The 57,671-nt window shown below is 53.8% G+C and carries 50 protein-coding genes (1 of these 50 cut by a window edge); 27 read left to right on the forward strand and 23 right to left on the reverse strand.

Annotated elements, in window-relative coordinates; translation table 11 throughout:
• Positions 1-41: 41 nt before the first annotated feature.
• Positions 42-1,058 (reverse strand): LacI family DNA-binding transcriptional regulator, encoded by a 1,017-nt coding sequence (locus MED297_RS13800; RefSeq protein ID WP_008045919.1) that lies wholly within the window; start codon positions 1,056-1,058, stop codon positions 42-44.
• A gap of 154 nt (positions 1,059-1,212) precedes the next feature.
• Positions 1,213-1,884, reverse strand: a complete 672-nt coding sequence (locus MED297_RS13805) for a ComF family protein (RefSeq protein WP_154650946.1) — start codon at positions 1,882-1,884, stop codon at positions 1,213-1,215.
• A 119-nt stretch (positions 1,885-2,003) separates the two neighbouring features.
• On the opposite strand from MED297_RS13805, the gene bioB reads away from it, so the two are divergent.
• From bioB to MED297_RS21430, 7 genes are all read left to right on the forward strand, one after another.
• Positions 2,004-3,056, forward strand: coding sequence for a biotin synthase BioB (bioB, locus tag MED297_RS13810; protein ID WP_008045923.1), 1,053 nt, complete (start codon positions 2,004-2,006; stop codon positions 3,054-3,056).
• Positions 3,057-3,098: 42 nt separating this feature from the next.
• Entirely contained in the window at positions 3,099-4,253 is a 1,155-nt protein-coding gene (bioF, locus tag MED297_RS13815; RefSeq protein ID WP_008045925.1) for an 8-amino-7-oxononanoate synthase, read from the forward strand.
• The gene (locus tag MED297_RS22130; protein WP_008045927.1) at positions 4,250-4,888 is read left to right on the forward strand and encodes an alpha/beta fold hydrolase; all 639 of its coding nucleotides are present in this window, start codon (positions 4,250-4,252) and stop codon (positions 4,886-4,888) included. Before bioF ends, MED297_RS22130 begins: the two co-directional genes overlap by 4 nt.
• Positions 4,881-5,654, forward strand: coding sequence for a malonyl-ACP O-methyltransferase BioC (gene bioC / locus MED297_RS13825; protein ID WP_008045929.1), 774 nt, complete (start codon positions 4,881-4,883; stop codon positions 5,652-5,654). The genes MED297_RS22130 and bioC overlap by 8 nt, the downstream gene beginning before the upstream one ends.
• The gene (bioD, locus tag MED297_RS13830; RefSeq protein WP_008045932.1) at positions 5,651-6,370 is read left to right on the forward strand and encodes a dethiobiotin synthase; all 720 of its coding nucleotides are present in this window, start codon (positions 5,651-5,653) and stop codon (positions 6,368-6,370) included. Before bioC ends, bioD begins: the two co-directional genes overlap by 4 nt.
• A 152-nt stretch (positions 6,371-6,522) precedes the next feature.
• Positions 6,523-6,744 (forward strand): flagellar biosynthesis protein FlgE, encoded by a 222-nt coding sequence (locus MED297_RS13835; protein WP_202594549.1) that lies wholly within the window; start codon positions 6,523-6,525, stop codon positions 6,742-6,744.
• Positions 6,745-6,757: 13 nt separating this feature from the next.
• A complete protein-coding gene (locus MED297_RS21430; RefSeq protein WP_008045936.1) occupies positions 6,758-7,729 on the forward strand; it encodes a putative metalloprotease CJM1_0395 family protein in 972 nt (323 codons plus the stop codon).
• Positions 7,730-7,769: 40 nt separating this feature from the next.
• On the opposite strand, the gene MED297_RS13845 is transcribed toward MED297_RS21430, so the two are convergent.
• Positions 7,770-8,525 (reverse strand): helix-turn-helix domain-containing protein, encoded by a 756-nt coding sequence (locus tag MED297_RS13845; RefSeq protein WP_008045938.1) that lies wholly within the window; start codon positions 8,523-8,525, stop codon positions 7,770-7,772.
• A 486-nt stretch (positions 8,526-9,011) separates the two neighbouring features.
• On the opposite strand from MED297_RS13845, the gene carA reads away from it, so the two are divergent.
• From carA to greA, 3 genes are all read left to right on the forward strand, one after another.
• Positions 9,012-10,142: a glutamine-hydrolyzing carbamoyl-phosphate synthase small subunit gene (gene carA / locus MED297_RS13850; RefSeq protein ID WP_008045940.1), complete on the forward strand. Its 1,131-nt coding sequence runs from the start codon at positions 9,012-9,014 to the stop codon at positions 10,140-10,142.
• Between the two features lie 97 nt (positions 10,143-10,239).
• The gene (gene carB / locus MED297_RS13855; protein ID WP_008045941.1) at positions 10,240-13,452 is read left to right on the forward strand and encodes a carbamoyl-phosphate synthase large subunit; all 3,213 of its coding nucleotides are present in this window, start codon (positions 10,240-10,242) and stop codon (positions 13,450-13,452) included.
• Between the two features lie 149 nt (positions 13,453-13,601).
• The gene (gene greA / locus MED297_RS13860) at positions 13,602-14,078 is read left to right on the forward strand and encodes a transcription elongation factor GreA (protein WP_008045942.1); all 477 of its coding nucleotides are present in this window, start codon (positions 13,602-13,604) and stop codon (positions 14,076-14,078) included.
• Positions 14,079-14,142: 64 nt separating this feature from the next.
• Here greA and MED297_RS13865 read toward each other — a convergent pair whose 3' ends face one another.
• The 8 genes from MED297_RS13865 to MED297_RS13900 all read right to left on the reverse strand — a co-directional run bounded on the left by MED297_RS13865 (position 14,143) and on the right by MED297_RS13900 (position 23,709).
• The gene (locus MED297_RS13865) at positions 14,143-15,816 is read right to left on the reverse strand and encodes an acyl-CoA dehydrogenase family protein (protein WP_008045943.1); all 1,674 of its coding nucleotides are present in this window, start codon (positions 15,814-15,816) and stop codon (positions 14,143-14,145) included.
• A gap of 111 nt (positions 15,817-15,927) precedes the next feature.
• Positions 15,928-16,551 carry a YdeI/OmpD-associated family protein gene (locus MED297_RS13870; RefSeq protein ID WP_202594550.1) on the reverse strand — a complete coding sequence of 208 codons (624 nt, stop codon included), beginning with the start codon at positions 16,549-16,551 and terminating at the stop codon, positions 15,928-15,930.
• Positions 16,552-16,627: 76 nt separating this feature from the next.
• Positions 16,628-17,167 (reverse strand): DUF3833 domain-containing protein, encoded by a 540-nt coding sequence (locus tag MED297_RS13875; RefSeq protein ID WP_008045945.1) that lies wholly within the window; start codon positions 17,165-17,167, stop codon positions 16,628-16,630.
• A gap of 56 nt (positions 17,168-17,223) precedes the next feature.
• Complete coding sequence (locus MED297_RS13880) at positions 17,224-17,544, reverse strand: hypothetical protein (protein WP_008045946.1); 321 nt, start codon at positions 17,542-17,544, stop codon at positions 17,224-17,226.
• 21 nt (positions 17,545-17,565) lie between these two features.
• On the reverse strand, positions 17,566-18,945 hold the full coding sequence (locus MED297_RS13885) for an SLC13 family permease (RefSeq protein WP_008045947.1): 1,380 nt from the start codon (positions 18,943-18,945) through the stop codon (positions 17,566-17,568).
• Positions 18,946-19,014: 69 nt separating this feature from the next.
• A complete protein-coding gene (locus tag MED297_RS13890) occupies positions 19,015-19,944 on the reverse strand; it encodes a pseudouridine synthase (RefSeq protein WP_008045948.1) in 930 nt (309 codons plus the stop codon).
• Positions 19,945-20,020: 76 nt separating this feature from the next.
• A complete protein-coding gene (locus MED297_RS13895; RefSeq protein WP_008045949.1) occupies positions 20,021-21,349 on the reverse strand; it encodes a deoxyguanosinetriphosphate triphosphohydrolase in 1,329 nt (442 codons plus the stop codon).
• Positions 21,350-21,396: 47 nt separating this feature from the next.
• Positions 21,397-23,709, reverse strand: coding sequence for a hybrid sensor histidine kinase/response regulator (locus MED297_RS13900; protein ID WP_008045950.1), 2,313 nt, complete (start codon positions 23,707-23,709; stop codon positions 21,397-21,399).
• 86 nt (positions 23,710-23,795) lie between these two features.
• Here MED297_RS13900 and radA point away from each other — a divergent pair, with 86 nt between their 5' ends.
• Complete coding sequence (gene radA, locus MED297_RS13905) at positions 23,796-25,181, forward strand: DNA repair protein RadA (RefSeq protein WP_008045951.1); 1,386 nt, start codon at positions 23,796-23,798, stop codon at positions 25,179-25,181.
• A 93-nt stretch (positions 25,182-25,274) separates the two neighbouring features.
• A complete protein-coding gene (locus MED297_RS13910) occupies positions 25,275-26,303 on the forward strand; it encodes an AraC family transcriptional regulator (protein WP_008045958.1) in 1,029 nt (342 codons plus the stop codon).
• On the opposite strand, the gene MED297_RS13915 is transcribed toward MED297_RS13910, so the two are convergent.
• From MED297_RS13915 to MED297_RS13965, 9 genes are all read right to left on the reverse strand, one after another.
• Entirely contained in the window at positions 26,261-28,660 is a 2,400-nt protein-coding gene (locus MED297_RS13915; protein WP_008045959.1) for an HD domain-containing phosphohydrolase, read from the reverse strand. The genes MED297_RS13910 and MED297_RS13915 overlap by 43 nt on opposite strands.
• 141 nt (positions 28,661-28,801) lie before the next feature.
• Positions 28,802-29,308, reverse strand: coding sequence for a flavodoxin family protein (locus MED297_RS13920; RefSeq protein WP_008045960.1), 507 nt, complete (start codon positions 29,306-29,308; stop codon positions 28,802-28,804).
• 83 nt (positions 29,309-29,391) lie between these two features.
• Positions 29,392-29,766 (reverse strand): hypothetical protein, encoded by a 375-nt coding sequence (locus tag MED297_RS13925; protein ID WP_154650948.1) that lies wholly within the window; start codon positions 29,764-29,766, stop codon positions 29,392-29,394.
• 164 nt (positions 29,767-29,930) lie between these two features.
• On the reverse strand, positions 29,931-30,173 hold the full coding sequence (locus MED297_RS13930; RefSeq protein ID WP_008045962.1) for a VF530 family protein: 243 nt from the start codon (positions 30,171-30,173) through the stop codon (positions 29,931-29,933).
• Positions 30,174-30,300: 127 nt separating this feature from the next.
• On the reverse strand, positions 30,301-30,693 hold the full coding sequence (locus tag MED297_RS13935; protein ID WP_008045963.1) for a GNAT family N-acetyltransferase: 393 nt from the start codon (positions 30,691-30,693) through the stop codon (positions 30,301-30,303).
• Positions 30,694-30,777: 84 nt separating this feature from the next.
• The gene (locus MED297_RS13940) at positions 30,778-31,140 is read right to left on the reverse strand and encodes an iron chaperone (protein ID WP_008045964.1); all 363 of its coding nucleotides are present in this window, start codon (positions 31,138-31,140) and stop codon (positions 30,778-30,780) included.
• Between the two features lie 1,017 nt (positions 31,141-32,157).
• Positions 32,158-32,820, reverse strand: coding sequence for a coiled-coil domain-containing protein (locus MED297_RS13955; RefSeq protein ID WP_008045986.1), 663 nt, complete (start codon positions 32,818-32,820; stop codon positions 32,158-32,160).
• Positions 32,821-32,935: 115 nt separating this feature from the next.
• Positions 32,936-33,268, reverse strand: a complete 333-nt coding sequence (locus tag MED297_RS13960; RefSeq protein ID WP_008045334.1) for a hypothetical protein — start codon at positions 33,266-33,268, stop codon at positions 32,936-32,938.
• An 84-nt stretch (positions 33,269-33,352) separates the two neighbouring features.
• Positions 33,353-33,754 (reverse strand): hypothetical protein, encoded by a 402-nt coding sequence (locus MED297_RS13965; protein ID WP_008045993.1) that lies wholly within the window; start codon positions 33,752-33,754, stop codon positions 33,353-33,355.
• A gap of 625 nt (positions 33,755-34,379) precedes the next feature.
• On the opposite strand from MED297_RS13965, the gene MED297_RS13970 reads away from it, so the two are divergent.
• The 6 genes from MED297_RS13970 (at position 34,380) to MED297_RS13995 (ending at position 42,350) form a co-directional block, all read left to right on the forward strand.
• A complete protein-coding gene (locus tag MED297_RS13970) occupies positions 34,380-36,050 on the forward strand; it encodes a bifunctional protein tyrosine phosphatase family protein/NAD(P)/FAD-dependent oxidoreductase (RefSeq protein WP_008045995.1) in 1,671 nt (556 codons plus the stop codon).
• Positions 36,051-36,291: 241 nt separating this feature from the next.
• Positions 36,292-37,854: a cytochrome ubiquinol oxidase subunit I gene (locus tag MED297_RS13975; RefSeq protein WP_008045997.1), complete on the forward strand. Its 1,563-nt coding sequence runs from the start codon at positions 36,292-36,294 to the stop codon at positions 37,852-37,854.
• On the forward strand, positions 37,854-38,996 hold the full coding sequence (gene cydB / locus MED297_RS13980) for a cytochrome d ubiquinol oxidase subunit II (RefSeq protein WP_008045999.1): 1,143 nt from the start codon (positions 37,854-37,856) through the stop codon (positions 38,994-38,996). The genes MED297_RS13975 and cydB overlap by 1 nt, the downstream gene beginning before the upstream one ends.
• 10 nt (positions 38,997-39,006) lie before the next feature.
• The gene (gene cydX / locus MED297_RS21920) at positions 39,007-39,129 is read left to right on the forward strand and encodes a cytochrome bd-I oxidase subunit CydX (protein ID WP_008046001.1); all 123 of its coding nucleotides are present in this window, start codon (positions 39,007-39,009) and stop codon (positions 39,127-39,129) included.
• 3 nt (positions 39,130-39,132) lie between these two features.
• Positions 39,133-40,776: an ATP-binding cassette domain-containing protein gene (locus MED297_RS13990; protein ID WP_154650951.1), complete on the forward strand. Its 1,644-nt coding sequence runs from the start codon at positions 39,133-39,135 to the stop codon at positions 40,774-40,776.
• Positions 40,773-42,350, forward strand: a complete 1,578-nt coding sequence (locus MED297_RS13995) for an ATP-binding cassette domain-containing protein (RefSeq protein WP_008046004.1) — start codon at positions 40,773-40,775, stop codon at positions 42,348-42,350. The genes MED297_RS13990 and MED297_RS13995 overlap by 4 nt, the downstream gene beginning before the upstream one ends.
• Before the next feature lie 55 nt (positions 42,351-42,405).
• Here MED297_RS13995 and MED297_RS14000 read toward each other — a convergent pair whose 3' ends face one another.
• Positions 42,406-43,371: an AraC family transcriptional regulator gene (locus MED297_RS14000; protein WP_008046005.1), complete on the reverse strand. Its 966-nt coding sequence runs from the start codon at positions 43,369-43,371 to the stop codon at positions 42,406-42,408.
• A gap of 236 nt (positions 43,372-43,607) precedes the next feature.
• Between MED297_RS14000 and MED297_RS14005 the strand changes: the two genes are divergently transcribed.
• The 5 genes from MED297_RS14005 (at position 43,608) to MED297_RS14025 (ending at position 48,208) form a co-directional block, all read left to right on the forward strand.
• Positions 43,608-44,354: an SDR family oxidoreductase gene (locus MED297_RS14005; protein ID WP_008046010.1), complete on the forward strand. Its 747-nt coding sequence runs from the start codon at positions 43,608-43,610 to the stop codon at positions 44,352-44,354.
• An 84-nt stretch (positions 44,355-44,438) separates the two neighbouring features.
• A complete protein-coding gene (locus MED297_RS14010) occupies positions 44,439-44,804 on the forward strand; it encodes a cyclophilin-like fold protein (protein ID WP_040557405.1) in 366 nt (121 codons plus the stop codon).
• Positions 44,805-45,081: 277 nt separating this feature from the next.
• On the forward strand, positions 45,082-45,966 hold the full coding sequence (locus MED297_RS14015; protein ID WP_008046014.1) for a carbohydrate ABC transporter permease: 885 nt from the start codon (positions 45,082-45,084) through the stop codon (positions 45,964-45,966).
• Positions 45,953-46,885 carry a carbohydrate ABC transporter permease gene (locus MED297_RS14020; RefSeq protein WP_008046016.1) on the forward strand — a complete coding sequence of 311 codons (933 nt, stop codon included), beginning with the start codon at positions 45,953-45,955 and terminating at the stop codon, positions 46,883-46,885. Before MED297_RS14015 ends, MED297_RS14020 begins: the two co-directional genes overlap by 14 nt.
• A 21-nt stretch (positions 46,886-46,906) precedes the next feature.
• Positions 46,907-48,208: an ABC transporter substrate-binding protein gene (locus MED297_RS14025; protein ID WP_008046017.1), complete on the forward strand. Its 1,302-nt coding sequence runs from the start codon at positions 46,907-46,909 to the stop codon at positions 48,206-48,208.
• 244 nt (positions 48,209-48,452) lie between these two features.
• Here MED297_RS14025 and melR read toward each other — a convergent pair whose 3' ends face one another.
• Positions 48,453-49,322, reverse strand: a complete 870-nt coding sequence (melR, locus tag MED297_RS14030) for a transcriptional regulator MelR (RefSeq protein ID WP_008046019.1) — start codon at positions 49,320-49,322, stop codon at positions 48,453-48,455.
• Between the two features lie 250 nt (positions 49,323-49,572).
• On the opposite strand from melR, the gene MED297_RS14035 reads away from it, so the two are divergent.
• A complete protein-coding gene (locus tag MED297_RS14035) occupies positions 49,573-51,699 on the forward strand; it encodes an alpha-galactosidase (RefSeq protein WP_008046020.1) in 2,127 nt (708 codons plus the stop codon).
• A gap of 77 nt (positions 51,700-51,776) precedes the next feature.
• On the opposite strand, the gene MED297_RS22635 is transcribed toward MED297_RS14035, so the two are convergent.
• Positions 51,777-53,222 carry a methyl-accepting chemotaxis protein gene (locus MED297_RS22635; protein WP_083779436.1) on the reverse strand — a complete coding sequence of 482 codons (1,446 nt, stop codon included), beginning with the start codon at positions 53,220-53,222 and terminating at the stop codon, positions 51,777-51,779.
• 187 nt (positions 53,223-53,409) lie between these two features.
• Between MED297_RS22635 and MED297_RS14050 the strand changes: the two genes are divergently transcribed.
• The 3 genes from MED297_RS14050 to MED297_RS14060 form a co-directional block, all read left to right on the forward strand.
• Positions 53,410-54,624, forward strand: a complete 1,215-nt coding sequence (locus MED297_RS14050; protein ID WP_008046022.1) for an acetyl-CoA C-acetyltransferase — start codon at positions 53,410-53,412, stop codon at positions 54,622-54,624.
• A gap of 2 nt (positions 54,625-54,626) precedes the next feature.
• Entirely contained in the window at positions 54,627-56,744 is a 2,118-nt protein-coding gene (locus MED297_RS14055) for a 3-hydroxyacyl-CoA dehydrogenase NAD-binding domain-containing protein (RefSeq protein ID WP_008046023.1), read from the forward strand.
• Between the two features lie 65 nt (positions 56,745-56,809).
• Positions 56,810-57,671, forward strand: partial view of an acyl-CoA dehydrogenase family protein gene (locus tag MED297_RS14060; protein WP_008046024.1) — the 5' portion only. 287 nt of this gene lie beyond the right edge of the window; only the first 862 of its 1,149 coding nucleotides appear in the window; its start codon is at positions 56,810-56,812; its stop codon lies off the right edge, out of view.

A 57,671-nucleotide genomic window follows, 5' to 3' on the forward strand; every position in this document is an offset into this window, starting at 1 on the left:
TTCATTTCATAACAGCAGCGACCTCCCAGCCGGTATTATTCTTAAATGTGAGTGTCGTCAGCGTCTTGGTGATTAATAACGCTTTCCCGGGTGATCAATCGTGGCGCCAACGGAGCGAGGCCGGTCGGTTCGAGAGTACCGTCCATCAGTTTAAGTGCGCGTTCGGCTGCAATCCGGCCAAGTTCGGCGACCGGGTACTCGATGGTGGTGAGTTTCGGGGTCAGGTGGCGGGCAAAGAAAACATCGTCAAAGCCGATGACTGAGACATCATCCGGTACGCGAAGATTATGTTCCCGTAACGCTTCGATGGCACCAATGGCCATATTGTCGTTGGCGCTGAACAGGGCAGAAAATCGAACGCCATCGGCAAGCAGCTTACAGGTCGCGGCATAGCCGCCTTCAACCTGGTAGTCACCTTCAACGATGGCCGCGGGCTCCAGCGGATGTGGTTGGCGAGCCAGGGCGGCGTGAAAGCCGGCGACTCGCTGTTGCGAGTCCCTTCGGGTCATTGGCCCGGAGAGGTGAGCAATGTGTCGATGGCCTCGTTCAATTAACAGCGATGTCGCCAACTCAGCGCCGAGTTGATTGTCCAGGTACACACATTGTCCCGCTAACTCGGGAATGTGGCGGTTCATGACGACAATCGGGATGTCTTTGGACAGCGCAATGAGCTCTGCATCGGTGAGCTCATCGACTTGCAACAGAAGCACGTCACAGCGCTTTTCCCGCAGGTACTCAATCGCTTCCCGTTCGCCGGTCGCGCGGCTGTTGCCCCGGGCAATGATCAGCAGTTTGTCGTGCTGACGAATGACGGCTTCAGCCTCCTGCATGAGCGAGCCAAAAAACGGCCCGGCCAGATCACCGACCACCATGCCAAAGGTTCCGGTGCGGTTGGTCGCTAATGAACGTGCCAGCGTGTTGGGTTTGAAGTTCAACGTCTCTATCGCGTGCAGAACCCGTTCTTGTGTGCGTTTGGAGACACTGCCGCCATTCAGCACCCGGGAGACCGTCGATTGGGCGACCCCGGCTTGACTTGCGACCTGTTTAATCGTGCTCATCTGTGCTGGCTCCAAACCTTAAAGACGTTGTTATCGTGGCGTTATCATATTTGGAACCGTTTCCAATATCAAAGCAGCCGACAATGGATGGTGTAGTTCAAAAAGAGCAATCGATCTTTGGCTCTGGTGACCGATCACTGTGTCATCAGCCAAGTCAGGATGAACCACTCAATGGTGTTCGTGCCAATGCCCAGACGGTGACGAACCTGGTGCCGTGTCGTTTCAATGTCCGGGTAATTTCAGCCACGGTCGAGCCGGTCGTCATGACATCATCAATGATTGCAACCCGCTCTGGTGGTGGGCTTTTAAGAATAAAGCAGTCTTTCAACTCACGCTTGCGCTCCGCTTTATTGAGCCCTTCCAAAGGGCGGGTTGAGCGTTGTCGGGTCATGTCACGATAGATCGGGAGTTGTTGAGACTTCGATAAAAACTGAACCATGTCATCTGCATGATTGAACCCGGAACGGGCTTGTTTGCGATGATGCATAGGTACAGCCAACAGCGCCTGAGGGGTGTGCTGATGGACAGGTGGATGCCATTGACGCAGCAGTGCGTGACCCGCCGCCCGGTCGCGTTGGTACTTGTAGCGGTGAATCAGAAACCGGGTCAGACCATCAAATCGCCAGGGAATATGTAATGCGTCCCAGTCGGGTGCCGATTGCAAACAATGGCCACACAGACCCGTCGTTTGCAACGGTTCGGCACACAAGGCACAACGTTGCCCAAGGTCGGACAGGAACTGAGAGCAGACCGGGCACAAATGGCCATGAGGTTGGGCTTGGTCGCAACCGGGGCAGCGAAGATTAAAGAGCGTGCCAAGGGTCATCCGTGAATCTCGAGTAGCTGGTTATAATTTGGCCATATGTAAAGTCATTGAGTTCCATTCAATTGACAAAGGTCGAGGTGCCGTTACCATCGCGGGCACATAGTTCTCAGGGTACTGCAATGAACGCGTCAACTGAACCGAAACTGCGCCACGATTGGACCACGGCAGAAGTCGTGCAATTGTTTGAACGGCCTTTCAATGACCTGCTGTTTCAGGCGGCGACGGTGCACCGGGCTTATTTCGATCCGAATGAAGTTCAGGTCAGCACCCTATTGTCGATCAAGACCGGTGCCTGCCCGGAAGATTGCAAGTACTGCCCTCAGTCCGGCCATTACAATACCGGACTGGAAAAAGAAAAGCTGATGGAAGTGCAGAAGGTGATCGATCAGGCTAAGGCGGCGAAAGCGGCTGGCGCTTCGCGTTTCTGCATGGGGGCGGCTTATCGCTCACCCACTGAGAAAGATTTTCCCGCCATTCTGGAGATGGTTCGCAGTGTCAAAGACCTGGGTCTGGAAACCTGTATGACACTGGGGATGCTCGAAGGCGAACAGGCCGCAAAGCTGGCCGACGCCGGCTTGGATTATTACAACCACAACCTCGATACCTCGCCGGAGTACTACGGCGAAATCATTACCACTCGAACGTATGGCGATCGTCTGGAAACACTGCAGAATGTCCGCGATGCCGGGATGAAGATCTGTTCCGGTGGGATTCTGGGTATGGGCGAGGGAGTTGAAGACCGGGCCGGATTGTTTATTCAGTTGGCCAACATGAACCCACACCCGGAATCGGTGCCAGTGAACATGTTGGTGAAAGTTGAAGGGACACCGTTTGCTGAAAATGAAGATCTGGACCCTATCGACTTTATCCGGGCGATTGCCGTCGCGCGAATCATGATGCCGACCTCCCATGTTCGCCTGAGTGCCGGGCGCGAGGAGATGAGCGAGGAAATGCAGGCGATGGCGTTCTTTGCCGGTGCCAACTCGATTTTTTACGGCGAAAAACTGTTAACGACGGCAAACCCGGAAGCGAACCGAGATCGTGAGTTGTTCACGAAGTTGGGCATCAACCCGGAAAACCGAACCTTTGATGCCGACACTCAGGTGGAAGTCTTCGACCCGGCGACCTGTCCTAAGCGAAACAACCATAAGTTTTACGACGCGACCCTCTGAGTAAATCGAACAAGGCCGGCACGATGTGCCGGTAGTGACTTCATGAAACAGTTTTCTGATATGTCAGCCGTTCTGGCCGCGCGTCATCGCGACGGCTTGCTCCGCCAGCGGGTTGAGTTGCAATCCGCACAATCGGTGACACCAATCATCGACGGCAAACCATTATTGTCGTTTTGCAGTAACGATTACCTCGGGCTGGCCGGCGATGATCGAATCGCACAGGCCATGTCGCAAGCAGTTGAACGCTACGGCGTGGGTGCCGGCGCCTCGCATCTGATCGACGGACATCACCATGAACATGAACGGCTGGAACAAGAGCTGGCCGAGTTCTGTGGTCGGGAAGCGGCGCTGGTGTTCAGCACCGGCTACATGGCCAACATCGGTGTTATTCAGGCACTGCTGACGCGCCATGATACGGTGATTCAGGACCGTTTGAATCACGCGTCACTGATCGACGGAGGTCGACTCAGTGGCGCGAAGTTTTCGCGGTATGCCCATAACGATTCGGACAATCTGGCTCAGCAACTCGATCGCGCGTCCGGCAAAAAACTGGTGGTCACCGACGGCGTTTTTTCAATGGATGGTGACAAAGCGCCGTTGGATGACTTGGCTTCGGTCTGTCGAAGTCATGACGCCTGGTTGATGGTTGACGATGCGCATGGCTTCGGGGTGCTCGGAACCGAAGGGGCCGGGTTGGTGTCTGAGTTTGGGTTAACCACTGAAGACGTGCCTGTGGTCATCGGGACCCTGGGTAAAGCCTTTGGTACATCTGGTGCCTTCGTAGCCGGCGATCAGCTGACCATAGATTATCTGCTGCAGTATGCGCGCTCTTACATCTATACCACGGCGTCGCCACCGGCGGTTGCGGCGGCCACGCGCGCATCTCTGGCGATCGTTCGGAACAGCAATGACCGTCGTGCACATCTGACCGCGCTGATACAAAAACTACGCGCCGGCATTCAAGCCCTGGGTCTGACATTGATGCCTTCCGAAACACCGATTCAACCCATTCTGATTGGCGAGTCTCATCACGCCATGCAGCTTAGCCAGGCGCTGAAAGCGCGGGGTATCTTAGTCACAGCCATACGACCACCAACGGTTCCGGAAGGCACTGCCCGATTGCGGGTTACCCTCAGTGCGCAGCATTCAGAAGCCCAGGTTGATACCTTGCTGAATACACTGGAGTCTTTGTTATGACCGACGTGTGGTTGCCCGGTTGGCAGTGTTCGCCGACCTGTTTTCAACCGTTATGGCAGCGGCTCTATTCGAAGCCACCTCAATGTTTATCGTTTGCCGGGGCACAGAGTCATTGGGCTGAATGGTTGGATGCCCAGGTGTCCGAACTGCCAGCGTCGACACGCCTAATTGGCTGGTCGCTCGGTGGCATGCTGGCGGTTGAACTGGCACGGCATTCCGAGCGGGTCACCTCGGTGTTAGTGTTGAATGCCAATACCCGCTTCTACGGTGGTGGTGGTCTGTCGGAACCTGTTGCTGAGGGGTTTCGTCTACGCTATGCCCGCTCGCCCAACGCCGCTCGACGTAAGTTTTCAGCCCTGGTGAATCCTGATCATCCGGAAGATGTTGAGTCGTACCTCCTCGATGGCGATCATCGCCAAACACTGAACTGGCTTTACGATCTGCGATTAACGGAACGCTGTCCCTCGGCTACGGTGTCTGTGTTATTGAGTAAGAATGATGCATTGGTGCCGTATCAATCCGCGCATGCCGGTTGGGCCCGGTTGCAGGCGAACGTGACCGGGATCGCGGGATTTCACGATGTGTGTCGAACGCACTCAAAGGCCGTTGCTCAGTGGATTAAAACGCATGAATAAACAGGCCATCGCGCAATGCTTCAGTCGTGCGGCGGCACAGTATGATCAGTTCGCCCACTTGCAGCGAACGGTCGCCAATCGGATGTTAGCCGGGCTGCCGGGCCTGGCCGTCCCCTCGGCCCCGATCATCGCGGATCTCGGCACCGGCACGGGCTATTGTCTGCCGTGGTTACAGAGGCACTATCAACCAGCAACCCTGTATGGGGTGGATTTGTCTGAAACCATGCTGGCCCGGGCGCGACAGCGAACACCGCAGATCACCACCATGCTGGCGGATCTGGAGCAGCCCCCTTTCGCCAACGATCATCTGGATCTGGCCGTATCGAGTCTGGCGGTGCAGTGGCTGGCGTCACCAAACCCCTTTATTTCAAGGATGGCCGCGGCGCTGGCACCGGGCGGGCATCTGGTTCTGGCGACGCTTGGCCCCAAAACCCTGTATGAATTAAAGCAAGCCTGGGCATTGGTGGATGAGGGTGATCATGTTAATCGGTTCCATTCTGCTGTGGACTGGCTGGACGCGATTTGGGCGTCCGACCTGTCGCTGACACTCTGGCGCGAAGAGCGCCTTGAAGTTCGCTATGATTCGCCTTTGGAACTTCTGCGGGAGCTGAAAGCGCTTGGGGCTAATCACGTTGAACGACGACAGGGCCAGCGCACTTCGAATCGGATCAAACCGATGCTCTCCGCTTATGACGGGTTTAAACGCCCAGATGGTCGCTATCCGGCTACCTGGGAAGTGTTTTATATCATTGCGAGTAAAGTATGAAGCAGCGTTTCTTTATTGCCGGAACCGATACCGACGTCGGTAAGACGCGGGTCAGCGAATCTTTGCTGATCGGGGCACGTCTCCAAGGGCTGAGCACGGTGGGACTAAAGCCGTTAGCTGCAGGCGCGGTTGATATTGATGGTGAACAACGCAATCCGGACGCTGTTTGCCTGATGCGTGCTTCCAGCGTGGCGATGCCCTATGACACGGTCAATCCGGTTTTGCTGCACGAACCCATGGCCCCTCACATCGCTGCCGACCGGGAAGGTAAACGATTGTCCCTGCAGGCTCTGGCGGGCTATTGCCGTGGCGCGCTGATGTCGGCGCGAGCTGATTTTACGTTGATTGAAGGTGCGGGTGGTTGGTATGTGCCGCTGAATCAGCGTGAAACCCTGGCCGGTTTTCCTCAGGCGCTTAACTTGGAAGTCGTCCTGGTGGTCGGGATGAAGCTGGGCTGCCTGAATCACGCGTTGTTAACGGCAGAAGCCATTCAACGCGATGGGCTGACACTTCGGGGCTGGATCGCCAATTGCCTTGAACCCGACATGAATGGGCTAGAGGAAAACATTCAGACGTTACAGCAACGGATTCGGGCTCCGTTGGTTGGCGTGCATCCTTATGTGAAAGAAGGGGAACAGCCGAATGCGAACTGGGTTAACCCGGCTTTGTTTACCAGTCCCGGGAACCGGCAGAGTTCCGCACAGCCGAACGAGTAATCGGCCATGTTGAGTCAAACTTGAGCATAACCCCTCAAAAACTACAAATTGTTACAGACAGTCTGTCAGTTTTGATTAAAATATGATCAAGGCGGAGTCTGTTTCGATTCCGCAGGAACCATTGATGAGGGTGTTTAATGGTCGGATCGGTCATGAATTCAGGCGTGCAGGGCATTCAGCGAGGGTACGACATGCTGAACCGCAGCGCCGATCAAATCGCGAAAGCGAATATCCCACCAGAACAGGGTGGGCCTGAAGAACTGTATACACCAATGACGGAACAGATCAGCGGTAAAGTACAGGTGCAGGCCAGCGCCAAGGTGGTTGAAGCCGCGAGCGAAACGCTTGGCACTCTCATCGATATCAAGGTGTAGGTGAGTTAACAACATGTCTACGTTGAGCGGTGTTTTCCCAAATGCGATAACCCCGACCTTTGCTCAGTCTTCGGACCCGGCAGAGCAGTCACGCCTGCGTCGACAAAACGAATCCGCCGTCTTTTCACCCATCGAAGCCAGTGAAGAAAGTTCACGCTCGTCGAGAGGCAGTGGTGAACAGCCCGGTCGTACTACCGCAGAGCAATCGGCCGAGACGGTTGCACGGCTGGCCAGTCGTGAAGCCAATCCGGTTGCAGAAGAGCGGTCGGAACCCCCTCGCCAAACAGAAGCAGAAGCAGAAGCTGACGTTCGTCAGGTATCTAACCGTGATAATTCTCAGGATTCCTCACAACCCCGTGAAGCCCTGTCCGAAGCCGAGAGCCAGCGGGAACAGGCGCGTTTGGAAGAAGAGATTGAACTTGTTCGTGAGCTTGCCGCCCGCGATCGGGAAGTCCGAGCCCATGAACAGGCGCATCAATCAGTTGGCGGTCAGTACGCCGGTGCAATGGAACTGACGTATCGGCAAGGCCCGGACGGTCGACGCTACGCCGTGGGTGGTGAAGTGTCCATCGACGTCAGCAAAGTGCCGAACGACCCGGAAGCCACGCTTGATAAGGCTGAACAGGTTCGCCGTGCCGCCCTGGCACCTGCAGAACCCTCGACTCAAGATCGACAAGTAGCCGCTCTGGCGACTCAGATTACCGTGGAAGCCCAAGCTGAATTGCGACAGATGGAACGTCAGGAAGCTGAGCAGGCCTCAGAAGAGCGTGCTGAGCGCCAGGCAATTAACGAAGAAACGGAAGAAAAGACAGAAGCTTCCAGCGAGTCAGATAACGAAAAGTCGGAGCAGGTTGCTCAGGATAATGAAGAGCGTCTTGACGAGATTTTTCAGCGCACTTCCGAAGCCATTGAATCAGCGCTGGATGCCGCCTACCGGCAGCAGCCGCAGCGCGATATCGGCTTTAATCTCGACACCACTGTCTGATATCGGGTGGGTTCTCAAGGCCTGTTAACAGACTATGGGATCAGAACCGTTTGGTATTCGGCGCTCGGCGATAATTCGCAAACACACTGAGTTCCCAAGGGCGCATGGCCAGCACCAGGCCGGTACCGTAAGTGTCATCAATGGGCAGTTTGCCGTCTTCCCGACATAGTTCATCGAACTCACGAGCGAGCCCGCGCATGCGATTCTGCATGTGCGCATTCGACGTTCGGGTCAGCATGCCCGCCATGAAAATCAGTAACTCACCTGCTTTGGGGTTGAACTTACAGTTGAAGAACTCGGCGGCGACGTGCTTTTCGAAGTACTTATAGACCGGACCGTTGTGAATCCATCGGAAATCACGTGATATCAGATTGCGAACCCGGTTGCCGGGTAACAGCTCGATAATCCCCAGTCGGTCGAGCTTGGCCAGCAATCGCGTGACTTCATGCTCTTCAAACTCATAGGTCGTTGTAATGTCGTCGAGCTCCCAGCGGTTAATCAGTAGCTGGGCCATCATCAGCAGCTTTTCATTCGCCACCAGTTCCTGTTCGGCTTCCAGTGTCAGTTCGTCAATGATTAACGAGCCTTCGTTCATGCGGGTCATCAGATAGTTCAGATCCGCATTAGCCAGCGCGCACACCTGCTCAAGACGATCAAGCGTAAAATGACGTTTGGAAAACATGCGCTTCACGTTAGCCTCACTCAGATCGAGGTGAGCGGCAACATCGGCGTAAGTGATCTTACGTTCGCGAAGGATCTTTTTTAAGGTATCGACGAGTTGTGCAGTTTGAGACATGACGTTCAGACAGTTGTGGTATCACTATGTGCTACGAATGATGACATCAAATTGCGGTTCGCTCCAGTCAATTTTGCTTTGTCAGGCCTTGTTTTTGATCAGTGGTCTATTTGGCCAGGTTAGCTTCGTTTGATGTCACGGTCACCGAAATCAACCGAGGCTCACCGACTGAGAAGGGTCGTCTAATTGTTTAAATAGCGCTCGCATTTGGTTAAAGCGGAGTTAATGGTGGACGGCATGTGTCGCAATCCTGTAAAATCCGCCAAATTTTGGGCCGCAAACGTCGCCCATAAGGCTCGGCAAAACGACAATTCGTATACTGACCGCATCGAATAAAGATGACGGGTCGCGATACCGGCGATCGGTTTTTGACAATAAAGCGGGATGGAGGAATCTTCATCTCGCTTTTTTGCGAATAGTGGCCAGTAAAATTGTCTGTCGGGTCAGAAATTCTCAAATATCCATTCAATCGAAGGGGAACGGATCTTGAGTACGCCTGCCATACTCGCGCTCGAAGACGGAAGTATTTTTAAGGGGATCGGCATTGGTGCCGTTGGTGAAACCGTCGGTGAGGTTGTATTCAATACAGCCATGACCGGCTATCAGGAAATTCTCACTGACCCATCCTATGCCCGCCAGATCGTCACACTCACATACCCGCACATTGGTAACACCGGCGTTACCGCCGAAGACGAAGAATCCGACAATGTCTGGGCCGCTGGCCTGGTTATTCGGGATCTGCCATTGCTCGAAAGCAACTTCCGCAGCGAACAGTCACTCGCTGATTATCTCAAGTCCCGGAACGTCGTTGCGATTGCCGACATCGATACTCGCCGCCTGACCCGGATTCTTCGGGAAAAAGGTGCGCAGAACGGCTGCATTATTACCGGCGATGCCATCGATGAAGCTCACGCGCTGACGCAGGCTAAAGCCTTCGCAGGTCTGAAAGGCATGGACCTGGCAAAAGAAGTGACTGTCAAAGAGGCTTACGAATGGACGGAAGGCAGCTGGGCGCTCGGTGAAGGCCATACGCAGCCGGATACTTCCCGCTTCCATGTCGTGGCTTATGACTATGGGGTGAAGCGCAACATTCTGCGGATGCTGGCCGATCGTGGTTGTCGTCTGACGGTGGTGCCCGCGCAGACACCGGCGAGCGACGTGCTGGCGATGAACCCGGACGGCGTCTTCTTATCCAATGGTCCGGGCGACCCGGAGCCATGCGACTACGCGATCAACGCGATTCAGGAAATCCTGACAACCGATATTCCGGTGTTTGGTATTTGTTTGGGGCATCAGCTGTTGGGTCTGGCCTCCGGTGCAAAATCCGTGAAAATGAAGTTCGGCCATCACGGTGCGAACCATCCGGTCGAAACGATTGCCGAAAACACCGTGATGATCACCAGCCAGAATCACGGCTTTGCGCTTGATGAAAGCACGTTGCCAGATAACCTGGAAATGACTCACCGGTCGCTCTTTGATAAGTCATTGCAGGGTATTCAACGTACCGACAAGGCCGCGTTCAGCTTCCAGGGGCATCCTGAGGCGAGTCCGGGCCCGCATGACTGCGCGCCGTTGTTCGATCAGTTTATCGAGAACATGAACAAACGGAAATCGTAAGTCCGGGTGACAGAACCCTAAGACGCGGTGGTTGCTTGCCAGCCCCGCGCACGAGAACGGCTGTTAACGTATAACGAATTGCACATCGTGAGAGACCATGCCAAAACGTACTGACATACAAAGCATTCTGATTTTAGGGGCCGGTCCGATTGTGATCGGTCAGGCCTGTGAATTCGACTATTCCGGCGCGCAGGCGTGTAAAGCACTTCGCGAAGAGGGTTACCGGGTGATTCTGGTGAACTCCAATCCGGCAACCATCATGACCGATCCGACCATGGCCGATGCGACTTACATCGAACCGATCGTTTGGCAGGAAGTCGAGAAGATCATCGCGAAAGAAAAACCCGATGTTCTGTTGCCGACCATGGGTGGGCAAACCGCACTGAACTGTGCGCTGGATCTGGAAAAACACGGCGTACTGAAAAAGTACGGTGTTGAGATGATCGGTGCCAACGCGGATACCATCGACAAAGCGGAAGACCGTGACCGTTTCGACAAAGCCATGAAGGCGATTGGCCTGGAAACACCTAAGTCCGGCATTGCGCACAACATGGACGAAGCCTGGGCTATCGCTGAAGAGCTGGGCTTCCCATCGATCATCCGTCCGTCTTTTACCATGGGTGGTTCCGGTGGCGGTATTGCCTATAACAAAGATGAGTTCGAAGAAATCTGCCGTCGTGGTCTTGATTTGTCTCCGACGAATGAGTTGCTCATTGATGAAAGCCTGATCGGCTGGAAAGAATACGAAATGGAGGTGGTTCGCGACAAAGCGGACAACTGTATCATTGTTTGCTCCATCGAAAACTTCGACCCAATGGGGATTCACACCGGTGACTCCATCACCGTAGCACCGTCGCAAACGCTGACCGATAAAGAGTATCAGATCATGCGGAACGCCTCGCTGGCGGTATTGCGTGAAATTGGTGTGGAAACCGGTGGTTCGAACGTCCAGTTCGGTATTAACCCGGACACAGGCCGAATGGTCATCATTGAAATGAACCCGCGGGTGTCGCGTTCGTCGGCGCTGGCGTCAAAAGCAACCGGTTTCCCGATTGCCAAGGTCGCCGCCAAACTGGCCATCGGGTATACCCTCGATGAACTTCAGAACGACATTACCGGCGGTGTCACGCCAGCCTCGTTTGAGCCAAGCATCGATTACGTCGTCACTAAGATTCCTCGTTTTGCATTCGAGAAATTCCCGCAAGCCAATGACCGTCTGACCACGCAGATGAAGTCGGTCGGGGAAGTCATGGCGATTGGCCGTAACTTCCAGGAATCCTTGCAGAAAGCACTGCGCGGACTGGAAGTCGGTGCCAGCGGTTTTGATCCGGTTGTCGATGCAGAAGCCGCCAATGCGCACGACCTGATTTTCCGTGAACTGCGTGAGGCCGGTCCTGAGCGTATCTGGTACATCGGGGATGCGTTCCGCTCTGGCATGAGCGTGGACGAAGTCTTCAGCCTGACTAATATTGATCGTTGGTTCCTGGTGCAAATCGAAGATCTGATTCGAGAAGAAACGGCGCTGGCGCAAACGTCGATGAAAGATATCGATGAAGCCTTCATGCGTCGACTGAAGCGTAAAGGTTTTTCCGATCAACGCATGGCGAAACTGTTGGGCATCAGCGAAATTGAGTTCCGTAAAAAGCGCTGGGCGCTGAACGTTCGTCCGGTTTACAAGCGCGTTGATACCTGCGCGGCAGAGTTTGCCTCGGATACGGCTTACATGTATTCCTCCTACGATGAAGAGTGTGAAGCCGCACCGACCGATCGCGAAAAAATCATGGTCATCGGTGGCGGCCCGAACCGCATTGGTCAGGGTATTGAGTTCGATTACTGCTGTGTACATGCGTCATTGTCGGCGCGTGAAAACGGTTTTGAGACGATCATGATCAACTGTAACCCGGAAACGGTCTCGACAGACTATGACACGTCGGATCGCCTCTACTTTGAGCCGGTGACTGCAGAAGACGTACTGGAAATCATTGAGCTGGAAAAGCCCAAAGGCGTGATCGTGCACTACGGCGGTCAGACTCCATTGAAATTGGCTCGTGAACTGGAAGCCGCCGGTGCACCGATTATCGGTACCAGTCCGGATGCTATTGACCGTGCCGAAGACCGTGAACGGTTCCAGGTCATGGTCGATAAGCTGGGTCTGTTGCAGCCGGAAAATGGCACCGCTCGTTCGCACGATGAAGCCGTTAAAATTGCAGCCCGTATCGGTTATCCGCTGGTGGTGCGTCCATCCTATGTACTGGGTGGCCGGGCCATGGAAATTGTGTATCGCGAGGAAGAACTGAACCGCTACATGAACGAAGCGGTGCAGGTCTCCAACGAAGCGCCGGTATTGCTGGATCGGTTCCTGGACGACGCCATCGAAGTCGATATCGACTGCGTCAGCGACGGCGAGCAGGTCGTGATCGGGGCGATCATGCAGCACATTGAACAGGCCGGTGTTCACTCCGGTGATTCAGCCTGTTCATTGCCACCTTACAGTTTGCCGGATGAAGCACAGCAGCAGATTCGCGACCAGGTGAAGGCGATGGCGCTGGAGTTGAACGTCGTCGGTCTGATGAATGTGCAGATGGCCTGGCAGGACGGGAAACTCTACATCATTGAGGTCAACCCGCGTGCCTCACGAACGGTGCCGTTCGTGTCCAAGGCCATTGGTCAGTCGCTGGCGAAGATCGGAACGCAGGTCATGACCGGCCAGAAGCTGTCGGACATCGGTTTTACCGAAGAGGTGGTACCGCATTTCTATTCCGTGAAAGAAGCGGTGATGCCGTTTAACAAGTTCCCGGGCGTCGACCCGGTTCTGAGTCCGGAAATGAAATCGACCGGTGAAGTGATGGGAACCGGTAAAACCTTCCCGGAAGCCTTTGCCAAAGCGGTGATTGGTGCCGGCTCGACCATGCCGCGCTCAGGTAAGGTCATTATCTCGGTAAAAGACAGTGATAAGGTGGCGGCCCTGGCGATGGCGACCGATCTGGCCCGTATGGGATTCGATGTCGTTGCAACCAAAGGCACCGCCAAATATTTCACCGAAAACGGCTTGCCGACGCAGGCGGTTAACAAGGTGAAGGAAGGCCGTCCGCATCTGGTGGATATGATTAAGAACGACGAAGTGGCGTTTGTGATGAACACCACCGCCGGTCGTCAGTCGCTGGTTGACAGTGCTGAGATCCGTAAAGGCGCGTTACAGCATAAGGTCTATTACACGACCACTCTGGCCGGCGCTGAAGCCTCTGTGATGGCGATGCAAATTGCCGGAGAGACGGAAGTGAACCGACTTCAGGACTTGCACGCGAGCTGAAACTGATCATAATAGACAGCATATTCCAATCTCATTTAAAGGCGCGTTAGGCGCCTTTTTTGTCGCTGTCGGGCAGGTTGTGACCACGTAAGTTCGGAGTTTTCCGTACAGAACCCGAGAGTGATGTAACTGACTAAAAGGACACGCACATGCAACGTTATCCGATGACCGTTGAAGGCGAACTGGCGCTGCAGGCCGAACTGAAAGAACTGAAATCCGTCAAGCGTCCGGAAGTGATCGCTGCCATTGCGGAAGCGCGTGAACACGGCGACCTGAAAGAAAATGCCGAATACCACGCAGCGCGTGAACAGCAGGGCTTTATTGAAGGGCGCATTGCTGACATCGAAGGAAAACTGTCAGCATCGCAGGTGATTAACGTTCACGATATCCCGAACACCGGGAAAGTCATTTTTGGTACCACGGTTACGTTGCTGAACACCGAAACCGATCAGGGCGTTACTTATAAAATTGTCGGTGACGACGAAGCCAACGTGAAGGTGAATAAAATCTCCGTAAACTCGCCGATTGCCCGTGCCTTAATCGGGAAAGAAGAAGGCGATGTGGTGAATGTAAAAACACCTGGTGGCACCGTGGAATATGAAATTGAACTGGTCGAGCACAAATAAGCTCGACGCCTCCGCAGACAAAGGGTGCCCTGTGCACCCTTTTTTTGTGTCTGTTGAGTGGGCTCTACGTCAGGTGCCGGCCGCGTTCCAGTATCGCCTCGCAATCGGTGCCGGGCGGTAACAGTCCATAAGTTAACCCATGGGCATGAAACCGGGCGTCACAAAACGCATGTGCATGGCTGGTCGGCATATGCCGGAGCATGAGTGATGCCTGCAGCGCCAGAGCCAGAGATTGCACCAACGATCGCGCCCGGAACTCAAGGTCTTCGGTTTGCGTCAGTTGCTGCTGCAAGCCTTGCAGGTGGTCGTCGAAGTGAGCATTCAGGCCTTTAGCCAGCTCGATCTCAGCCATGACGGCGGCTAACGAATCCGGATCTCTCTGAATGGCCCGCAGCGCGTCAAGACACTGAACATTACCAGAGCCTTCCCAGATGGTGTTAATGGGCGCGTCGCGATACAGGCGCGGCATTACCGAGTTTTCCATCACGCCGGAGCCGCCAATGGTTTCCATCGCTTCATAAGCATGGTTCGGCTGACGCTTACAAACCCAGTACTTGCCGATGGCGGTGGCCAGACGAGCAAAGGCGCCTTCATCGCGATGGCCCTGTGCCTGACCATCCAGTGCCTGAGCCACCCGAAAAGCGAGTAGGGTGGCGGCTTCGGCTTCCAGTTCCAAATCCGCCAACAGGTTGCGCATCAGCGGTTGGTCGATCAGCTTTTTCCCGAAGGCGGCCCGATGTTGAGTATGGTGCAGAATCTGTGTCATGTGTTGGCGCATGGCGGCGGCTGAAGACACCAAACAGTCGAACCGCGTCAGTGCCACCATTTCCAGAATGTTGGCGACACCGCGTCCCTCTTCGCCAATCAGCCAACCGAAGGCGCCACGCAGTTCGATTTCGGAAGAGGCGTTGGACACATTCCCCATCTTGTCTTTCAGGCGCAGAAACTGAATCGGATTTTTACTGCCATCCGGTCGCCAGCGCGGCACCAGGAAACAGGACAGACCGACGTCGGTATAGGCCAGGACCAGAAAGGCATCGCACATCGGTGCCGACGCGAAAAACTTATGACCGATCAGTTCAAACCCATCTTTCGGTGATTCCGGGTCGATCGCCTCGGCCCGGGTCGAGTTGGCGCGGACATCACTGCCACCCTGTTTTTCGGTCATCGCCATGCCGATGGTCACGCTCTGTTTTTCAAAGTAGGGCACATTGCCAGGCTCATACGCACGGTTGAGGATTTTGGGTATCCATTCATCGGCGATGTCCGGTTGTTTCAGCAGCGTAGGCACTGAGGCAAAGGTCATCGTGATCGGACAGCAATGCCCAGCCTCGACCTGACTGACCAGATAGCTACCGGCGGCTCGAGCCACATGCGCTCCGGGCTGAGCTTTTTCCCAAGGGCTTCCGGTCAGCCCGTTGGCTTTCGAGAGCGTCATGAAATCGTGATAACCGGGGTGAAAGGTGACCTCGTCGATACGGTGCCCATACCGGTCATGCGTGGCGAGTGCAGGCCGAACCCGATTGGCCTCCATGGCCGCTTGTAAACGCTCGGCTGAACCGACTATGGCGCCCAGTTCCGACAGTTGCCCACTGGCCCAGCCGGCCTGGCCCCGATCAAGACATTCGAGCAGCGTCAGATCGGAATCGAACAGATTGATGTTTTCCAGCAGGGGTGGCGTGTTTTCGACTGTGTGAGTCTCGGCAGCCAGTCGTTCCGCCGTCGGGAAAGTTGCCATGCAGCGTATCCTTATACGGGTCTCGTTATTGTTATCCGACCAGCATAGATCAGTGAATAACCGTTGGGAATGCGCTTGGCGTGATCCCGGCTATCGAGCCGGGTGATGGTGTCAGCGGTCCATTGCGCCTTTCCCTGCGAAAATTTTATCGCGAAATTTTTCGATTCGGGCGATCCGGGTTTCGGACTTTTTTGCACCGCCGATGTTGATGATGTAGCTCTTCTGGCGGCCAGGGGTCAGCGCATGAAACGCTTCGGCAAGTTCCGGATCGGCATCCAGCGCTTCGGCCAACTCATCCGGGAGGGTCAGCTCCCGTTCAACTTTTACAGGCTTAATGCCAGCGTCGGCACAACGCTTTAACTCATCAATGTAAGCCCGAAGAACGGGGGCCAGTTTTTTTACCTGTTGGTTGTCGGTAAAGCGCACGACACTGGGGGTTGCGGCGTTTGGACCATTCGGCTCAAGAATACCCTCTGAGTCTTTCAGCAGTTCGGCATTAAAAAAGCTGAACCGGAAATCCGTCCGAAACGCGCCAAACAGGGCAATGTTGCGACCCGCATGCATATAACAGGGATGGCCCCATTTCGCCGTCTCTTCAAGCCCGGCCTCGAGGCAAAGCCGACGCAGAGCAGTGAGGCCGTCTAACCAGGGTTTGGTTGAACAGTCAGGGGTATCAAACCGATCACAGCGGCCACAGCCTTTGGTAAAGAAATCCTCGGCGTCAGTAATCATCATGGTTTGGGTCCAAGCGTGGATTAGGAAAAGGCCAGCTTACTGCGCGCCCCTGAGCCGATCAAGCTTCTGAACCGGGTTAGGAAGCCGGCTCATCAACGACGCGCATGCTTAACACAACCCGCCCGACACGGAAGCCAAACTTCTTCATTTCGGTGACATTGACCAGCGTGCGATCACTGACCTGATACAACCAGTCGTCCATGTTAATGGCAATGCTGTTGCCATTGCTCAGTGGTACATCGAGCCGGTAGTCCATGTTGATTGCGTTGCCGGCATAGACCATGGTGGCTTCACCAATGACATCGCCGGCTGTACCAGTGTAGCTGCCGTCCGCATGGGCGCTGAAACGCCAGACCCGGGTCTGGACTTCGCCATCGCTCCACTGAAAGACTTCGTCGAGAACACCGCCCTGTTCGTCCCAGGTCGCCTTAATCTCTGCCGTGAAGTAGCGGGTCACTTCCCCGCGCCGATTCATGACGATGCCCTCGGCAATGAGGTCGTTATTAAAGAACCGGATTGGATCGAACTGGATAGGCGTATCGCGGTAGTTGCTGACCTGCAATTGAGCGCAGGCGGAAAGAAACATGGCCGAAGCGGCCAGAAGCAGTGTGCGCATGGTCTGAGTCTCTGAACAGATTTAGCAGACTATACGCACCCACGGGTCAGGACAGATCAGGGTAACTCGTCACCGTACTTGTCGTTGGCGGCCTGCAGGGCTTTACCAAAGCCTTTGCGGCTGCTTTCAGCGACTTCGTCAAACACAGCTTTTAAGTCGCGTCCGGAGGTAAAGCCGCTGTCCAGGGTGACGGTACGCAGAAAGCTTTCGTAGTCCCGACCCTCGTGAAAATAGCCACCGGAGGCAACCACATAACGGGCGACAAAGTGTTCACAGTCCCGACATTGCACATACACATGTTGGGCCGATTCGCGTGACAAGATGTTTCTCAGATTGCGGGATCCGCAGTTCTGACATTTCTGAATATACACATCCATAGAGCATTCTCATTGTTATTTTTAAAGTACCGAAAACCAGTAAAGAGGTCCGATTGTAAAGGCAATAAAGATACCTAAAGCCGCCAGCAGAATACCCATACGAGCCAGGTCTCTTGCCTGAATGACACCCGAACCAAAGGCAATGGCGTTCGGTGGCGTCGAGACCGGTAAAATCATCGCTGTCGAGCAGTTCAGGGTGACGGCGAGAATCAGCACCAATAAATAGTTTTGCGGCAAACTGAACGAGACGATCAAGGGTATCAGTAAGCCGGCAGTAGCGGTATTACTCATCACCGTTCCGAGCACCGCACCGAGCAGCACAATGGCCGCGACCAGAACCGGGTAGCTGCCGGAGACCGGAAGAACGCTGACAATAACATCGCCCAGGTTGGTCATATCAATGGCGACGCCCAGCGCAATCCCGCCGGCCACCATGAATAACACGTCCCACGGTAATGCACGAAAATCGCTTTGATCGAGCAGCCCGATCCAGAACGAGGCAATAATCGGAAACAGGGCAACGGTGCCGGTGTTGAGCCCGAACTGCCCGCCGATGAGCCAACCGACGACCGTGATTAAAAAGATACCGATGGACAGCCATTGTTTCGGTTTGAGAGGGCGGTGTTCAACGTCAGGGAGCGTCAGGCGTTCATCGCCTGCCGGGTAAAATTTCAGTAACGCGACCCAGAGCACCAGCAGCGCTAAAGCCAGAAACGGCAGCGTGAACAGCATCCACTGGCCGAAACTGATGGTAATGCCTTTCGCCGCCAGATAACTCATGGCAATGGCATTCGGCGGCGTTCCGATGGGAGTCCCGATGCCGCCGAGGTTACAAGCCAACGGGATGGCCAATACCAAGCCAACGCGGAACGGCACGTCGGCCCGCATGCGTTTGATCAGCGGTAATACCAACGTCAGCATCATGGCGGTGGTTGCCGTGTTGGACATCCACATCGACAGAAAGGCACAGGCGAGAATGATGCCGAGCATGGTTTGCGCCGGCTTGCCTTCGGTCACTTTTAAAATCCAGTGAGCAAAGCGGGCATCGAGTGATGCTTTCTGCAGGATGCTGGACAGAACAAAGCCGCCCATAAACAAAAGAATGATGTTAGAAAAGAACGGCGCGAAAAACTGACTGTCCGACACCGTCAGACCTTCAGCAATAATACTGGGAGTCAGCCAGGTCAGCTCAAGCGCGAGAATAATAAAGCTGACAATGAACAACGGAATCCATTCGCTGGCCCAAAGTGTTCCGGCCAGTAATAGAATCATGACCGTCTTCATCTGCGCGTCGGTTAACCCAATGGTCTCGGCCAATGAAGTCATCGGGATCAGTAATACGATCAACAGGGCAGTCAGGGCGAAGAAACGGGAACGGTTTTTCAGCAACAGCGGTATCATGGACAGGGTCAGGGCTCAGGACAAGGTGGGCAGTATAGATGAATCCCAACCGCTTCGCCGCGATTCAGATCAAGACTCATCGGTGTCGATTTCCGTGAGTTGTTTACGGCTGACAAATTCGCGTCGTTGCCCACTGAACGGGTCGATAAACGCCAGCTTCTTCGCCAGCAGTTGCAGCGGCCGGGAAAAGTCATCCGGTGACGGATCCTGCGCAACCGGGTACCAGATGTCATTGACAATGCCGGCCCCTAAATGCGCCATCTGACAACGCAGCTGATGTTTCCGGCCACTGCTCGGGCGCAGTTCATAGAGATCACCGGTGGAGTGGCGCGCCAGCCGTTTTGCCGAAGTGTGACTGTTTGGTGGCGCGTCCAGCACCCGGACAAACATGTTGTCGGTGTTTTCTTTCAGGTGCAGATTAATCTCGAACTGCTCTGGCAGCTCCGGGTTGGGATGGCAAAGCGCATGATAGGTTTTTTCAACTTCCCGGCGCAGAAAAAGACTTTGGTAGGCCTCGCGTACCGCTCGTTGCTTGGTGAGCAGCAGGACACCCGCAGTCGCCCGGTCGAGCCGATGAGCCGGCGTGATCGCCATGTTGCCGGTGCGATTGCGCAAACGGGTGGTGACCGTATGCTTCATGAACTGCCCAACCGGGGTCGTCGACAGAAAGTGCGGTTTATCGACCACCAGAATCTGTTCGTCTTCATACAGTATGTCGGCGTCGAAAGGGATATCCGGCTCGTTCGGGTTTTCCCGGAAGTACCAGAAACGCTGACCGGGAATCAGGGGCGCATCGACCGGAACCGGTGAGCCGTCGTCGTAATATACCCGACCGGCGGCAATTTTAGCGGCCAGGGCTTGCGGGTTCAGATGCGGAAAGCGCGCGACAAAAAATTCCGTGACCGTTTGCCAGGGAATTTCGGTTGGCGTCACCAGTAACGAAGAGGCCACGCCGTGAAGTGTCTGAGACGACATGTACAGATGATCAGGTCGTTTCATATGAGATTGTCTTCCAGTACCTAACGAAAGAGCGCCAGTTTACTGCCTATGTTCGCTGGTTGAAACGGCTGGCGGGTCAGCCCGGGCTGGAAATCTGACGGGCCAGATAAGAAGCGTAGTTATCGGTCATGCCCGCGATGTTATCAACCATGCGTTGGTAGATTTCATACTGACTCATCTGCGGTCCGGGCGCTTCGCCGGACATCAGATCGAAGACGCGTTTGGTGCGGTAAGACAACTGCTTGGCATCGCGTTTCTGATGAAACTCGAAGCCGGCCTCAATGAAGGTTTCAAGCAACGTCGACAACACGGTGTAAGCACCGATTTCGGTTTCGGTTTTCTGCACATCCATGAAGACTTTGTTGAAGGCCAGGTCTTTGGCACGGCCGATGCCATTGCGGATCTGGTCCGGGCAGGAAGCGATCAGGTCGCCCTGGAACTGACCGGAGAGAATGCTGTCCATCTCCCGGACAAAGGTGGCGACCACCGCATCGACAATGCAGCCAATGGTTTTGCTGCGCAACGCCGATAGTTGCCGCGCCGCAGAAACGTTACCGCTGTCATCCAGCGCCAGCACTTTGGTGCCCTGAATGTCGAGAAAGATTTCCTCGACGTCGGCAAACTCGATGATGCTCAGCTCGACGGCATCTTCCAAATCGATCAGCGCATAACAGATGTCATCGGCCGCTTCCATCAAATAGCTCAGCGGGTGTCTGGCAAAGCGATGTTCATCGATGCGAATGAGCCCGAGTTTATGACCCAGTTCCTGCAGAATGCGTTCTTCACTCTGGAAGCAACTGAACTTGCCTTTGTGGTTCGCGCCACTCGCAGTCCACGGATACTTCAACGACGCACCGAGCGTCGGGAAGGTTAATCGCAAGCCGCCATTGTTCAGGTGGTACTCGGTTTGCGCGAGCGTTCGAAAGCCCTGCGCATTGCCTTCGAACATTTCGAAATCACGTTTTTGTGCATCGGTCAGACCAGACAGATACTTTTGATTGTCCGGTCGTTTGAACCAATCCTGAATAGCGTACTCGCCTGCGTGCCCAAACGGTGGGTTGCCAATGTCGTGCGCCAGACAGGCCGCTTGCACAATGATGCCGAGATCATCCGGTTGAAACCCCGGCGGTAGTTGATCGCGAATGGTTTCCCCGACTCGAATGCCCAGGCTGCGACCGACACTGCCGACTTCCATCGAATGGATCAGGCGATTGTGAATGTGGTCGTACTTAGCCAGCGGATGCACCTGGGTTTTACCACCGAGCTTGCGAAACGCGCCCGAAAACACAATGCGATCGTGATCTTTGTGAAAATGACTGCGACCCATGTCTTCATGACCCAGGCGTTCATGGCCGTGTCGTTCGGTTGTCAGTAGCTGGTGCCAGTTCATCCGTTCGGTTGTCATGGGGCGGGTGTCCGTCTGTTTGCGTGAATGTCTGAATCGAGGACAGTTTAAAGCGCCTGAAGGGCGGTTGCCAGCGCATCCAGTGTGACCGGCTTGCTCAGATGCCCATCCATTCCTGACGCCAGTATCTCATCACCATAGGTTTCAAGCGAATGTGCGGTTACTGCCAGAATCGGAATCGGTGACACATGTTTGGCGACTTCAATCTCGCGGATTTTTCGCGTTGCGGTAAAACCGTCCATTTGCGGCATTTCGCAATCCATAAGGATGACGTCGTACTGCTCGAAGTGTTCAAAGTATTCACTGACCACCTGTGTGCCATCGCAGGTTTCGGTGACCTGATGACCCAGCCGTTTTAACAAGCCTGTTAAAACGGTGCGATTGACCGGGTTGTCATCGGCAATCAATATCCGGAGCGTACGGACTTCTGCAGCCTGCGACGGTTCTTTATCTGTGAACGGCGGATCAACAATGCGGGTAGGAACCAACAGTTGAACCGTGGTGCCCTGGCCTTCTGTTGATTCCAGTGAAAGGTGACCCTCCATCAAGTCGACCAGTGACTGTGCGATGTGCAAACCAAGACCGGTGCCTTTGCGTTCTTCTTCTGCATCCTGGCGTACCTGAACGTAGGGTTGAAACAGACTTTTCAGATGCGTTTCTGGAATGCCCCGACCGGTATCGTCGATTTGAATGGACAGACTTGGATGACGATAGTCAGCGGTCATCCGGACCTGGCCCTGGTCGGTGTACTTAATGGCGTTGCCGACAATGTTGAGCAACACCTGTCGCAAACGAACCGGGTCCAGCTCTACCCAGTCGGGCACATGGTCGCTTACCGTCAGTTCGTATTGAAGTTTCTTCTGTTTAATCTGGCTATTGAGAATCTGGAACACCTGACCCATCAGTTTACGTAGATCCACCGGTTCCGGGCGTAACCGTATTCGTCCGGTTTCCAGCCGGGATAAATCCAGCAAATCGTTAATGATGGTCAGCAGTGTTGTCCCACTGTGGAAAATTACGTCGTTGAGGTGATGCGCTTCTTTGCCATGCAGGTGCGCTTCCAAGAGCTGGCTGGTACCGATGATGCCATTCATCGGCGTACGGATTTCATGCGAGACCTGTGCGATCAGGTTCGATTTCGCCTCACTTTCCGCACGCGCCTGTTTGCGACTGTTGAACAGCTCCCGCATGCGCAAACCCACTGACCAGGTCAACACCAGATTGTGCGCCGCAAAGGCAATTTTCAGATAGATCCACAGCATGGACACATCGGCGCGGATGACTCCGAAGGTGGCCAGCGTGACGATGGCGGTCAGTAAACTCCATAGCGACCAGGCGAGAAAAAATGACAGGGCATAGGGCGACTGTTGATGCCGGTGCTGATGCAAAGAAATCAGTGGGATGACAACAAACGTCAGGATCGCCAACAGCGAACCCAGCGGCAAGATCGGAAACGCTTTCGAAACCATGCGCCCGGCAATAAAAGACGCCCCGAGGATCATGATGGCATACATGAGCCAGCGAGCACGCGAACGATTCAGACTCAGGTACGTCAGCGTGAAAAAAGCCGACGAAATACTGATCAGTGCAATGCTGCTTTGCCCAATCAGGTAAGCAAGGGACGACGAGTAGCGAAACAGGCTGTAGGTGTACCCTTCGGCATAGAGAAAAAACAAAAACGCCGAGCCGACGAAGGCAACGTAGCCTAAGTGGCTGAGATCGCGACTGGACAGAAACAGACCCAGATGTAACGTCAGGAAGGCGATGTAGATGCCGTAAAACAGCCACTCAATCATGCCGTCCTGGCGGAATTCGATCATCGCCTGCTCGGCCGGGTACAATCTTCCATTCACATCGAGGTAACCGACATGTTCAATCTTCACCAGCAGTACAAGAGATTGGCCGTTGGTGTCCGGCAGGGGCGTGTTCAGTTGCGGCAGTGGCAGGTGCCGACTGTCCTCGTAAGGGCGTGCCGCGCCGATAGTAAAGGTGTCGATAATGCCTTCTGGCGTCAGCCACCATCCGGAAACGTGATTAATACCGCGATTGTTGAACACAATATACCAGCGTTGAATATCACTGCGGTTGTTCAGCGATAGTTTCAGCCAGTGTGCACCTTCGGTCATGCCCACACTGCCGGCCGGATTGTCGATGGGTTGCCAATCGCTGTCCGTTCGCTGCAATGCCTGTTCGATTGAGGTGATTTCGATATCGGGGTTCAGTACCTGCCAGGCACCATTGATCGGAACCGGGCGATCTTCCAATAGCAATTCCTGACTCCACGCAGGTGAGAGCAGCAGGCAGAAGAGTGCCAATCCAAGGAGCAGAAATTGTCGGTTTTGCCCGGTTTTTGAATCCATTAACTCAGTATAGCAACGACTTTGGCGGTTGCGCTTGAAGTGCGCTTTCGATATAACAACCGCACGATTTACTGGACGGATGCACAGTGGCTAAAACCAAGATTCAATTTGTCTGTACCGATTGCGGTGCCGAGTTTTCCAAATGGCAGGGGCAATGCACGGAATGCAAAGCCTGGAACACGCTGAAAGAGTTCAAAGAAGCCAAAGGGCCGGCTAACCGTCCGGATTTTCAGCAGGATGCCCGCTTTAAAGGGTATGCCGGCACTCACTCCAAGGTACAGTCATTGAGCGATGTGAATCTCGATGAGCAGGCGCGCCTGGTGACGGGGATCGGTGAGTTTGACCGGGTCCTGGGTGGTGGTCTGGTGAACGGCAGTGCCGTGCTGATTGGCGGGCATCCGGGGGCTGGTAAAAGTACGCTGCTGTTGCAAACACTCTGTCATCTCGCCAAACAGCAGTCGGTGCTGTACGTGACCGGTGAGGAATCGGTACAGCAGGTAGCACTGCGGGCCAAGCGCCTGAACTTACCACGGGATGACTTAAAAATTCTTTCCGAAACCAGTGTCGAAGCCATCACTGAAGTATCTAAAGAGCTCACGCCGCGCATTCTGGTGATCGACTCCATTCAGGTCATGCACGCGCCGGACATCGAAAGTGCGCCGGGCAGTGTCTCTCAGGTGCGCGAGTCTGCGGCCTGGTTGACCCGGTTTGCCAAACAAACCGGTACGGTGCTGATCATCGTCGGTCATGTCACCAAAGACGGCTCGCTGGCCGGCCCGAAAGTGCTGGAGCACATGATCGATGCTTCAGTGATGCTGGAAAGCTCGGGCGATTCCCGCTTTCGCACACTTCGCGCCATTAAAAACCGCTTTGGCGCCGTGAACGAGTTAGGCGTGTTTGCCATGCTCGACACCGGCTTGAAAGAAGTGAAAAACCCAAGCTCGATCTTTTTAAACCGTTCCGATGAATCCTCCTCCGGCTCAATCGTCACCGTCGTCTGGGAAGGCACCCGCCCGTTGCTGATTGAGTTTCAGGCATTGGTCGATGGCACCACCATGGGTCATCCGCGTCGGGTGGCCGTGGGGTTGGACACCAACCGTCTGAACATGATGCTGGCCATTCTGAACCGACACGGTGGCGTCTTTACCGGTGACCAGGATGTCTTCATTAACGTAGTGGGTGGCGTACGGGTGAACGAAACCGCCGCCGACCTGGCCAGTGTGTTGGCGATTCTGTCGAGCCTGCGCGACAAACCGCTGCCGAGCGATTGGGTGGTATTTGGCGAGATCGGCCTGAACGGCGAGGTCCGCCCGGTGCCCAACGGCCAGGAACGCATTGTCGAAGCGGCCAAACACGGCTTCCGCAAAGCCATTGTGCCGATCGGGAACAAACCCCGGAAGCCAATCGACGGCATTACTATCGTACCGGTTAAAAATCTGGATGAGGCGCTGCAACGGTTGCGGGAGGACTGACCATTCGCATCCTCGGTGCTCCGTTCGAACTCTACCTCGACGGCAACAGGGCCGGGCGTTAAACTGCCGACTCACCTTCGGACAGTGAACGCCATGGCTACTGTGTCCAACGCCATTCTACGAGCGCATTATCAGCAAGCTGAATGCAGCGGGTATTTTCGTGAAGATCGTTTGGTTGATGCCGGCCTGAACCTGCAGGCCGTGCAAAACGGGCAGGGCCGCAGTTCAGCGGATGCCTTCGCCCGTTGGCTGTCGTTACTGTGGCGGGAGAACGACGACGAGTCCGGTGGTTTTTTACCGCAACCGGTAAAAAGCGGGACGTTCGCCATGAGCATGCACGCCATCATTACCGCCGGGAACCTGCGTCGTGCCTTGCTGCGCAGCAGTCAGTTCTATCGGTTGGTCAATCCGCATCTGGTGGTGGATCTTCAGGAGCAGGGCGAAGAAGCGCATCTGGTGTTTCGCCTGGGGCCGGAAGGCGAGCCATCGCACCCGGTGTTCTACGATGCTCTTATCGTGCTCTGGCTGCGATGGTCGAGTTGGATCATCGACCAGCCTTTGTTGCTGGAACGGGTCAATGTAGCCTTTGATACACCCGAGTACGGCGATGAATATCCCTATATGTATCAGTGCCCGGTCTACGTGAATCAATCGGATTGTCGGGTGATTCTGGCAAAACGCTATCTCGACCAACCGCTGGCGCGCTCGCCGGCCGATCTGGCGGACTTCCTCAGCTTGGCACCGGGCAATCTGCTGGTGCAGTTTCAGCCGCAGGACAGCGTTTCGGCTTCGGTGTTGTCGTTGTTTTCGGAACACGGCGAGGCGCTAACCGATCAGCAATGGGTTGCCGAGCATCTGGCGGTGTCCGGTGCGACGTTGCGGCGACAGTTAAAACGCGAAGGCACATCGTTTCAGCAGTTAAAAGATCAGTGGCGGCGTAAAGAAGCCTATCGTCTGCTTAAGCATTCCACGCTGACCTTACCTGACATCAGCACACAGCTGGGTTATTCCGAACTCAGTGCCTTTTCCCGTGCTTTCAAAACCTGGACCGGACGATCGCCGCGCAGTGTCCGCGATCATCATTCTGCACCGGTTGGCTCGGGTGACCGCGAACCCAGATAGTCGTTGATGTTAATGGCATCAATCTGCTCCGGTCGCAGGTAGGTTTGCGCATATTGCCGGTACAGTCCACTGGTCAGTAAAAACTCAAACGAATCGCGATCAATGTGCTGTTCTTCGACCATTGAAGACAGAATACTCAACGTCTGGCTCAGTGTTTTCCCCGTTTTATAGGGTCGGTCGCTTGCCGTCAGCGCTTCGAACACATCAGCCAGCGCCAGCATCCGTTCAGGGATCGACAGTTCCTCGCCCTGCAATTGCCGTGGGTAACCACGACCGTCCATACGTTCGTGGTGCGTAGACGCGTAGCGGGGCACATTAGAGAGTTCTTTCGGGAACGGCAGCGCTTCGAGCATGCGGATGGTACTGATGATGTGTTCGTTGATTTTAAAGCGTTCTTCGGCCGTCAGCGTGCCGTAACTGACCAGCAGATTGTGCAGCTCCCCACGGTTGTATAAGTCTTTGGGCACGTTCATACGAATGCCCAGACGCGTCATGTAGTCGGTGCTGTGTTCACGCGCTATGCGATGTTCTGGCGCATCCCGGAGCAGGTTTTCCCAAACCGGTAACGATTCGGGCGGTGGCGGGAAGCGTTTGGCTTCCTGATGCGACAGACCAAGGCGGTCGTCAAAGTGTCGCAGCCAGGGCGTTTGCGCCAGTTCCTGCAAGCGTTCCTGCTTGTCTTCACTCATAAACTCACTGCCGATGTTGCACTCCGCGATGAACGCGAAATCGTCGGTGAGCTGCTGTTGCCGTTGCCGGCATTCCTCTTGCCATTGTGCACGTTGGTCTGGTGCTTTCAGGCACTGTTGCAGGTAATGAATCTCGGCATCCCGCCACAGCACTTCGAAGCGTGTGCGGATTTCATGGATGCGGTTGTGAATGGTTTCCAGCTTGGTGGCTTTATCGACGACAAATTCCGGCGTGGTGACTTTACCGCAGTCGTGTAACCAGGCGGCCACCCGCAGTTCCCGCCAGGCCTCTTCGCCACGCACGTGAAAATCTTTAAACGGCCCGGTGGTGGCCTGGTCGGCCGACTTAACCAGTTGCAACGCCAGTTCCGGAACGCGGGCACAATGCCCACCGGTGTAAGGCGACTTCTGGTCAATGGCCTCGGCAATGAGTTGGATAAACGCATCCAGCAGATCACGTTGATCCTGCTCTTGCTTCTTGATGGTCTTCACCATGTTGATGATCGACTCGGACAGTTCATCGATTTCAACAATGTGCGAACGAACGCGGCGGACTTTTACATCGCGACGTTCGCGGATTTTTTCGTTCTCGGCCGCAAGCTCCCGTACCGGCCGAACAATCGGGTAAGCAAACGCCCAGGACAATGGCAGAATTAACGCCAGCAGCCCGGCGCTGACGGCCAGTGACACGCGTAAACGCGCCAGGAAGGGTTCATTCACGACGCGTTCGGACACCAAAACGCCAAAGTATCGTGGCTGGCGGGTATTCACCGCCGGAATATCACTGACATAAGCAAAGTAAGGGGTGCCGTCGATGGTGACAGGCTGCAGACCGGTTTCGCCATTACCGGCCATGTCGACCAGCAGCGCCGCCGGGTCCGGGCCGGCCTCCGGACCTTCATCGGTCCGCGCCAGCATCTGGCCGTCCTGTTGGAAAATAAACGCATCCCCGTTTCGGCCTTCAAAGCCCTGATCCCGAAGGAAGTCCGACAGCGACGGCAGCAGAAGGTCGATCCCCAGTACAGAGCGTTGATCCGGCAGTAGGGTCGACAGAGTGACGCCGGGTGTCTGGAGTTGCGCAAAACGGTAAGGCTCAGTCTGATACAGCCGGTTTTCATTGTTCGCGAGGCGATACCAGGTGCGCAGCCGAGGATCATAGTTGGTCGGTTCGTCGCGTGTGTTAAGTCGATTGAACTCGGCATCGTAATGCTGAAACTCACGGACGCGCCCGGTGGGCGTATCGAAGACGCGGACTTCCACCCATTGATCGGTCGGCCCGGCGTTTAACGCTTTACGCGCCATAGCACTGGCATCGAGATTAATCAGCTCGTAAAAATCCCCCGTGCTGCGGCCAATATAGAGCCCGTAAAACACCGGGTTTTGTGCCAGCGCCTTGGCAAACAACCGACGAGTAGTAATCGATTCGTTCGGGTCAGTCAACGCGGGGAACTCAGCAATTAACCTGACGGTATCGGCACTTTGCCGTTCCAGATTAGTCAGTCTCGACACCACCGCCGATGCGGTTTGGGTGTAATTGTTGCGGGCCGCCGACAACGCCTGCCGTTGCCCGAAATAGTATTGAAGGCCAATGGCCATGCCGGACAAGACCAGTGTGACCAGCATGAAAACCGAGACGGTGGTGAGCTGAATGCTGAAACGATAGTTCATCGTTCGTGCCAATTTGAACAGGTTTCTAAGAGTTTAGTGTTAAATTTTGAAATTTCCCGGAAGATCGGCAATTTTCTTTCGCTGTTAGGGTTGGCGGGGGCAGGCAGAACGTGAGGGGATGACGCTCGTTTTTATGAACGCCTACCCTTGGAGGCGCGCGACAAACTCGCTTATGCCAGGTATCGAGTGGTTCGGGTCAATATCCTCGTCGACGGGGCAATAAAGCATTCCCTGATAGGGCATGCCTAAATAGCTAAAGGTCAGCTTGAATACATCTTCAAAGCAGGGTGGCGGGTAATCCCAACTGCCCGTTGCAATCACCGAGCAGTTCAAGCCTTTTAGCTTCCTACCTAAGTTTTTCTCGATGGTTAGCAGATCGGAAAAACGGTCAAAAAAGATTTTAAGCTGCGCGCTCATCGCGTACCAATACACCGGAGTTACAAACACAACATGGTCAAACGAAACCAGTTTCTCAATGAGGGGTAAAAAATCGTCGTGGCGGTTTCGGTGCTCATAGTCGTACACGGAAATGTCGTAATCATCTAAGTTAAAGACAGAGACACGGCTCAGCTTTTCAGCGACCAGGTTTGCAAGCTGAACGGTATTGCCCTGTGGCCGGGACGAAGCGATTAGGAATGCTGTGCTCAAGGGGTGTCCTTCTAGGGTGCGAATGAAACATAAAAGTATACGAGTTGAGCTACGTGTGGAATGCCCGGTTTAGGCGAACCGATTCAGTACTGAGACGCGTACTCAATGATCGCCTTGGCAGGTAGTACGTTATTTGAGCGCAGGATTAACCTCCCGGATGATGAATACAAATGCACTGAAAAATCCCCATCAGACAGTAACGATTGTGCACCATCAGCATCGATATAATATCCATCTTTATCCGGCTGCCCATGCGCCAACGCCGAGACGTAGATAAGCTGATGGCTTTCAGCATCGACAGTCTCCAAAACGGCCCATTGGTCGATGTACGACTGGATGCTTTCATCGGAGGCGACAACGATGACCGTCGTCAGGTTCATCTCAGTTCGATAGTCCTGCGATAGTTCGGACGAGAGTGTGCTCAGGTTATATCGGTTATCGCCTTGTGCGATCTCCACTGCGTGCACAAGCGGCAAGCAAAAAAGGAGTATTAGAGTGAGTTGTCGCATCGTCCCTCGTATGTTCCTGATGATGTTTTTGGGTTAGGCCGGAGGCTCAGTTCAATAGCAGCTGACTACAGCGTTATTAAAAGCATACTCGCAGCCCTAGCATGGCTTTAGCTTCAGGGTCTCCCCCAAGGGGAGTCGTTCGAAAACGTTGAAATATACAGCTTTTCGACTTTGTCTCTTGCCCATTGAGTCTTTCGTAAGAATTTCAACGAAGACTTAATGGACGGGTCACTCTTAAAGCAGTTAATGTCGATTCTCTGAGCGAGTCCGCTCCATCCGTAGTGTGCCACCAAACTCGTTACAATCTTTTCGAGTGTGAGGCCGTGTAATGGGTTGTTGGGTTGCTGATCGCTCATTATTAGAGATTCACCTTTATAAGTACCGAGAATTTTTGTTCATAAGGTTAACGGATTGGGCAGGGCAACGGTATTGAAATGGCATAATGTTCGTGGTGAGTACGGTGCTTTTAACCATAGTCGCTTGTTACGTAGTTACCACAGTGCCATTTTCGACCTCTTTTTTCACTTTCCAGCCCTGTTTTGTATACAACTGTGGAATGTCTGTAAGTGCATAAAGCATTGGCGAAACGCTCACCGCGAGGTCAACGAGCTTAGAAGCGATACCCTTACCCCGAAACTCAGGTAGAACATAAAGGGCATTTAACCAAATAACCTCATCATTGCCATCTGGCTCCAAAAATGAGGTAAACGAGGCACCGCCAATAACCCTACCTTCATGCAGAACCGCAATTGGCCTGGGAATAGGCAACCCAGACCGACACTTTTCGAATACGCTTAAGTCGTTCCATTCTGAGTTTAATAACCGCAATAACTGTTCAGCTTCGCCTGACTCAAACTCTATTTGAACGATTTTCATAAGTAGTAAGTGCCGATTAGAGCATTCGTTTGTAGCAATGGCCGGTCTTTCCGCTGCCATTGCCTGCAATTGTTATGGGGTAGGTTAACCACGGACTTGAGCGTTCCTAAACTTAACCATTTCAATGATTAATTGTTTTGGCAAGGGTTTGTTTAATGGGAACTGGATAGAGCCTTTCGCATACTTGAATTCACTCAGCCGTTCTTGAAAGGCCTCAATGGTATCCGGATGGGGATAAAACCCAATATGCTTTGCATAGCCTGCAATCATGATTTGTTGTTCGCGCTTGCCACCTTCGATTAACGCAAATGCGGGTATCTTGTAATTCATATGCTCAGAAACGTGAGGGGCTGCTTCCCAAATATATTCTCGGATTTCTGATAATGCTTCAGATGTCTTTTGTGGTTGATTCGCGATATAGGCATCGACTTCACTTGATCTTTCCATTGTATTTGACTCTATTACTTTCTTGTAACGTTCTTGCGCTGGCGCGAACGATAGCCAGTCGAAGGCCCGCCTGCGATAGCGGGTTAATAAAAGCGGGCATGTTTCAGCCACGTCTTGTTAAGATTCGGGGTGCTCGGGCAAATCTACGACAACGGTTTTTTCCCCACAAACACTGCAACTTTTATGAATACTAAACTTAAACTCAAACAAATATGAGAAGTACTTCGAAAACTTAGCTCCGCCCCAAAATATGAGATAAAGAAACAGCCCTACACTAAGTACTGCATCAAGAGCTTCTCCAATAAAATCGAACCAGTTGTTAGCGCCTATTTCAGCGGCATGAAATGCGGGTACAAGTGAAACCCGAGTATTTTCAATCACGAAGCTTACGATCAAGAAAAAAATCAAAAAGATAATCCCAAATACTATGGAACCACCAACAGCATCTGCTGGGTTAATCCAAAACCTAATCTTTCGTTTAAGCTTATTATTGCAGTTATTACATTTCATAGAATCTTAACATTTTTGTTTTGCGGCGAGGTTACGAGTCCAAAGCCCGCCGAGTTACCGGTTTTGCGCGCTGACCCAACAATTTCTTGTTAAGTACCAAATCGCCGAATTATAGATTTGCAGTTTTCTAAAGTGCATTCTTTAGCCCAAGTGGTTGCCCGCTCAATATCAGGCTGATGTTTTTCTAGCGCAGATTTAGACCAGTGAATCCTCACTGGACCCACAGGTAAATGATCTACTTCTGACATAACACCAGTGAACGCAGCGAAGTCCTCGTCTCTGTCTTCTAAGCCAACTGCAAAACGAAGCTCACTTAGAAGTAACGCACCTTCTAGGTAATCCAGAGTACCATCCAGCATCTTCGAAGCAACTTCGACAGACTCCAACCTTTTCTTCTGTATGTATTCTTCCCGGGACATCGTCATAAAAGTACTTAACACCCGCAGCACAGGACAACTTGAAGCGCAGCGGAAAGTTGGTCCGAGTGACTGCGTTTGTTATGAATATTTAGTCTTCACTTTCGTCTAGCATTGTATGAAGAACCGCTTCTAGATCCTCCGGAGTAACAACTTCAGCATCTTCTTCTAGTACTGATAGCACAGCATCATGAATACTAACTGCTGTTGGTGACATACCCTCAACCATATCCTTTAACCTGACGAGTTCTAAGTTGTGCTCGTTTAACTTTTCTTCAAAGAATTCGATAACCTCAGGATTAACTGAACTACTATGCTCAAGGTGGTGTGTAAAGTTAGCGATTGATGATGCGATATCATCGATTCTGTCGACAGAAGAAGAATGCTGTTCCTTAATGGAACTCACCTCTTTGCTAAGTTCGGCTACATTTTCTAAAAGTTTTTTTATGAGGGAGCTCTGTTTTTCTAGTTGATTTTCTAACGAAGAAACGGCGCTCCCTAATTCTTTTACTTCAGCCCTGTATTTTTTGCTTTGTTCTCGCTCTTCTTGCGCTTCTTCACGCCTCTCTTTAAGTTCAGCTCGGATATCCTTTATTTCTGATTCAAACCTGCTATTCGTTTGCCCTAAAGCTTCATTCGATTTTTTTAGGCCATCAATACTGCCTTGAAATACCTTATAAATTCCGACAGACGCAATGACAAACAACACTACGCCGGGTCCATACGCGGTAAGCACATCTATTATTGGTTGCATATCGATCTCCTTTGCTTGAATTTATTCATAACGCCGCTAGCACGCGCGGCTTTGTAGTGAAGGCGAAGCCGCAACGGAAAAGCCGTCGCCGTGCCTGGCCTTGTTAAACGTTGCCCTAGCCCTTGGCATTACTGGCATACTCAATAGCCAGAAGCATAAGAATCTTCAGCGCGAAATCGCCTACCTGTCTCTGGTAAGCCTGAAGCGAAGTAGACAAACTGGCTTTAAGCTCAGAAACATCTCTTTCACTTATGCTGGCAGGAATCGGCGCATCGAGTCCCTGCGCCACAACTGTTTTAGACTCTTTGATGAGCGGCATTATAGCTGAGACTGTTTGCGCTACTGTTTCTTCTGAAAAACCCCTTTCTGTAAGGGACTCCCGCAGCGCGTTTTCTATTTCAAGGTCATTCCGTATTTCCCGACTAGGGAATTCAACAATCTTGCTCATATAGATACCGTTTAACGCCGCCAACACAGGCGAGTGTCAGCGAGTCCAGCCTGCGCTTTTTGCGGGCGATTGTGCTTGGCTTTGTTAGGTGATTTCAACGTGCAGCCGCCACTCTGGTGAATTACTTGAGTAGTTTTCCTTTTCTGAGTATTCACTAATATAGCTATAGCCTTCTCCTCGACCTGCAAGATCATTTAGAAACTCTTGCAGGCTAGATAGAACACAGTTGCTTCCATAGATTCTTAAGATATCTCTATTATTCCAATCATCCATTGAGAAGTAGTCATTCGTTTTATTTTGGAGAGAGGTAAAAAGCTCTTCTTCTGTCTCATCTCGAATGATCTCAATTGATATATCAGACTCTGATAGCATCAAAGTCGGGTTTTTAGAGCTAATAGCTTTGCCGACAAAATCTGCAAATTGATTATATTCCTCTGGCTTTGCGTACAAAACCAGATCATCAATTAGTCCATTTGAGCGGAACATTTGTCGAGCCTCGATTCTCACTATTTATTCACCTAACAGTTTATTACTCGGCTACCGCCGATATATCCCTGCGCCGCGTATGCAAGGAATGGATTTGTACCCTACGGCGCTCTAAGTCTCTAATGTAGAGGCGTTGCGAATTGCTTGTCAATTTCACAAGCATGATATTTAAGCGCGAGCCGAAGTATTACGGACTTTGCTGCGCCTGTAACGCCCAGAAATCGGGGGGAGTAATAAGTTGTTCCTGATAGCTGTTCGCCGGTTTCCAGTTAAATAAGCTCGCGCACAAGTATTCGGGATATTTCCGGATAAACCAACGCAAAACGACGGCAACCACTAATAAAACGCGCACTTCACCGCTGGCTGTACCCGCTTGGTTACAACAAACCTCGTTTTGAAAAACATGACCTTGTGTTGTTCTTGCAAGACAGGCATCTGTCTTCAGGAGGCTTGGATATTGTTAGATCTGCATGCTGTTCCTGGTTGGTGGGACTGTCCCCTCTTTAAGTTCTCGAGTTGCCAGGCCTCTTAGACCAACGTCTAGTTTGCGTTTTTTAAAATATATATTAGATTTATCTAAATAAGAATTAATGAATTCATACACAGATACATAACCGAGGTGACTATGGATATCCGCCAGATAAATGAGCTGTTCAGTGTCTCTGGCCAGCTGCAGGCAGACGATGTTGCCGTGCTGGCCAAAAACGGCATTCAAACGCTGATTATTAACCGGCCCGATGGTGAAGGGGCCGATCAGGTGTCTCATGACGAAATCCGGGTGCTTGCCGAACAACACGGCATGTCGGTGCATTACTTACCGGTGATTTCCGGTGCGGTCAAAGACGAAGAGGCGACGCAGTTTAAAGAGCTGCTGAAGTCGTCCGCGCAACCCATCCATGCCTATTGCCGGACCGGGATGCGTTCGGTCACGTTGTGGGCGCTGGCTCAGTCGCAAGACGGCGTGGGTTTTGAGTCCATTCAAAATGCGGTGGCGCGGTCCGGGTATGACATTTCCGGGTTGGCCGGTCGGCTGACCGGTCTGGCCCGCAGCGATGCTCACACTCCGAGTTACGATGTGGTCATCGTCGGGGCCGGTGCCGCGGGCATTGCAACCGCCAGCAGTATCCAAAAGCGCGACAGCCGGTTGAGCATTGCGCTGATCGATCCGGCTGAGTATCACTATTACCAGCCCGGCTGGACGTTGGTCGGGGCAGGCGTGTTTAAACCCGAGAAAACCCGACGATCCATGGGCTCGTTGATTCCCAAAGGCGTCGATTGGATTAAATCGGCCGTTGCTCAGTTTGAACCCGAAAAAGACCAGGTATTGTTGGAAGGCTGTCGTCCGGTGAAATACCGTCGGCTGGTGGTCGCGGCCGGTTTGAAGTTGAACTGGGACGGCATCGAAGGGCTGTCGGAAACCCTGGGTAAAAACGGTGTCACCTCGAACTATCGGTTCGACCTGGCGCCCTATACCTGGCAGATGGTTCGCCAGCTTCAGGATGGACGGGCGGTGTTTACCCAACCGCCCATGCCAATCAAATGCGCGGGCGCACCGCAGAAAGTGATGTACCTGTCGGCCGACCATTGGCGTAAGCAAGGGCGCTTGGGTGCCATGGACATTCAGTTTTTTAATACCGGACCGGGTCTGTTTGGTGTGGCCGACTATGTCCCGGCGTTGATGGATTACGTGAAAACCTATGGCATCTCGCTGAACTTTCAGCATCAGTTAGTGAAGGTGGACGGCGACGCGAAAAAAGCCTGGTTCAAACAGGTGGGTGATCAGGCACGGGATGAACTGGTAGAGGTAGGTTTCGACATGCTGCACGTCACGCCGCCACAACAGGCCCCCGATTTTATCCGCAGCAGTCCGCTGGCTGACGACGCTGGTTGGGTCGATGTGGATCAGTACTCGTTGCAGCATAAACGCTATGACAACATCTATGGCGTGGGCGATGTGATGAACGCGCCGAACGCCAAAACCGCCGCGGCCGCGCGCATGCAGGCGCCGGTGGTGGCGCACAATCTGGTGGAATCGCTGCATGAAGGCCGCCAGGTCAGTCAGTACAACGGTTACGGCAGCTGCCCATTAACCGTTGAGCGCGGCAAGATCGTTCTCGCCGAGTTTGGTTACGGCGGTAAGTTGTTGCCAAGCTTCCCGAAATGGATGGTCAATGGGCTCAAGCCAACCCGAGCCGCCTGGATTCTGAAAGAACGGCTGCTGCCGGAAATCTACTGGTCGCTGATGCTCAAAGGGCATGAATGGATGATTGAGCCGTCTCTGGAAGACGTCCGTTAACAAACACCAACCATTTGGCTAACTAAAAACCGCACTCAACAGTGCGGTTTTTTCGTTTTGGGGCCGGACAAATCGCGCGGAAAGGGTTGGTTAGATCAATTAAAAATTAAATGGGTATTTTATTTACACTTTTACAACAGTTTTGTAGGCTGAATCGGGTATGATTTGATCTATAGCAAATCATGCTAAGCATATACCTAATTAGAATAACAAGCGCACTCAGGCTGGGAAGGAGACGTTCATGACCGATACGCTGCTCGAGCTTTCAAGGCTGCAATTTGCCCTGACGGCGATGTACCACTTTATTTTTGTGCCCCTGACGCTGGGTATGACCTTTATGCTGGCCATTATGGAGTCGGTGTATGTCATGACTCAGAAACAGGTCTATAAAGACATGACCAAGTTCTGGGGCAAGTTGTTTGGCATCAACTTCGCTCTGGGGGTTGCGACCGGCATCACCATGGAGTTTCAGTTCGGCATGAACTGGTCTTACTACTCCCACTATGTCGGCGACATTTTCGGTGCGCCACTGGCGATTGAAGGGCTGATGGCGTTCTTCCTCGAGTCGACCATGGTCGGTCTGTTCTTCTTCGGCTGGGATAAACTCTCGCAGGTGAAGCACTTAATTGTTACCTGGCTGGTGGCCATTGGTTCAAACCTCTCGGCCTTATGGATTCTGATTGCCAACGGCTGGATGCAGCACCCGGTCGGCTCGACGTTGAACACTGAAACCATGCGCATGGAAATGAGCAGCTTCGCCGAGGTGATCTTTAACCCCGTTGCGCAGGTGAAGTTTGTGCACACCGTTTCCGCCGGTTATGTGACCGCCGCTGTGTTTGTGCTGGCGATTTCGTCCTGGTACTTACTTAAAAATCGTCATGTCGCGTTTGCCCGCCGTTCGTTTGCCATTGCCGCCAGCTTCGGTCTGGCCTCGGTGTTGTCCGTTATCGTGTTGGGCGATGAAAGCGGTTATGAACTGGGCGACGTGCAGAAAGTAAAACTCGCCGCCATTGAGGCCGAATGGGAAACGCACGAACCCCCCACGTCCTTTACCGTCATCGGGTTCCCGAATCAGGAAGCGGAGCACACTGACTTCGCGATCAAAATTCCATGGGCGATGGGCATCATTGCCACCCGCTCGCTGGATGAAGAAGTCACGGGTCTGAAAGATCTTAAAGAAGAACATCGCGACTACATCGAATCCGGTCTGATCGCTTATAACCTGCTGGATGACGTACGCGACGGCAGCGCCACACCGGCCGAGCAGCAGCAGTTCGACGCGCATCAGGAGAATCTCGGTTATGCACTGTTGGTTGAGCCGTTTACCACCGACATGAGTAACCCCGGTTCTGAAGCCATTGATCGGGCGGTCGATTACAGCATCCCGCCAGTGGCGCCGCTGTTCTGGGCATTCCGCATCATGGTGGGTTCCGGCTTCTTTATGTTGGCCGTCTTTGCCTATGCGTTTTGGGTCAGCGCCAAACACCGAATCACCAAACCGCGATGGTTCCTGAAGGTCGCTCTGTTCACGCTACCATTCCCGTGGATTGCCTCGGAAGCCGGTTGGTTCGTCGCGGAATACGGTCGTCAGCCGTGGGCCATTGCCGAAATTCTGCCGCTGCATACGGCGGTGTCTAATCTCGCGATCAGTGACATCGTCATTTCCCTGATCGGCATCACGCTGTTCTATACGCTGATGTTCATCGCCGGTATGTATCTGATGATCAGGTTCTCGAAAAAAGGCCCGTATTCGGAAGCGACAGATGCGGATGACGTTCAACCACAACTGCAGGAGGCACACTGATGTTGGATTACGAAACGCTGAGAATCATCTGGTGGTTGTTGGTGGGCGTGCTGCTCATAGGCTTTGCCATTACCGACGGTTTCGACTTAGGCGTCGGTGCGCTGCTGACGCTGGTGGGGAAAACCGATAACGACCGACGCGTGATGATCAACACCATTGGCCCGCATTGGGATGGCAATCAGGTGTGGTTCATCACCGCCGGCGGTGCCATCTTTGCGGCGTTCCCGTTCATCTACGCCACGGCATTTTCCGGATTTTATCTGGCGCTCATGCTGACGCTGATGGCGTTGTGGATGCGACCGATTGGCTTTGATTACCGCAGCAAACTGACCGATCCGCGTTGGCGTTCGTTATGGGATTGGGCACTGTTTGCCGGTGGCATTGTGCCCTCCCTGATATTCGGCGTGGCGTTTGGCAACTTATTGTTGGGTGTGCCGTTTGTGTTCGATGACATGTTGAAGGTCACCTACACCGGCAGCTTCTTTGCGCTGTTGAATCCGTTTGCCATCCTGGCCGGTTTAATCAGTGTCGGCATGTTGCTGTTGCACGGCTCGACCTGGCTGCAACTGAAAACCGATGGCGTCATTCGTGAGCGTGCGCGGTTCTTAAGTCTGGTGCTGGGTGTTGTCACACCGGTGCTGTTTATTCTGGCGGGGCTTTGGTTGGCGTTTGGTCTCGATGGCTACGTGATCACCTCCGCGGTGGTGACCGATGCAGCCTCCAACCCATTACACAAAACCGTGGTGGCCGAGTCGGGCGCGTGGATGAACAACTACGCTCAGTACCCGTGGATGCTGGTCGCGCCGGTACTGGGCATTGTGGCACCGGTGCTGGTCAGTCTGTTGAGTATCCGTGGTCGCAGTGGTTGGGCGTTTATTGGCTCGGCCGGTACGCTGGCGGGCATCATACTGACGGCTGGCTTTTCCATGTTCCCGTTCCTGATGCCAAGCTCGTCGCATCCGGGCATGTCGCTGACCATCTGGGATGCCTCCAGCAGCCATTTAACCCTGTCGATTATGTTTTATGTGGCGCTGATTTTTGTGCCGATTGTCCTCGGCTATACGCTGTGGAGTTTCTGGGTGATGCGCGGTCGCATTAAAGAACAGGACGTGGCCGACGGTCACGGTCACACCATCTATTAAGGAGCGCACAATGTGGTACTTTACTTGGATATTAGGCGTCCTTTTGGCGTGCAGCTTTGGCATCATTAACGCCATGTGGCTGGAGATGACCGAAAACCTGGATCGGGACGCGGACGTAGAAGAGGACGCGTAACGTTTGAACTCTCCAATGGCGGCACTGGAGCCGGACATCTCAGCAGGTCGCTGGGGGCTCGTCGCATTGCAACTGAGCCGGTCGCTGCTGCTGTGGTGGTGGTTTTACCGGCTCTCTTCATGGCTCGGGGCTGTTCTGCAGGACGGTCTTGATCAGCCATTTCCGGCGCTGACAACGGTGGTTGTCGGCGCCGTTCTGTTTGGGCTGCGTTGGCTTGAAGCCCGCTTGCGCGCCCATCTCGGGCAGCGGGTTCAGCAGGCGTTTTATCAACGGTTTTTCTCTGAACTGTCGCATCGTCGCTGGGCGCTGATCCGTTATAAACCGGTGACCGCGTGGCAGGATGTCTGCTTTCGCCATCTGCCAGCGATGGAAAGTTATCTGCTGGACTACAAAACGCAACAGCGACTGATTGCCATCGTGCCGTTGCTGGTGCTGGGCATTGTGTTTCCGATCAGTTGGTTGGCCGGATTGATTCTGCTGGTCACCTTACCGCTGTTGCCATTGTTCATGTGGTTGGTGGGGGCCGGTACCGCCAGTGTGCAGCGTAAGCACATGCAGGTGTTGAATCGCTTGGGTGGTTTTTTTGCCGACCGGGTTGCGGGGGTGTCGACTGTGCGACTGCTGAATCAGGAAGCCGATCAGTTACAGCGGTTTGACCGGCGCAGTCGGCAACATAACGAACGGTTGGCCGACGTGCTTAAAGTGGCGTTTCTGTCGTCGTCGGTGCTGGACTTTTTTGCCACCGTCTCGATGGCGCTCATCGCCGTTCTGGTTGGCTTCAGTTTGCTCGGGGAAGTGCCCTTTGGTTTTTACGACACCGGCGCCACCTTGTCATCCGGTTTATTTGTGCTGTTGCTGGCGCCCGCTTTTTTTGCGGAGCTAAAAACGCTGGGTCGCTTGTATCACGTGAAAGCCGAAGCGACCGCCTCGGCGGATCTCTGGCAACACACCTTGAGTTGGGTCGAGCCTGAGCACGATAAATCGTTGGTAAAACCTTTCAACGCATTAACCATTCAGCACGCTGAGCTGTTTGGGTTTGATGATCAGTATTTGTTGCAGTTGTCGGAGCTGACGTTGGTCGCGGGCGATCGGGTTTTGCTCAGCGGTGCCAGCGGGGCCGGGAAAACCGTTTTGCTGGATGGCTTAGCGGGGTTGAGAGATTTCCGTCACGACACTCTGACGCTGAATGGTCAATCGGTTCGTTCGTTGTCGAGTCTGCGCGATCAGGTGTTTTATCTCGATCAGCATCCGCCGTTTGTGGAGGGCACCGTACGCGACAATCTGATGCAACCGCATGGCTACGATGATGACTGTCGCCGTGCGTTGACACAGGTCGGGTTGGGTGACTGGCTGGCGCAGTTGGACGCCGGATTGGATTCGGTGATGGCCGAGCGCACGCCCTTGTCGGGTGGTCAGCAACAAAAGTTTGCCGTAGCCCGGTTGCTGTTGTTCGATGCGCCGGTTGTGTTGTTGGATGAACCATTGGCGCATTTGTCTGAGCCGGAACAGAGCGATCTGTTACCGCTGTTGGTGCAGGCCACAGAAGGACGAACGTCCGTTTGGATCAGTCACCACGATTTGCCATCGGTCGGTTTTAACCGCCACTGGTGGGTGGATGGTGAGCGCGTGATGGAGGTGGCTGAGTGAAAACACGTGCGGCCTTGTCATTAGTGCTCCTGTTTACGCATCTGGTCAGTGCGGTGGCGTTGCTCGGGTTATCCGGCTGGTTCATTGCCGCTTGCGCGTTGGCGGGTCAGGCCGGTGTACTGGCGGGGTTTAATTATGTCATTCCGGCGGCCATCATCCGGTTTCTGGCCATCATCCGTTTAGCCTCCGGTTACTTTGAAAAATATCTTGGGCACTTGCATCTGCTGGACAGTCTGCGACAGATTCGTTTCGATCTGCTGGCGTCTGTGTTCCGTGGCGGGCTCGATATTCAACAGGCCGACAGTGCCCGAACCTTACAACAACAGACCGAGCAGTACGCCGCGCTGTGGAGTGCCGTGGTGTCGCCGCTGATCTCGTTAGGCAGCCTGATGGTCGGTCTGGCCGTGCTGCTGACTTTTCTGTTCCCCAACGTGGCCTGGGTCTGGTGGGCGTTTGTTCTGATCGTGGCGGCGGTGCTGGTCGGGTATCACCAGATCAACAGCCGCTGGACGGCGCAGGCCGATGCCGCACAGGCGGAGTACCTTCGCGCTCAACAGCGCTGGTTGCGCACCAGCGTGCTCTGGTCCATGACCGATGATCAGCAAACCCGACAAGATCTGGAACGAAAAGCCCTCCTGGCCGGTCAGTACCGCCGACGTCAGCTTAACCTGATGCCGATGACAGAAGCGCTCCTGCAGACCTTGGGATTGGTTTGGACGTTGCCGGTGTTGATGACGGTAACCCCACAGGGGCTGACGCCGCTGGTGGTGGTCCCGCTGATGATTTTGGTGTCCGTTCGCGACTGGAGTTTGCCGGGGGTGAGCGCCATTGCACAATCGGCTCTGATGCCCGATCTGTCCCAAACCGACTCAACGCCGTTGACCAACACGGCGAGCCACGCCACTGAGGTGACAGCCCCGGTCACCTTAACGTTAACGCAGTTTGCGGGCGAACGGTCGTCGGCCAGTGACTCGGACGGGTTGACCGTTCAACTGACTGGGCCAGGTTTGTATCTGCTGACCGGGCCGACCGGTTTGGGTAAATCCAGTCTGTTGCAGGGGCTGACCGGTGAGCTGCCATCACGAGGCGAGGCACGGTTAAACGACAACGATTTAACGCAATACTCCTCTGAGCAACGCCGACAGCGATTGCATCTGGCGGAACAGAACGGCCATGTGTTTTCCGGAACGTTGCGGGAGAACCTGATGATGAGTGCGCCGCTGGCCACCGACGACGACTGTTGTCGTGCGCTGGCCCAGGCAGGTCTTCGCGATTGGGCCGAGCCCGATCGTCTGGCGCAATGGCTCGGGGATGGTGGCATCCCAATCAGTGGCGGTGAGCGCAAACGGTTGTTGCTGGCCCGGGCGGTATTGAATCCGGCGCCGGTGTTGTTGCTCGACGAACCACTGGAAGGGCTGGATCGACAGACGCAACAGATGTTGATGCCGACGCTGCGCCACCTGGCGCAGACAAAACTGGTGCTGATCGTCAGCCACATTTCGTTGCCAGACTGGCAGCAACAGATGTTGGCGACAACCGGCTCGAGGTTAACGATGAGCCGGTTGCAGGTCTGAGATCACTGAGTGAGTGGTGATCACTGCGCCTGACACTGACCGGGCCAGTTCGATGTCAGCCGGTCAACACCTGCGACTCCTCAGTACTCTGACCCATACCACGCAACAGCGCTGCATCACTGGCCGGCGGTTTTCCGAACAGACGGCTGTACTCGCGGTTAAACTGAGTGGCGCTTTCATACCCGACCCGATAAGCGGCGGTCGTGGCATCAAGCTGTTCTACCACCATGAGCCGTCGGGCTTCCTGAAGGCGTAAATGTTTTCGATACTGCAACGGGCTGAGCGACGTGATGGCTTTAAAATGCTGATAAAAGCCGGAGCGGCTCATGTTCATGCGATCGGCCAGCTCGTCCATGGAATCCGACGCCTGAAAGTTCGCTTTCAGCCACTGAATCGCCTGGGCAATCTGATGACTGTGACTGCCGCTGAGAATCATCTGTCGCAACCGTGCCCCTTGTGGCCCCATCAGCAGATGGTAAAACAGTTCTTTCTTAATCAGTGGCGCCAGAATGGGAATGTCCTGCGGGGTGTCCTGAAGTTCCACCAGACGATGCACAGACTTCATGATCGACAGCGACATTTCACTGACTCCGATACCGCGCTCGGTTTTTCGCGCCGGAATGGAGGGCAGGCGGGCATCCACCATCAGTTCACTTAACACCTGAGTGTCCAGCCCGATGATGATGCCGAGGTACGGGTACTCATCGCTGGCTTCGGTGATCTGAGCAACAATGGGCAGATCCACCGACGTCACCAGATAGCTGTTGGCGTGGTACTCGTAGGCATCTTCTCCCAGTAACACCTGTTTCCGACCCTGGGCAATAAGGCAAAGGCTGGCACCTAAGGTGTAGCTCACCGGATCGGTCGGATGGGTCCAGCGACTGAAATGCATATCGGGAACATCGCTGTTGAAATGGTTCTGATCACCGGTCCAGAAGGCTGTTTTTTCGATAAGCCGCTGATTGAGCCGAAGAAACTCACGATCGTCTCGATTTTTGTGCGGGTGCGATGTCTGTGCCATGGCGGATTCTCCATCGTTATATGGTTCTTATAGTAGTCCGTCGATCAGCGGTTTGTCCTTGGGTTTGGATAAATAGGCAAGAATTCTGAAGATTCGGTGTCATGGCGGTCAGCGCTGTGGCGTTACAGTGTGCCGCACTGACGGGGACAGGCGTTTTGCCGAAACCCGATTATCCTGTACTGACCGACGGTGAGAAGTCGACTCGGTGCTGTTCGTGTTCGCTGAGGAGGTTCAACATGTACGACCGCATTAAAGACAAAGTTATTATCATTACCGGTGCCAGCAGTGGCATTGGCGAAGCCACCGCACGTCGTCTGGCCGCCGAGGGAGCTAACGTGGTGGTTGGCGCCCGTCGTGAAGACCGGTTGAAAGCCATTGCCGATTCCGTGACCGGGGCTGAAGTGTTGTTCCAGGCCACCGATGTGACCAAACCGGAGCAGGTTGAAAGCCTGGTAAAACTGGCGATGGATCGCTTCGGGCGTGTGGATGCGATTTTCAATAACGCCGGCATCATGCCGACTGCTAACCTGAGCGAGTTGCACCGCGATGAATGGCAGCAAATGCTCGACATTAACATCATGGGTGTTTTGAACGGCATTGCGGCGGTTCTGCCGATCATGAAAGAACAGAAGTCCGGCCACATTTTGACGACCGATTCCGTCGCCGGTCATGTGGTGTATCCGGGGTCGGCCGTGTACTGCGGAACGAAGTTCGCCGTGCGCGCCATCATGGAAGGTTTGCGTCAGGAAGAGCGTGAGAGCAACATCCGTTCGACCATCATTTCCCCCGGGCTGGTCAGTACTGAGCTGTATCAAACCATTGCTGATAAAGAGTTTGGTGAGCAGTTGCGACAGGCCTCTGAAATTCCAGGTGTTGGTCTGTCAGCCGACGACATTGCCGATGCCGTTGCCTACGCCGTCAGCACGCCCGATACGGTCGCGGTCAGTGAAGTGCTGATCCGTCCGACCCAGCAGGTGGTCTAAACCGTGCGCCGGCCACTGCCGATTTTCGCCCTTGCGGTCAGCCTGTTGCTGGCCGCATCGGCGTGGACTCAGGAGACTCTTGTTATGACTCAACCTCAACACCTGCTGCTGCAGTTTGATGGTCAGGAGATCGCAATCGAGCTGGATGAAAGCGCGACGGTCGACAGCCTGTTGGCGGCGTTGCCGTTGACGCTGACTTTCGAAGATTACGCGGGCAAGGAAAAGATCGCGCATCCCGACATTCAGTGGGACACCGCCGATGCCCCGGCCGGGTATGACCCCTCGGTGGGTGACCTGACCGTCTTTGCGCCGTGGGGCAATCTGGCCTTGTTTTATGGTGAACAGAGTTACGCTCGCGGCCTGGTGTATCTCGGGAAGATTGTCCGCGGTGCCGATCAGGTGAGTACACTTGACCAGGTGGCGCAGGTGACGCTGGTGCTTGCGCCTTAACGGCCACTATCGCCTTATTAGCCGCTTAACGGGGAAACGGCCTGTTCAAACCGTTTCCCCGCCTTTCTATCTTTAACAGCTTTATCCTCCCTTATGAATGACCCGTTCGGTCATGCTTCTGATTGAAAACCTTACAAAACGAAAATACCCGCCCGGGAATCGAGAAGACCTGCGTTTGGCTCGAGCCTATATTCGACTTAGTCATCAGAGCGATACCGGGGCAACCCGGAGGTTCTGAAAAACAATAAGAGCGAACCCGTATAAGGGGAAAGTCGATATGTCACAAGTGACGGGAAACATCCGGAGTTCATTGATCGGTTTCGGACTGATCTTTCCGGCATTAGTTGGCTTCAGCCTGTTCTACGCCTGGCCGGCCATTCGCGCCATTGCCATCAGTTTTACCGATTGGAATCTGTTGAGTGAACCGACGTTTGTCGGTTTCGATAACTACATAGAAATGGTTCAGGACGGTCAGTTCTGGAACGGCATGAAACTCTCCGCCTACTACGTACTGTTAAACATTCCGCTGCAGGTGGTACTCGGTTTGTTTCTGGCGGTGGCGATGGATCGACTGACCCGATCGTTGTTTGTGAAGGCCACAGTGCTGCTGCCGTACTTGTTGTCGAATGTTCTGGTGGCCATGGTGTGGCTTTGGATGCTCGATCCGATTCTCGGCATCGTCAACTTCTTTCTTGATGCCATCGGCATCGGTCGCCAATCGTTTCTGGGCGATCCGGAACAGGCACTGATCTCGGTGGCGGCCATTAACATCTGGCGGCACATGGGCTTGTGCGCCATGTTGTTTTTGGCCGGACTGCAAACCATTCCACGCTATCTCTATGAAGCGGCCTCGTTAGAAGGCGCATCCGAATGGAAAATGTTCCGCATGATTACGCTGCCACTACTGCGCCCGGTGATGGTGTTTGTACTGGTCACCAGTGTCACCGGTTCGTTCCAGATTTTTGACACCATTGCGGTCACGACCATGGGCGGCCCCATGGATTCCACACGCGTCATTGTTTACTACATCATTCAGAACGCCTTCAGTTTTTACAAGATGGGGTACGCCTCGGCGATGTCCATGACCCTGGCGTTGGTCATGCTGATTTACACCCTGTTCCAGATGAAAATTATGAGGGCTTCCGAAAGTGACCTTGCTTAATCCAACCCAAACTCAGTCAGCGTTGAAAAAACGTTTCAACGTTAAACGCATCAGCCTGTCTCGATTGCTGGCCTGGATCATTCTGATTGTCATGCTGACCATCACGGTGTTCCCTCTGCTGTTCATGACGAAAACGTCGTTTGTACCAGCGGAAGATCTCTACACCTCGGCCAATCAGCTTGTACCTGATAACCCGACGCTGGTGCATTACAAAAAAGTTTTTGGCCTGCTGGATACCGATGAATCTATCGCCGCGGGTGGTTCCGGTGCCAACATTAATTTCGGGCTGTCGCTGGTGAACTCGCTGATCTTCACGATCTCGATTGTCATCGTACAAACCTTTAACAGTGCCATGGCGGCTTATGCCTTCGCCCGGGTTCCGTTTTATGGCAGTCGGGTTCTCTTCGGTGCCTTTGTCGCCTCCATGATGATTCCGGGTGTCGTTACGCTCATTCCCAACTTTGTCATGGTTCGTGACCTTGGTTTGCTGAACACGCACTTGGGTATGGTGGCGCCGTTTCTGTTAATGCATGGCTTCGCCGTGTTCTTTATGCGCCAGTTTTTTATCTCTATGCCAAAAGATCTGGAAGAGGCGGCACAGCTCGATGGTCTGAACCCGCTGATGATCTTTTTCAAGATCGCCTTGCCGTTGAGTATTGGTCCGCTGTTAACGGTGGCCACGCTCACCATGATTAACATGTGGAATGAGTTTCTCTGGCCATTTCTGGTGACCACGGAAGACAGCATGAAAACGCTGCCGGTCGCGTTGCAATCATTTAAATCACAGGCTCCCCAGGGCCAGCCCGATTGGGGTGGTCTGATGGCGGCAACCGTTGTCGCTACCCTGCCAACCTTAGGCATGCTTTTAGCCTTTGGTGGGCGCATCGTCGAATCTGTCCAGTTTACGGGCGGAAAATAACAACAATTGAGGATACACCCGATGATTACTCGTACTTTAGCACTCGCATCACTGGCCGCCGGACTCGGCGTTATGGCTCAGGCTACTGAAATCCGTTACGTCTTGTGGGATTCCAATCAGCTGCCGGCCTATCAACAATGTGCCGCGGATTTCACGGCCGCCAACCCGGACATAACCGTTAAGATTACTCAGTCCGGTTGGGACGATTACTGGACCGCGTTGTCGACCGGATTTGTTTCCGGCACCGCGCCCGATGTGTTTACCAATCACCTGGCAAAATATCCGGAGTTTGCCAAGAACAATCAGCTTGTAGATTTGTCTGATTGGGTGGCCCGCGATGGCGTTGATACGAGTTTATATTCCGGTGGCCTGTATGACATCTGGGGACGTGACGCCGCGCAGTTCGGTCTGCCGAAAGATTGGGACACCATTGCCATGATCGTCAACATGGACATGGCCGAAGCCGCCGGCATTACTTTGGAAGAGCTGAACAACATGAGCTGGAATCCACAAGATGGTGGCAGCTTTGAACAGATCGTCCGCAAACTGACCATTGACGAAAATGGCAATAACGCACTGTCTGCCGATTTCGATGCTGACAATGTTGCGGTCTACGGTTATCAGAACCCCGGCTCCGGCGGCATGATGGGCCAAACCGAATGGGGCCATTTTGCCGTCTCTAATGGCTTTACTTATCAGCCTGAACCTTGGGATGGCGAGTTCAATTACGACAGTCCGAAGCTGGCTGAAACGCTGGAGTACCTGGCTCGCATGCCGGAAGAAGGTTTGTCTGCCAGCTTCCAGGACACCCGTTCATTGGGCTCGGATTCCATGTTTGTCGCCGGCAAAGCGGCCATCGTTCCAAACGGCTCGTGGATGATCAATTACTTCGACAACAATGTGAAAGGCAATTATCAGTGGATTCCGTTACCGATTGGCCCAACCGGACAGCGCGCGACCATGTTTAACGGGCTGGCCGATTCCATCTGGACCGGTTCGAAGCACAAAGAAGAAGCCTGGCAGTGGGTGAAGTACCTGGGCTCTGCAGACTGTCAGAGTGTTGTGGCTGAAAAAGGCGTGGTCTTCCCGGCCATCGACGGGATGGCTGAAAAAACCACCCAAGCGCATCAGGCACGAGGCATCGACTCAAGTGCTTTCCTGACCATGGCGAACGCCAACACGTTCCTCGCTCCGATTGCCGACAACGGTGCCCGCATTAATGAAGCGATGGAAAACGCTGTTCAAACCATCTTGCTGGGCAAAGACGACGCTCAGGATGCTCTCGATAAAGCGAACAAGAAGATCCTTCGCTATAACCGTTAAACCAACGGGTTGGTTCATCAAAATAGCCCTCAAATGAGGGCTATTTGTTTGTTGATAAACCCCGCCGATAAAAAGGTAGCTCTCAAATGGAACGCTGCAAGTATCGTCCTGATACGCTCGACGAAAACCTCCGTGTTTTCGACGTCCATTTGCGAGCTACCTTTTCATCGTCTTGAGCTCGGTAGTAACTTTGTCATTAGTCTGAAAGCCCTCAACTGAGGGCTTTTCGCGTTGGTGAACTCACTCAGCGATACCGGTTACGAAATTCTTTCGGCGTGCATTGCTCATATTGGCGGAACACAATGTAAAAGCGGTTGTTGCTGTTAAAACCGACGGTCAGTGCAATGTCCATGATCGAGCGTTCGGTATCGCGCAGCAGATCCTTGGCGGTCATCAGCCGCATGCGATTAATGTATTGTTTCATTGGAATTCCGATCAGGTTTTTGAACATCTGCATTGCGTACTTTGGATGCAGATGGACATGCTCTGCCACATCGGTGACGGCGATCGGTTGTTTGTAATTGCTCGCAATGAACTCGAGCATGGCCTGAATTTTCTGTGACTGAGAGGTGCGTTTTTCTTTAACGGAGTCATCACTGTCAATGACCGGTTCGACCAGTTGTTCAAGACCGTAGGCACTGGCTCGTTTCAGCATCAACTGCAGTTCATCATTGACCACCGCTTTCAGGGCATCGTCGTTACGATTAAATTCGTCAACTAAGCGGCGCATTTGGTCGATGGGCATCGGATACTCGACCCGGCTGTGCAGTACCGCCTGCGAAACAATGTCGCGATAGAGTCGCTGCAACTGGCTCCAGGCAATGATGGTTTGCATGGGAATGTAGGCAATGAACATTTCACGACACTTTCCCGGATTGGTGAGCTGATGAGGTATGGCCGCCCAGAATAACCCGAGGTGGCGTTCCGGTAATCGGAAGAACTTTCCGTTGATGTCATATTCGACACCGTCGCCATAAGGAATGTTGACCTCAATGTGGCTGTGCCAGTGTGCCTGAGCCATACACTCCGGTTCGCGCTCTTCAACATAGATGTTGTCCTGCACAAACAGCGGATTAACCGGATCATTGGGTTGGTAGACTTTTTCTTCCTGCATATCTGTACCCGAATCTCACAGAATGAATCTCGGCGTTTGAGTTACGCCTGGCCGGACCCTGACGGCCGCCAGAACCCAACCATAACAAACAGAAACGCTCCGGTATCGGTAATCTTACTTTTCGAAGATACCGAAACGTTTTCCGAGAGGACGATCACGCCGATACCCCTTAGATTAGCAGCAAGATTTTCATTGTGTGAGCGAAACGCTGTGACTGCACAGGTTCGACTCAATCGTTTTGGAGTATGTTATGTCCGACTGGCTTCACCTCACGTCTGAACACTGCAGTGCCGTTTTGTGCAGCGAACGCGGTGGTATACCCAAACTCGTCTATTGGGGCGCTCGGTTGTCTGCGGACAGTGACCTGTCTTCCCTTGATCTATTGAACGGGTTACCGCACCCGGCCGGGTATCTGGATGCAATTCCAACCCTCAGTCTGGTGCCGGAAATCGGCCACGGCTTCCATGGCGAGGCCGGGCTGTTGGGCCACAGTCAGCGCCAGCGTTGGGGCGGTCAGATGACGTTGACGAGTATGCAGAAAACCGCCAAAGGCGAAGCGGAAATTGTCTGTCGTGACCCGATTGCACAGTTGTCCCTGACCCTGTCGGTTTGCCTGGATCCGGTGTCGGATGTTCTGACTTTGCAGGCTGAACTGAAGAACGAAGGCGAACAGGCCTTTCAGTTGGATCATCTCGGATTATCCGTTCCCATGCCGGTGCGTGCTGCCGAGCTGATGACGTTTCATGGTCGCTGGATCCAGGAGTTTGTGACCAAACGACAGCGGTGGCCGGAGTCTAAGGTTGTGCGTGAGAGCCGACGCGGTAAAACCGCTCACGACTCGTTCCCGGCCCTGATTGCCGGCGAGTCCGGCTTCAGTGACACTCAGGGGGAAGTCTGGGGGCTGCACCTGGCCTGGAGTGGAAACCACCGGTTAGTCGCGGAACAGCTTTTCGACGGTGATCGGCACATTCAGCTCGCGGAGTGGCTGTATCCGGGTGAAATCGAGTTAGCGCCCGGTGATTCGTATCAGACGCCGACAATCGTCGGAAGCTGGTCCCAGAATGGATTGAATGCCTTGTCGCAGCGTTTTCACCGGTATTTGCGTCAACAGGTTCTTGACCCGAGCGTCGCGGAAGTGCCGCGTCCGGTGCATCTGAATACCTGGGAAGGGATTTATTTTGATCATACGCCTGAGCATCTGTTGCGCATGGTCGATCAGGCCGCCGACATGGGCGTTGAACGCTTTATTCTGGATGACGGCTGGTTTGGTGCCCGTGACGATGATCATGCCGGTCTTGGCGACTGGACGGTGAACATGCAGAAACATCCGGGCGGATTGCATTATCTGATCGATGCCGTCAAAGCGCGCGGTATGGAGTTTGGTTTGTGGTTTGAACCGGAAATGGTCAACCCGGACTCTGATTTGTATCGCGCGCATCCGGATTGGGTGCTTCAGGTGGAAGACTATGAACAGCTGTTGGGTCGTTACCAGTACGTGCTGGATTTATCCCGACCGGAAGTCTCTGAGTATCTGTGGAATTCCATCGATGCCATTCTGACTGAGTACGATATTCGCTATATCAAATGGGACATGAACCGCGATTTGGTGCAGCCGGGCAGCGGTGGCGTTGCCAGTGTGCATCGTCAAACGCAGGCGCTGTATCAGTTGATGGCTCGCATCCGTGAAGCGCACCCTCATGTCGAAATTGAAAACTGTTCATCCGGCGGCGGCCGTATCGATTACGGGCTGATGCAGCACACGCAACGGATCTGGTTGTCGGACTGCATCGACGCGCTGGAACGACAGCGTATGCAATACGGCGCTTCGCTGTTTTTCCCACCCGAAGTACTGGGATCACATTTAAGCAAAACGCCGGCATCCACAACCAACCGAGTCCTCAATTTGGGGTTTCGGGGCATCACGGCGTTGTTCGCGCATTTCGGTATCGAACTGGATTCGAGCACCTTAACGGCATTGGAACGCGAGGAGGTTCTGGCGCTGGTCAATCTCTACAAAGATAAGCGGGCTTTGATTCATCATGGCGACTTTTATCGGTTGCCGACGGGTGTGGACAGCGTGCAAGCCTATGGCACCGTTGCGGAAAACGGTGAGGAAGCCTTGTTTGCCGTTGCCACGTTGAGCTTGCCTGAAACCATGCGTTTACCGCCACTGCGTTTGCTGGGGCTGGATGCCAAGACGACCTACCGGCTCGAGTTCTGGATTCCGGAAGGGACCGCGGCCCATTGCACAGAAAAATCGCCATTGCAGATTGAAGGGGCGGGGGAGTTTACCGGCGAGCTTTTGATGCAGCTGGGTGTTCAGTTACCGATTATGCATCCGCAATCGGCCATGCTGATCAGTCTTACAACCGTTTAACCAGGGTCATGCGCGCCGACTGCACCGTGCGCGTGTTTTCAGGGGGCTTTGAGCCCCCTTTTTTTATGCGAAGTGCCTTAGCTTTGCCGCACCAGCTTTTGCATCGCTTCCGACAGTTGCTGAACTTTTTCAGCCTGTTCGGTCAACAGGCGCTGGCTGTGTGATAGCTGTTCGGCCGCTTGCGACTGCTGCGTGCTGATGTCGGCCAGTTCGGTCGACGATTGCGCCATCTCACGAACGTCTTCTGTTTGCTTGGTGATTTCTTCAGCAACGCTGGTGATCGATTGGTTGATGCCGTTAACGGAGGTGACGACCTGTTGCAGTTTTTCGCGCGCTTCGTTGACGACCGCTACGCCGGCATCCACACCCTGAACCGAACGCGCCAGCAGCTCGCGGATCTCATCTGCTGAGGCTGTTGAGCGTTGGGATAACCCGCGTACTTCATCGGCGACCACCGCAAAGCCGCGACCGGCTTCACCGGCGCGGGCCGCCTCGATGGCTGCGTTTAACGCCAACAGATTGGTCTGTTCAGCAATGCCGGTAATCATCGATGTTGCGGTTTCAATGGCCTGGTTGTTGGCCTTAATTTGGTCGATGGACTCGACGACCTTTTCCATGGTGACGCTGCTGGCATCGGACAGACTGGACGCCGTACTGGCTTCACTGGAAATCTTTTCAACCAGCTGACTGCCGTCGCTTAATGAATCGGACACTTCTTTCAGTCGTTCGTTAAAAAACGCCGACGAGGCTTCGAGTTCGGATGAACGCTCGTTAATCTGACTGCTGTTGAGGGCGACATCGGACTGGACCTGACGTAACTCACCGGAAGTGTTGACCAAGATTTCAACCGTTTCCTGGGTCTGTTCTATCAGGGTTTTCAGGGTTGCCGATCCGGCTTCCAGGTCCTGTGCAACGGCCTGGGCTTCGTTGGTGGCCTGCTCGGCGGAGGCCATAGCGCGTATGCGCAATACCTGGCCGTAAAACTGAGTGATGGTGACGATGACCAGAGGCAACAGGAAACCGGATATTTTATCGACCCGTAACGCATCCGCTGGCAGTTCCACGTTTGGAATGGTGATCGAGGACGAAAATTCTCCGACGAGGAAGTACACCAGTGCGGCGAGAACCACCAATGCCCAAACGGCGTTGGACCGACGATTACCGACCAGGAACACCATGACAATGTTCACCATGGTCCAGAGAATGTGATGTGAGGCAATGCCGCCGGTTTGCAGAATCATGTTCAGGGAATGGCCGTATACACCGAAGAAAAACAATTGCATGACTGCCGTGACCGGCGCACCCAAACGCAACAGAACGGCACTGCTGATCGACGTGATGCCAACCAGAATGGCGGTCCAGACCAGCGGTTGAACCTCCAGTCCACGCCATTTGAAAAAGCTGTAAACAAAAATCAGGATGCCGAAGAAGGTATAGAACAACAGGATGTTCAAGCGCTCTTCCTGAGCAGGCTCAACGGCCGATGGTGTGAAAAAACGCATGTAAAGGCTAATGGGATTCATAAGTATCGAGGTTGGTCATTTCTTTTGTAATACAGACATTATAGGCATTTTGTCGGGGAACTTTAGCATTTGTTGAAGTAAAGTCGGATAACGATCTCTCAGGTCAAATAGGTCGATCAGAATTGTCATTGAGTGTTCCCCAGCACCTGCTATCGTCGCTGAGACAATAAAAATAAGAGGGAAGCTGATGAACGACGCGCTCATTTTCGATGCCATTCGCACACCGCGCGGTAAAGGCAAACCGGGTGGTGCTCTGCATGAGGTCAAGCCCATAAAACTGGTTGCAGACCTGATGAACACCTTGACGGAACGAAACCCACTGGACACCGCCGCCATTGATGATGTGGTTCTTGGTTGCGTTTCTGCTATCGGCGACCAGGGTGGCGACGTTGCGAAAATTGCCAGTTTGTACGCCGGTTGGGACACCAACATTGCCGGGGTAACCTTAAATCGGTTTTGTGCCTCCGGTGCCGAAGCCGTCAACTTGGCGGCCATGAAGGTTCGTTCGGGTTGGGAAACATTGGTGGTCGCCGGTGGATTCGAATCGATGTCCCGTGTACCCATTCTCAGTGACGGCGGCCCTTGGGCGCTGGACCCGGAAACCAACGCAAAGACCGGTTTTCTGCCGCAGGGCATTGGTGCCGATCTGATCGCTACTTTAGGCGGTTACGATCGTGATCGTTTGGATCAATTTGCCAGTGAGTCGCACCGACGCGCAGAAGCGGCCTGGCAACGAGGGGCTTTTCAGCGCTCGGTGGTACCGGTGGTCGATGACAATGGCCATTTCATTTTAAACAAAGATGAACTGGTGCGCGGAGATACCACGCCGGAAACGTTGTCCGCGTTGAAACCTTCTTTTCAGGGCATGGGCGAGATGGCCTTCGATGTGGTGGCTCGTAACAAATATCCGCAGGTTGAACAGATTCAGCATCGGCATCATGCCGGTAACTCATCCGGATTGGCCGACGGTGCCGCCTTGCTTCTGGTCGGTAATGAAGCGCAAACGAAACGATTCAATTTAACGCCCCGGGCACGCGTCGTCAGCACGGCATTGGTCGGGACGGACCCAACCATCATGTTGACCGGTCCGATGCCGGCTGCGGAAAAAGCGCTCAAGGTTGCCGGTCTGACCAAGCAGGACATCGACCTTTGGGAAATCAACGAAGCCTTTGCATCGGTAACGCTGCGATTCATGGAGGACTTTGAGCTCGACCCAGCCACCGTGAACGTGAACGGTGGGGCCATTGCCATGGGGCATCCGCTTGGTGCAACGGGGGCCATGTTGATTGGTACGTTGATGGATGAACTGGTCGTGCAGAATAAACGCTATGGCCTGGTTGCTATGTGTGTGGGTGGTGGCATGGGTATCGCCACCATCATTGAAAATCTGGAACGGGGGTGAGTATGGAACACATCAGAATTGAACAGGATCACCATGGCATTGCCCACCTCATTCTCGATCGGCACGAAGGTTCAGCGAACCTGATGGACCCGGCGTTTACTGAAGCGTTTGTTCAGGCGGTTGATCAGTTGGAAACACTGGAATCCTTAACCGGTGTCTTGGTTGAGTCGACCAAAACGACATTTTTTGCCGGTGGTGATCTGACCTTGTTGTCACAGGTTACCGAAGCCAACGCGCAGGATGTCGAAGCCTTGCTGGACTCCCTGAAGGCAAGTTTCATCCGGCTTGAACGACTGGGCAAGCCGGTCGTCGCATGTTTGGAAGGCAGTGCTTTAGGCGGTGGATTTGAACTGGCCTTGGCCTGTCATCATCGGATTGCATTGAATCATCCAAAGGTAAAAATCGGTCTGCCGGAAGTGAATCTGGGCTTGCTCCCCGGTGCGGGTGGCATCAGCCGGGTGACGCGGTTGCTTGGGCTGGAAAAGGCCATTCCATTTTTAACAGAGGGGCGAACCCATTCTGTCGCCTCGGCGCATGCGCAAGGGCTCATCCATGAGCTGGCAGACAGTGCCGAAGCTCTGAAAGCGCAAGCCATCGATTGGATAAAAGCCAACCCGTCACCACGGGCACCCTGGGATGAGAAAGGCTTTAAGTTACCCGGCGGAAAGCCGAACTCACCGAAAATCGCCCAGATGTTGTCCATTGCCCCGGCGATGATCCTTAAGAAAACCCAGGGCTGTTATCCGGCCGCGAACGCGATTCTTTCGGCGGCGGTTGAAGGCGCGACGCTGTCGATTGAAGCGGCGGGCCGAATCGAAACCCGGTACTTCATGCCTCTGGCGTTAGGCCCGGTTTCGAAGAGCCTGATCGGCACGATGTTCTTCGGCAAAAACGCGATTGAAAGTGCCGCCCGTAAACAGCTGGACGGCAACCGTCAGTTTAACCGCATTGGTGTGGTGGGTGCCGGGATGATGGGTGCCGGCATTGCCTGGGCTTGTGCATCCAAAGGTTTGCCGGTGGTGCTGGTCGATACCGAACAATCCCGTGCCGAGCAGGGCAAAGGCTATTCAGAACGGTTGGTTGCCAAACGGTTTGAGCGGGGCCGGCTCAGCGCCGAAGAAGGGACGGCTTTGTTGAATCGGATCACCCCGACAGAGTCCATGAGCGAACTGGCTGAATGCGATCTGGTGATTGAAGCGGTCTTTGAAGATCGTGCATTGAAAGCGGATGTTTATCAGCTCATTCAGTCTGTGGTCAGTCCCGAAACCATCATTGCGTCCAATACGTCCACATTGCCCATCAGTTCGCTGGCGGGCATGGTGGATCGTCCTGATCAGTTTATCGGTCTGCATTTCTTTTCGCCGGTCGACAAAATGCCGCTATTGGAAATTATTCGTGGTGAGCAAACATCTAAGTCGACGGTTAATGCAGCGTTGGCCTTCAGTCATCAGATCACTAAAACGCCGATTGTGGTGAACGACGGTCGGGGCTTTTACACCTCACGTGTGTTTAAACAGTTCACCTACGAAGGCATGGCGATGTTGGCCGAAGGTGTTCCGGCGGCTGCCATTGAAAACGCCGCATGGCTGGCCGGCTACCCGGTCGGGCCGCTTGCCGTCAGTGATGAAGTGACGCTGACGTTGATGGACCGAATCCGCACCCAAACCCGAAAAGACCTGGAAACCGAAGGTAAGACTTATCAACCGCACCCGGGCGATGCGGTGATTGATCGCATGCTCGAATTGAATCGTGTCAGTAAAGCCGGCGGTGCCGGTTTTTATGAGTATCCGGCATCGGACAAAAAGACGCTTTGGCCAGGACTCGTTGAGCACTTTGGTGGACAGCAGGCGGTGGATGTCACGGTGTTAAAAGAGCGTTTTCTGTTTGCGCAAACGATCGAATCCTTACAAGCCATGAAAGAAGGCGTCGTAACCTCGGCCAATGAAGCCAATATCGGCTCCATTCTTGGCTTGGGTTTTCCGGCCTGGACCGGTGGTGCTTTGAACTACGTCAAACATTGGGGGCGCAGCGGTTTTATGCAGCGAGCGGAGGTGCTTGAAGCGCAATACGGTACGCGATTCTCCGTTCGGGGATTGGAATCCATTTTAAAACGGTTATAGCCAACCTGAAGGCAATTTTGCTAAGTCCGAAAAAAGACGCAACCCGACAATAATAAGAGGCAACAATGAAAGCACGCAGTGTTTACGACAGCTATCACGACATGTTCCGAACCGATGTACGTAAGTTTCTTGAGACCGAAGCCATTCCGCATCTGGAGGCCTGGGAAGCTCAGGGTCATGTCGATCGCAGCATCTGGGAAAAAGCCGGTGAGTTAGGGTTTTTGTGTCCGACCATGCCCGAAGAACTTGGCGGCGTCGGTGGTGATTTTCGTTTTAATTCGGTCATCGATGAAGAAATTTATCGTGCCGGTCTCACCGGTATTGGCTTCGGCTTACACTCGGATATCGCGGCACCTTACATTTTGCATTACGGTTCAGAAACCCAAAAAGAAACCTACCTGCCGGCCATGGCGCGCGGCGAAAAAATCGCCGCCATTGCTATGACCGAGCCGGGTACCGGCTCGGATTTGCAAGGCATCAAAACCAATGCCGTGTTGAAAAACGGTCGTTGGATTCTCAACGGCAGTAAGACGTTCATCACCAATGGCTATATGGCCGACGTGGTGATCGTGGTGGCAAAAACCGATCCGGAAGCCGGCTCGAAAGGCTTCAGTCTGTTCCTGGTCGACGCCGATACCGCTGGTTTCGAGAAGGGGCAGCCGCTGAAAAAGGTCGGCATGAAAGCGCAGGATACCTGCGAACTGTTCTTTAACGACTGCTCACTCGACGAGACACAGTTGCTCGGGGAACGCGGACAGGGGTTGCGGTATTTGATGCAGGAACTGCCACAGGAGCGGCTCAGCGTTGCCGTCGGTGCTGTGGCCCATGCGCGCAGCCTGGTCGATCAGACGCTGGCGTACGCGAAAGAACGCAATGCCTTTGGTAAGCCCATTGCTGCGTTTCAGAACACACAGTTCAAACTGGCCG

This window comes from Reinekea blandensis MED297, assembly GCF_000153185.1.
Classification (GTDB): domain Bacteria; phylum Pseudomonadota; class Gammaproteobacteria; order Pseudomonadales; family Natronospirillaceae; genus Reinekea; species Reinekea blandensis.

Coding starts and splice junctions, on each gene's coding strand:
- MED297_RS13800 (WP_008045919.1), bottom strand. CDS start 1,058: ATGAGCACGATTAAACAGGTCGCAAGTCAAGCCGGGGTCGCCCAATCG.
- MED297_RS13805 (WP_154650946.1), bottom strand. CDS start 1,884: ATGACCCTTGGCACGCTCTTTAATCTTCGCTGCCCCGGTTGCGACCAA.
- bioB (WP_008045923.1), top strand. CDS start 2,004: ATGAACGCGTCAACTGAACCGAAACTGCGCCACGATTGGACCACGGCA.
- bioF (WP_008045925.1), top strand. CDS start 3,099: ATGAAACAGTTTTCTGATATGTCAGCCGTTCTGGCCGCGCGTCATCGC.
- MED297_RS22130 (WP_008045927.1), top strand. CDS start 4,250: ATGACCGACGTGTGGTTGCCCGGTTGGCAGTGTTCGCCGACCTGTTTT.
- bioC (WP_008045929.1), top strand. CDS start 4,881: ATGAATAAACAGGCCATCGCGCAATGCTTCAGTCGTGCGGCGGCACAG.
- bioD (WP_008045932.1), top strand. CDS start 5,651: ATGAAGCAGCGTTTCTTTATTGCCGGAACCGATACCGACGTCGGTAAG.
- MED297_RS13835 (WP_202594549.1), top strand. CDS start 6,523: ATGAATTCAGGCGTGCAGGGCATTCAGCGAGGGTACGACATGCTGAAC.
- MED297_RS21430 (WP_008045936.1), top strand. CDS start 6,758: ATGTCTACGTTGAGCGGTGTTTTCCCAAATGCGATAACCCCGACCTTT.
- MED297_RS13845 (WP_008045938.1), bottom strand. CDS start 8,525: ATGTCTCAAACTGCACAACTCGTCGATACCTTAAAAAAGATCCTTCGC.
- carB (WP_008045941.1), top strand. CDS start 10,240: ATGCCAAAACGTACTGACATACAAAGCATTCTGATTTTAGGGGCCGGT.
- greA (WP_008045942.1), top strand. CDS start 13,602: ATGCAACGTTATCCGATGACCGTTGAAGGCGAACTGGCGCTGCAGGCC.
- MED297_RS13865 (WP_008045943.1), bottom strand. CDS start 15,816: ATGGCAACTTTCCCGACGGCGGAACGACTGGCTGCCGAGACTCACACA.
- MED297_RS13870 (WP_202594550.1), bottom strand. CDS start 16,551: ATGATGATTACTGACGCCGAGGATTTCTTTACCAAAGGCTGTGGCCGC.
- MED297_RS13875 (WP_008045945.1), bottom strand. CDS start 17,167: ATGCGCACACTGCTTCTGGCCGCTTCGGCCATGTTTCTTTCCGCCTGC.
- MED297_RS13880 (WP_008045946.1), bottom strand. CDS start 17,544: ATGGATGTGTATATTCAGAAATGTCAGAACTGCGGATCCCGCAATCTG.
- MED297_RS13885 (WP_008045947.1), bottom strand. CDS start 18,945: ATGATACCGCTGTTGCTGAAAAACCGTTCCCGTTTCTTCGCCCTGACT.
- MED297_RS13890 (WP_008045948.1), bottom strand. CDS start 19,944: ATGAAACGACCTGATCATCTGTACATGTCGTCTCAGACACTTCACGGC.
- MED297_RS13895 (WP_008045949.1), bottom strand. CDS start 21,349: ATGACAACCGAACGGATGAACTGGCACCAGCTACTGACAACCGAACGA.
- MED297_RS13900 (WP_008045950.1), bottom strand. CDS start 23,709: ATGGATTCAAAAACCGGGCAAAACCGACAATTTCTGCTCCTTGGATTG.
- MED297_RS13910 (WP_008045958.1), top strand. CDS start 25,275: ATGGCTACTGTGTCCAACGCCATTCTACGAGCGCATTATCAGCAAGCT.
- MED297_RS13915 (WP_008045959.1), bottom strand. CDS start 28,660: ATGAACTATCGTTTCAGCATTCAGCTCACCACCGTCTCGGTTTTCATG.
- MED297_RS13930 (WP_008045962.1), bottom strand. CDS start 30,173: ATGAGCGATCAGCAACCCAACAACCCATTACACGGCCTCACACTCGAA.
- MED297_RS13935 (WP_008045963.1), bottom strand. CDS start 30,693: ATGAAAATCGTTCAAATAGAGTTTGAGTCAGGCGAAGCTGAACAGTTA.
- MED297_RS13940 (WP_008045964.1), bottom strand. CDS start 31,140: ATGGAAAGATCAAGTGAAGTCGATGCCTATATCGCGAATCAACCACAA.
- MED297_RS13955 (WP_008045986.1), bottom strand. CDS start 32,820: ATGCAACCAATAATAGATGTGCTTACCGCGTATGGACCCGGCGTAGTG.
- MED297_RS13960 (WP_008045334.1), bottom strand. CDS start 33,268: ATGAGCAAGATTGTTGAATTCCCTAGTCGGGAAATACGGAATGACCTT.
- MED297_RS13965 (WP_008045993.1), bottom strand. CDS start 33,754: ATGTTCCGCTCAAATGGACTAATTGATGATCTGGTTTTGTACGCAAAG.
- MED297_RS13970 (WP_008045995.1), top strand. CDS start 34,380: ATGGATATCCGCCAGATAAATGAGCTGTTCAGTGTCTCTGGCCAGCTG.
- MED297_RS13975 (WP_008045997.1), top strand. CDS start 36,292: ATGACCGATACGCTGCTCGAGCTTTCAAGGCTGCAATTTGCCCTGACG.
- cydB (WP_008045999.1), top strand. CDS start 37,854: ATGTTGGATTACGAAACGCTGAGAATCATCTGGTGGTTGTTGGTGGGC.
- cydX (WP_008046001.1), top strand. CDS start 39,007: ATGTGGTACTTTACTTGGATATTAGGCGTCCTTTTGGCGTGCAGCTTT.
- MED297_RS14000 (WP_008046005.1), bottom strand. CDS start 43,371: ATGGCACAGACATCGCACCCGCACAAAAATCGAGACGATCGTGAGTTT.
- MED297_RS14005 (WP_008046010.1), top strand. CDS start 43,608: ATGTACGACCGCATTAAAGACAAAGTTATTATCATTACCGGTGCCAGC.
- MED297_RS14010 (WP_040557405.1), top strand. CDS start 44,439: ATGACTCAACCTCAACACCTGCTGCTGCAGTTTGATGGTCAGGAGATC.
- MED297_RS14015 (WP_008046014.1), top strand. CDS start 45,082: ATGTCACAAGTGACGGGAAACATCCGGAGTTCATTGATCGGTTTCGGA.
- MED297_RS14025 (WP_008046017.1), top strand. CDS start 46,907: ATGATTACTCGTACTTTAGCACTCGCATCACTGGCCGCCGGACTCGGC.
- melR (WP_008046019.1), bottom strand. CDS start 49,322: ATGCAGGAAGAAAAAGTCTACCAACCCAATGATCCGGTTAATCCGCTG.
- MED297_RS14035 (WP_008046020.1), top strand. CDS start 49,573: ATGTCCGACTGGCTTCACCTCACGTCTGAACACTGCAGTGCCGTTTTG.
- MED297_RS22635 (WP_083779436.1), bottom strand. CDS start 53,222: ATGAATCCCATTAGCCTTTACATGCGTTTTTTCACACCATCGGCCGTT.
- MED297_RS14050 (WP_008046022.1), top strand. CDS start 53,410: ATGAACGACGCGCTCATTTTCGATGCCATTCGCACACCGCGCGGTAAA.
- MED297_RS14055 (WP_008046023.1), top strand. CDS start 54,627: ATGGAACACATCAGAATTGAACAGGATCACCATGGCATTGCCCACCTC.